The 57,073-nt window shown below is 67.1% G+C and carries 50 protein-coding genes and 1 other RNA gene (1 of these 51 cut by a window edge); 31 read left to right on the forward strand and 20 right to left on the reverse strand.

Translation table 11 applies throughout. From position 1 onward, the window contains the following. Positions 1 to 89: 89 nt before the first annotated feature. The 3 genes from AC6A67_RS07890 to AC6A67_RS07900 form a co-directional block, all read right to left on the reverse strand. Complete coding sequence (locus AC6A67_RS07890; protein ID WP_498036002.1) at positions 90 to 1,040, reverse strand: aldo/keto reductase; 951 nt, start codon at positions 1,038 to 1,040, stop codon at positions 90 to 92. A gap of 234 nt (positions 1,041 to 1,274) precedes the next feature. Next, a complete protein-coding gene (locus AC6A67_RS07895) occupies positions 1,275 to 2,015 on the reverse strand; it encodes a DUF1013 domain-containing protein (protein WP_498036003.1) in 741 nt (246 codons plus the stop codon). 347 nt (positions 2,016 to 2,362) lie between these two features. Further along, entirely contained in the window at positions 2,363 to 3,391 is a 1,029-nt protein-coding gene (locus tag AC6A67_RS07900) for an NAD(P)H-quinone oxidoreductase (protein ID WP_498036004.1), read from the reverse strand. 141 nt (positions 3,392 to 3,532) lie between these two features. On the opposite strand from AC6A67_RS07900, the gene AC6A67_RS07905 reads away from it, so the two are divergent. From AC6A67_RS07905 to AC6A67_RS07935, 7 genes are all read left to right on the forward strand, one after another. After that, positions 3,533 to 3,733: a DUF1192 domain-containing protein gene (locus tag AC6A67_RS07905; protein WP_498036005.1), complete on the forward strand. Its 201-nt coding sequence runs from the start codon at positions 3,533 to 3,535 to the stop codon at positions 3,731 to 3,733. A 274-nt stretch (positions 3,734 to 4,007) separates the two neighbouring features. Next, on the forward strand, positions 4,008 to 4,658 hold the full coding sequence (locus AC6A67_RS07910) for a 2-hydroxychromene-2-carboxylate isomerase (RefSeq protein ID WP_498036006.1): 651 nt from the start codon (positions 4,008 to 4,010) through the stop codon (positions 4,656 to 4,658). A gap of 309 nt (positions 4,659 to 4,967) precedes the next feature. Further along, a complete protein-coding gene (gene rpsA, locus AC6A67_RS07915; protein WP_498036007.1) occupies positions 4,968 to 6,671 on the forward strand; it encodes a 30S ribosomal protein S1 in 1,704 nt (567 codons plus the stop codon). 402 nt (positions 6,672 to 7,073) lie between these two features. Further along, entirely contained in the window at positions 7,074 to 8,030 is a 957-nt protein-coding gene (gene sppA / locus AC6A67_RS07920) for a signal peptide peptidase SppA (protein WP_498036008.1), read from the forward strand. 278 nt (positions 8,031 to 8,308) lie between these two features. Continuing rightward, positions 8,309 to 8,626, forward strand: a complete 318-nt coding sequence (gene ihfB / locus AC6A67_RS07925; RefSeq protein ID WP_498036009.1) for an integration host factor subunit beta — start codon at positions 8,309 to 8,311, stop codon at positions 8,624 to 8,626. A gap of 134 nt (positions 8,627 to 8,760) precedes the next feature. After that, positions 8,761 to 9,093, forward strand: coding sequence for a lipopolysaccharide assembly protein LapA domain-containing protein (locus AC6A67_RS07930; protein WP_498036010.1), 333 nt, complete (start codon positions 8,761 to 8,763; stop codon positions 9,091 to 9,093). 416 nt (positions 9,094 to 9,509) lie between these two features. Then, a complete protein-coding gene (locus tag AC6A67_RS07935) occupies positions 9,510 to 10,130 on the forward strand; it encodes a DUF1465 family protein (protein ID WP_498036011.1) in 621 nt (206 codons plus the stop codon). Positions 10,131 to 10,320: 190 nt separating this feature from the next. Here AC6A67_RS07935 and rpmE read toward each other — a convergent pair whose 3' ends face one another. Beyond that, complete coding sequence (rpmE, locus tag AC6A67_RS07940) at positions 10,321 to 10,551, reverse strand: 50S ribosomal protein L31 (protein WP_498036012.1); 231 nt, start codon at positions 10,549 to 10,551, stop codon at positions 10,321 to 10,323. A gap of 1,100 nt (positions 10,552 to 11,651) precedes the next feature. On the opposite strand from rpmE, the gene AC6A67_RS07945 reads away from it, so the two are divergent. Then, on the forward strand, positions 11,652 to 13,517 hold the full coding sequence (locus AC6A67_RS07945) for an ABC transporter transmembrane domain-containing protein (RefSeq protein ID WP_498036013.1): 1,866 nt from the start codon (positions 11,652 to 11,654) through the stop codon (positions 13,515 to 13,517). A 227-nt stretch (positions 13,518 to 13,744) separates the two neighbouring features. On the opposite strand, the gene AC6A67_RS07950 is transcribed toward AC6A67_RS07945, so the two are convergent. From AC6A67_RS07950 to tkt, 10 genes are all read right to left on the reverse strand, one after another. Then, positions 13,745 to 14,767 (reverse strand): peptidoglycan -binding protein, encoded by a 1,023-nt coding sequence (locus tag AC6A67_RS07950; protein ID WP_498036014.1) that lies wholly within the window; start codon positions 14,765 to 14,767, stop codon positions 13,745 to 13,747. Next, entirely contained in the window at positions 14,767 to 15,846 is a 1,080-nt protein-coding gene (locus tag AC6A67_RS07955) for a flagellar motor protein MotA (protein WP_498036015.1), read from the reverse strand. The genes AC6A67_RS07950 and AC6A67_RS07955 overlap by 1 nt, the downstream gene beginning before the upstream one ends. 420 nt (positions 15,847 to 16,266) lie before the next feature. Beyond that, positions 16,267 to 17,079, reverse strand: coding sequence for an inositol monophosphatase family protein (locus AC6A67_RS07960; protein WP_498036016.1), 813 nt, complete (start codon positions 17,077 to 17,079; stop codon positions 16,267 to 16,269). A 337-nt stretch (positions 17,080 to 17,416) separates the two neighbouring features. Continuing rightward, entirely contained in the window at positions 17,417 to 18,574 is a 1,158-nt protein-coding gene (locus tag AC6A67_RS07965) for a tetratricopeptide repeat protein (protein WP_498036017.1), read from the reverse strand. A 41-nt stretch (positions 18,575 to 18,615) separates the two neighbouring features. Then, positions 18,616 to 19,242 carry a thiamine phosphate synthase gene (locus AC6A67_RS07970; protein ID WP_498036018.1) on the reverse strand — a complete coding sequence of 209 codons (627 nt, stop codon included), beginning with the start codon at positions 19,240 to 19,242 and terminating at the stop codon, positions 18,616 to 18,618. Positions 19,243 to 19,623: 381 nt separating this feature from the next. Next, positions 19,624 to 20,640 carry a class I fructose-bisphosphate aldolase gene (locus AC6A67_RS07975; protein ID WP_498036019.1) on the reverse strand — a complete coding sequence of 339 codons (1,017 nt, stop codon included), beginning with the start codon at positions 20,638 to 20,640 and terminating at the stop codon, positions 19,624 to 19,626. A 173-nt stretch (positions 20,641 to 20,813) separates the two neighbouring features. Beyond that, on the reverse strand, positions 20,814 to 22,007 hold the full coding sequence (locus AC6A67_RS07980) for a phosphoglycerate kinase (RefSeq protein ID WP_498036020.1): 1,194 nt from the start codon (positions 22,005 to 22,007) through the stop codon (positions 20,814 to 20,816). Between the two features lie 117 nt (positions 22,008 to 22,124). After that, positions 22,125 to 22,556, reverse strand: coding sequence for a hypothetical protein (locus AC6A67_RS07985; protein ID WP_498036021.1), 432 nt, complete (start codon positions 22,554 to 22,556; stop codon positions 22,125 to 22,127). Between the two features lie 115 nt (positions 22,557 to 22,671). Further along, positions 22,672 to 23,679, reverse strand: a complete 1,008-nt coding sequence (gene gap / locus AC6A67_RS07990; protein WP_498036022.1) for a type I glyceraldehyde-3-phosphate dehydrogenase — start codon at positions 23,677 to 23,679, stop codon at positions 22,672 to 22,674. Between the two features lie 164 nt (positions 23,680 to 23,843). Continuing rightward, positions 23,844 to 25,832 carry a transketolase gene (gene tkt / locus AC6A67_RS07995; protein ID WP_498036023.1) on the reverse strand — a complete coding sequence of 663 codons (1,989 nt, stop codon included), beginning with the start codon at positions 25,830 to 25,832 and terminating at the stop codon, positions 23,844 to 23,846. A gap of 353 nt (positions 25,833 to 26,185) precedes the next feature. On the opposite strand from tkt, the gene AC6A67_RS08000 reads away from it, so the two are divergent. The 5 genes from AC6A67_RS08000 (at position 26,186) to AC6A67_RS08020 (ending at position 28,978) form a co-directional block, all read left to right on the forward strand. Further along, entirely contained in the window at positions 26,186 to 26,464 is a 279-nt protein-coding gene (locus tag AC6A67_RS08000) for a DUF4164 family protein (RefSeq protein WP_498036024.1), read from the forward strand. A 2-nt stretch (positions 26,465 to 26,466) separates the two neighbouring features. Beyond that, positions 26,467 to 26,886, forward strand: coding sequence for a cell division protein ZapA (locus AC6A67_RS08005; RefSeq protein WP_498036025.1), 420 nt, complete (start codon positions 26,467 to 26,469; stop codon positions 26,884 to 26,886). A 166-nt stretch (positions 26,887 to 27,052) separates the two neighbouring features. Further along, positions 27,053 to 27,205, forward strand: a non-coding RNA gene (ssrS, locus tag AC6A67_RS08010) — 6S RNA. A 170-nt stretch (positions 27,206 to 27,375) separates the two neighbouring features. Continuing rightward, a complete protein-coding gene (locus AC6A67_RS08015) occupies positions 27,376 to 28,005 on the forward strand; it encodes a 5-formyltetrahydrofolate cyclo-ligase (protein WP_498036026.1) in 630 nt (209 codons plus the stop codon). 148 nt (positions 28,006 to 28,153) lie between these two features. Beyond that, entirely contained in the window at positions 28,154 to 28,978 is an 825-nt protein-coding gene (locus AC6A67_RS08020) for a TIGR00282 family metallophosphoesterase (protein ID WP_498036027.1), read from the forward strand. Positions 28,979 to 29,201: 223 nt separating this feature from the next. Here the strand turns inward: AC6A67_RS08020 and AC6A67_RS08025 are convergent, their stop codons facing one another. Then, entirely contained in the window at positions 29,202 to 29,651 is a 450-nt protein-coding gene (locus tag AC6A67_RS08025) for a Dps family protein (RefSeq protein ID WP_498036076.1), read from the reverse strand. Between the two features lie 742 nt (positions 29,652 to 30,393). Here AC6A67_RS08025 and AC6A67_RS08030 point away from each other — a divergent pair. The 5 genes from AC6A67_RS08030 to ybgC all read left to right on the forward strand — a co-directional run bounded on the left by AC6A67_RS08030 (position 30,394) and on the right by ybgC (position 34,195). Further along, a complete protein-coding gene (locus AC6A67_RS08030; RefSeq protein ID WP_498036028.1) occupies positions 30,394 to 31,143 on the forward strand; it encodes a YebC/PmpR family DNA-binding transcriptional regulator in 750 nt (249 codons plus the stop codon). Between the two features lie 220 nt (positions 31,144 to 31,363). After that, positions 31,364 to 31,897, forward strand: coding sequence for a crossover junction endodeoxyribonuclease RuvC (ruvC, locus tag AC6A67_RS08035; RefSeq protein WP_498036029.1), 534 nt, complete (start codon positions 31,364 to 31,366; stop codon positions 31,895 to 31,897). Further along, a complete protein-coding gene (gene ruvA, locus AC6A67_RS08040; RefSeq protein WP_498036030.1) occupies positions 31,894 to 32,517 on the forward strand; it encodes a Holliday junction branch migration protein RuvA in 624 nt (207 codons plus the stop codon). The genes ruvC and ruvA overlap by 4 nt, the downstream gene beginning before the upstream one ends. 53 nt (positions 32,518 to 32,570) lie before the next feature. Further along, positions 32,571 to 33,740 (forward strand): Holliday junction branch migration DNA helicase RuvB, encoded by a 1,170-nt coding sequence (gene ruvB / locus AC6A67_RS08045; protein WP_498036031.1) that lies wholly within the window; start codon positions 32,571 to 32,573, stop codon positions 33,738 to 33,740. A gap of 5 nt (positions 33,741 to 33,745) precedes the next feature. Then, positions 33,746 to 34,195, forward strand: a complete 450-nt coding sequence (gene ybgC, locus AC6A67_RS08050) for a tol-pal system-associated acyl-CoA thioesterase (protein ID WP_498036032.1) — start codon at positions 33,746 to 33,748, stop codon at positions 34,193 to 34,195. A gap of 88 nt (positions 34,196 to 34,283) precedes the next feature. Here ybgC and AC6A67_RS08055 read toward each other — a convergent pair whose 3' ends face one another. After that, positions 34,284 to 35,216 carry an outer membrane protein gene (locus tag AC6A67_RS08055; protein ID WP_498036033.1) on the reverse strand — a complete coding sequence of 311 codons (933 nt, stop codon included), beginning with the start codon at positions 35,214 to 35,216 and terminating at the stop codon, positions 34,284 to 34,286. A 500-nt stretch (positions 35,217 to 35,716) separates the two neighbouring features. Here AC6A67_RS08055 and AC6A67_RS08060 point away from each other — a divergent pair, with 500 nt between their 5' ends. From AC6A67_RS08060 to serA, 13 genes are all read left to right on the forward strand, one after another. After that, positions 35,717 to 36,937 (forward strand): ABC transporter substrate-binding protein, encoded by a 1,221-nt coding sequence (locus tag AC6A67_RS08060; RefSeq protein WP_498036034.1) that lies wholly within the window; start codon positions 35,717 to 35,719, stop codon positions 36,935 to 36,937. Positions 36,938 to 37,516: 579 nt separating this feature from the next. After that, on the forward strand, positions 37,517 to 38,245 hold the full coding sequence (tolQ, locus tag AC6A67_RS08065; RefSeq protein WP_498036035.1) for a protein TolQ: 729 nt from the start codon (positions 37,517 to 37,519) through the stop codon (positions 38,243 to 38,245). Between the two features lie 36 nt (positions 38,246 to 38,281). Next, a complete protein-coding gene (locus AC6A67_RS08070; RefSeq protein WP_498036077.1) occupies positions 38,282 to 38,725 on the forward strand; it encodes an ExbD/TolR family protein in 444 nt (147 codons plus the stop codon). A gap of 7 nt (positions 38,726 to 38,732) precedes the next feature. After that, positions 38,733 to 39,887, forward strand: a complete 1,155-nt coding sequence (tolA, locus tag AC6A67_RS08075) for a cell envelope integrity protein TolA (RefSeq protein WP_498036036.1) — start codon at positions 38,733 to 38,735, stop codon at positions 39,885 to 39,887. Between the two features lie 164 nt (positions 39,888 to 40,051). Further along, entirely contained in the window at positions 40,052 to 41,443 is a 1,392-nt protein-coding gene (tolB, locus tag AC6A67_RS08080) for a Tol-Pal system beta propeller repeat protein TolB (protein ID WP_498036037.1), read from the forward strand. A gap of 413 nt (positions 41,444 to 41,856) precedes the next feature. Then, complete coding sequence (pal, locus tag AC6A67_RS08085; RefSeq protein ID WP_498036038.1) at positions 41,857 to 42,420, forward strand: peptidoglycan-associated lipoprotein Pal; 564 nt, start codon at positions 41,857 to 41,859, stop codon at positions 42,418 to 42,420. A gap of 82 nt (positions 42,421 to 42,502) precedes the next feature. Then, on the forward strand, positions 42,503 to 43,306 hold the full coding sequence (gene ybgF, locus AC6A67_RS08090; RefSeq protein ID WP_498036039.1) for a tol-pal system protein YbgF: 804 nt from the start codon (positions 42,503 to 42,505) through the stop codon (positions 43,304 to 43,306). Between the two features lie 7 nt (positions 43,307 to 43,313). Then, entirely contained in the window at positions 43,314 to 44,429 is a 1,116-nt protein-coding gene (gene tilS / locus AC6A67_RS08095) for a tRNA lysidine(34) synthetase TilS (RefSeq protein WP_498036040.1), read from the forward strand. Between the two features lie 336 nt (positions 44,430 to 44,765). Continuing rightward, entirely contained in the window at positions 44,766 to 46,685 is a 1,920-nt protein-coding gene (gene ftsH, locus AC6A67_RS08100) for an ATP-dependent zinc metalloprotease FtsH (RefSeq protein ID WP_498036041.1), read from the forward strand. A gap of 617 nt (positions 46,686 to 47,302) precedes the next feature. Next, complete coding sequence (gene glmM, locus AC6A67_RS08105) at positions 47,303 to 48,646, forward strand: phosphoglucosamine mutase (RefSeq protein ID WP_498036042.1); 1,344 nt, start codon at positions 47,303 to 47,305, stop codon at positions 48,644 to 48,646. A 514-nt stretch (positions 48,647 to 49,160) separates the two neighbouring features. Further along, the gene (locus AC6A67_RS08110; protein ID WP_498036043.1) at positions 49,161 to 50,015 is read left to right on the forward strand and encodes an outer membrane protein; all 855 of its coding nucleotides are present in this window, start codon (positions 49,161 to 49,163) and stop codon (positions 50,013 to 50,015) included. Positions 50,016 to 50,344: 329 nt separating this feature from the next. After that, positions 50,345 to 51,514 (forward strand): phosphoserine transaminase, encoded by a 1,170-nt coding sequence (locus tag AC6A67_RS08115; RefSeq protein WP_498036044.1) that lies wholly within the window; start codon positions 50,345 to 50,347, stop codon positions 51,512 to 51,514. 237 nt (positions 51,515 to 51,751) lie between these two features. Then, the gene (gene serA / locus AC6A67_RS08120) at positions 51,752 to 53,350 is read left to right on the forward strand and encodes a phosphoglycerate dehydrogenase (RefSeq protein ID WP_498036045.1); all 1,599 of its coding nucleotides are present in this window, start codon (positions 51,752 to 51,754) and stop codon (positions 53,348 to 53,350) included. Positions 53,351 to 53,493: 143 nt separating this feature from the next. Here the strand turns inward: serA and AC6A67_RS08125 are convergent, their stop codons facing one another. The 4 genes from AC6A67_RS08125 to AC6A67_RS08140 all read right to left on the reverse strand — a co-directional run. Next, positions 53,494 to 54,267: a class II aldolase/adducin family protein gene (locus AC6A67_RS08125; protein WP_498036046.1), complete on the reverse strand. Its 774-nt coding sequence runs from the start codon at positions 54,265 to 54,267 to the stop codon at positions 53,494 to 53,496. Positions 54,268 to 54,857: 590 nt separating this feature from the next. Beyond that, positions 54,858 to 55,127 carry a CsbD family protein gene (locus AC6A67_RS08130; RefSeq protein WP_498036047.1) on the reverse strand — a complete coding sequence of 90 codons (270 nt, stop codon included), beginning with the start codon at positions 55,125 to 55,127 and terminating at the stop codon, positions 54,858 to 54,860. A 457-nt stretch (positions 55,128 to 55,584) separates the two neighbouring features. Further along, the gene (locus tag AC6A67_RS08135; RefSeq protein WP_498036048.1) at positions 55,585 to 56,190 is read right to left on the reverse strand and encodes a DUF4337 family protein; all 606 of its coding nucleotides are present in this window, start codon (positions 56,188 to 56,190) and stop codon (positions 55,585 to 55,587) included. A gap of 80 nt (positions 56,191 to 56,270) precedes the next feature. After that, a protein-coding gene (locus tag AC6A67_RS08140; protein WP_498036049.1) for an acyl-CoA thioesterase crosses the window boundary here: on the reverse strand, positions 56,271 to 57,073 show its 3' portion. Its footprint extends 94 nt past the window's final position; 803 of the gene's 897 nt are visible here — the last part of the coding sequence; its start codon lies off the right edge, out of view — the gene reads right to left on this strand; the stop codon is at positions 56,271 to 56,273.

Here is a 57,073-nt window from a genome sequence, read left to right on the forward strand (position 1 = left end):
GAGGCTGGGTGGCCGGGCCGGTAGCCGAGCGGGTGGGCGTACGGACCACACGGCCGGGAGGTTGGCCCTGTGGTCCGTGCGCGCGCTGTTCAGGCGGCGCTGGCGGCGTCCAGCTCGTGCAGATCGGCGTCGGTCAGCCTGACCTGGGTGGCGGCCACCAGTTCGTGCAATTGCGCCAGGCTGGTGGCGCTGGCGATGGGGGCGGTGATGGTGGGCTGGGCCATCAGCCAGGCCAGAGCGATACGCGCGGGCGTCGCGTCATGACGGGCGGCCACCAGATCGAGCGCATCGAGAATGCGCAGCCCGCGCGCATTGAGATATTTCGGAATCGACCGCGCCCCGCGCGCGCTTTTGCCAAAATCAGCCTCGGAGCGATATTTGCCGGTGAGGAAGCCGGCGGCGAGGGCGAAATAGGGAATGACCCCCAGCCCCTCGGCGGCGCAAAGATCCTGTAGCGGCCCCTCATAGCTGTCGCGGGCGTAGAGATTGTATTCCGGCTGGAAGGTCTCATAGCGCGGCAGGCCGCCCTTGCTGGCCTCGAGCGCCGCGCCGAGGCGTTCAGCCGAGAAATTCGAGGCGCCGATCGCCCGCACCTTGCCGTCGCGGATCAGCGTGGCGTAGGCCTCCAGCGGTTCCTCCACCGGGGTCGCGGGGTCATCGAAATGCGACTGGTACACATCGATGTAATCGGTCTTCAGCCGGCGCAGCGAATCCTCCACCGCCGTAATGATCCATTCGCGTTTCAGCCCCTTCTTGTCCGGCGCCAGCTCGGCGCCGACCTTGGTGGCGATGATCATTTTGTCGCGAACACCGCGCGCCGCCAGCCAGTCGCCGATCACCGTCTCGGATTCGCCGCCCTTATGGCCTGGCGCCCACACCGAATAGACATCCGCTGTGTCGATAAAATTCAGCCCCGCCGCGCGCAGGCCGTCGAGCAGCGCGAAGGAGGTGGCGGCGTCGGCGGTCCAGCCGAACACATTGCCGCCGAAGCAGAGCGGGGGGACCGTGATGCCTGAGCGGCCCAGCGTGCGCATGTCCATGGCGTTCCTCGTCTCGTCAGATTTACCCTGATGCCAGGATGCGAAGAAGCTGACGCCTCCGCATCCTGCAAGGTCAGGCGCAGCACGGGCTTAGCCAGAACCCGATGGGTGAAGCTCATCGGCTTCTGGTATGAGCATGGCAGAGACGTGGGGCGTGGCAACAGGCGGCGCGGGCATTGCTCCATAAAAAAAGGCCGGGCTGCTGCCCGGCCGATCTCATGATGAGCGAGGAAATCAGAAATCCTCGTCGTCATCCTCATCGCGACGCCGCTTCGAGGAGCCGCCAAGCTTGGCGAACACCGAACCTGCGTCGAACTTCTCTTCCTGCTCGCGGCGCGGCGGCGGCATATCGCCGAACGGATTGTCGCCAAACGGATTGGACGGCTGCGGCGCGGTGGTGATTTCCGCCGGCAGCAGGGTCTGGCCACCCTCGTCCATGGACGGCGGCCGGTCCTTGGCGGCCTTCGACACTTCCAGATCAAGGTCGATCTGCGAGCACAGGCCGAGCGTCACCGGATCCATGGGCGAGAGTGACGCCATGTTCCAGTGGGTGCGCTCGCGAATCTGCTGGATGGTGTTCTTGGTGGTGCCGACCAGACGCATGACCTGCGCGTCCTTCAGCTCCGGATGGCTGCGCAACAGCCACAGAATGGCGTTGGGACGGTCGTGGCGACGCGACACCGGCGTGTAACGCGGGCCGCGCGACTTCTTGACTTCCGGCAGGCGCACTTTGGATTCAAGCAGCTTGAGCCGGTAGTCCGGGTTCTTCTGGCCCTTCTCGATCTCCTCGCGCGCCAGCTGGCCGCCGGTGACGGGATCGAGCCCCTTGATGCCGGCGGCGACTTCGCCGTCAGCGATGCCCTTCACCTCAAGGTGGTGCAGCTTGCAGAAGTCGCCAATCTGCTCGAACGTCAGGGACGTGTTGTCCACCAGCCAGATGGCGGTGGCTTTTGGCATGAGCGGTCCGGCGGACATGGATCCAGTTCCTTCCGTACATGTCCTCTACGCGCCCGGGGCGCGGAGAACGAAAAAGCAAACCCCTCCTGTGCTCCGACCCGGCTTTTGGCCGGAGCGACGTATCCTGCGGATACGAAAATCAGAACTGGTGGGGAACATTACCACTATAATCCGCGGCGGGGCGGAGCGCAATGAGCCCGGCGCCGATTGCCGCCGCCGTGAGCATCGCCAGGGTCGCCTGCGCAAGAGTTGCCGGCACAAAGATTGCCTGCGTCAAGGTTGCCTGGGCAAGAGCTGCCTGCGCAAAAGCCGCTCGGCCTGCGGGCGGCGCGTCGCCAGCGCCGCCCCGCGCCCGCCTCACCGTCTCAGGGCGTCAGCATGATCTTGCCGACATGGGCGCTGGATTCCATCAGCTCATGGGCCTGCGCCGCCTCCGCCAGCGGGAAAGTGGCGTGGATCACCGGGCGGATGGCGCCTGAGGCCAGCAGCGGCCAGACCTTTTCCTCCAGCGCCCGGGCAATGGCCGCCTTGGCGCTCACAGGCCGGGCGCGCAGGGTCGAGCCGGTGTGGCTGAGCCGCTTCATCATCAGCTTTGTGAAATCGACGGTGTTTTTTGGCCCATTCAGGAAGGCGATCTGCACGATGCGGCCATCCATGGCGGCGACGTCGTAATTCTTCTGGATGTAGTCGCCGCCAACCATGTCGAGGATGACGTTGACGCCCGCGCCGCCGGTCGCCGCCTTCACCTCCTTCACGAAATCCTGGGTGCGGTAATTGATCGCCAGATCTGCGCCGAGCTTCAGGCATTCGGCGCATTTGTCGTCCGAGCCCGCCGTGGCGAAGACTTTGGCGCCAAAGGCCCTGGCCACCATGATGGCGGTGGTGCCGATGCCCGAGGTGCCGCCATGCACCAGCAGGGTCTCGCCCGGCTGCAGGGCGCCGCGCTCAAACACATTGGTCCATACGGTGAAGAAGGTCTCGGGCAGCGCCGCAGCTTCCAGGTCAGAGAAGCCGGCTGGAACCGGCAGGGCGTTGCTCTCATGCACCGCCACATAGTCGGCATAGCCGCCGCCTGCGGTGAGCGCGCATACCCGCGCCCCTGGCGCAAACCGGCTTGCGCCGGGTCCGGCAGCGACGACCTCGCCAGCCACTTCCAGGCCCGGCAGGTCGGAGGCGCCAGGCGGCGGCGGATAGCTGCCGGCGCGCTGGATGACGTCGGGCCGGTTCACGCCAGCCGCCGTGACGCGGATCAGGATCTCGCCCTCGCCAGGCGTGGGGACCGGGCGCCGGACCAGCTTCAGCACCTCCGGACCGCCTGGGGCGGTGATCTCCACCGCATTCATGGTCGCGGCGCCTGATGAGGCGGTCAGATCGGCGGAAGTGGACTGGGACATGCGCAGGCTCCGTGCGGCGTTTGGGGGCGCGTCGACTCGCGCCCTTGCTGGAGCTACCTTGTTGCAAAGTGGGCTGACGGACAATCGGCGCGGCGTCTCCGCCATGCGCCGGCCCGTCGGGGGCGCAGACAGGAGCTTGTGATGACCGATCCTTTCGCTGATGAACCGCGCCGGCCCGCCCAGCCTTCCGTGCACATGCTCGGCCAGGACCTCGCCAGCCTGTCTGTGCACGAGCTTGAAGAGCGCATCGCCCAGCTTCAGGACGAGATCACCCGCCTGCAGCAGGCCATGAGCCGGAAGACCGCCTCGCTCGCCGCTGCCGAGTCGGTGTTTCGCTTCTGACGCTGCGGGTAGGGCGGCCTGGGGCTTGCGTCTTCGGCGTTAGCTGACGCGTTGGGCTGGACGGGGGCAGCCCGCCATCCAGCTGTCATGTTGGACGGCATCGGCTGATGAGACGTGGATCCCCGTGACAAGCACGGGGATGACGGTGGAGGGGGCGGGGGCGATGACGCAGGAGCGAAAGCAAGAATCGCAGCAGCAAGCCAAGCAGGACCTGCCGCAAGCGGGACTGACGGGGGGAGCGCCTGCATCCTTTCAGCCTGAGCCCCGTCGCCAATTGGCGGCCGCGCTGGCGCCAGTGGCGCCGCAGCCCAGGGCCAGGCACCAGCCGCATCTGTCGTTCTGGTTTGATTTCGCCAGCAATTATTCCTGGCTGACGGCGCGGCGCATTGGGGCGTTGGCGGCGCAGGCGGGGGTGACGCTGGCGTGGAAGCCGTTTCTGCTCGGCCCGATCTTCGCCGCCCAGGGCTGGAACGATTCGCCGTTCAATATCTATCCGGCCAAGGGCGCTTATGGCTGGCGCGACATCACCCGCGCCGCCACCGCCATGGGCCTTGCGGTGCGCAAGCCTGATCCGTTCCCGCAAAATTCACTGCAGGCGGCGCGCGTCGCCCTGGCGCTCCCGCCAGAGGCCACGCCAGCCTTCACCGTGGCGCTGTTTGCGGCGCAGTTCGAAGCTGGCCTTGGCCTCACGGATGAGGCGCTGCACATGGCGCTGGCCGCCGCCGGCGTTAACCCAGACGCCGCGGTGACGGCGGCGGCGAGCAGCGAGATCAAGCAGGCGCTGCGCCAGCGTGGGGCTGAGGCCGCAAGCCTGGGGCTGTTCGGCGCGCCGTCATTTGTGACCAGCGATGGCGAGGTCTTCTGGGGCAATGACCGGCTGGAGCAGGCGCTGGCCTGGGAATGCGCATTGGCGGCAGAGGCTTAGCCACGCGCGACGAGGCCTGGAAAAATCCGCCTGAAGCGTTGTCATGGACATGTGGGCGGTTGTGGATAGCCGCGCTTTGGCCTATATGACCCGGCATCTGGCATGATGGCGCCGGACCCTGCGTGGCCGCTCGACGGCCAGGCGGGACCCCGGCCTGTCGCGCCAATGCGTTTTCGCCGGCGGTTTTTATGCGTCGGCCCGTCCCTCGGGATGGAAGGCGTCGCCCATCCAGGCGCCGCCGCCGCAGGCGAAACGTCACATCAACGCCAGCCGTCGACGCACGGGCCCTGCGGGGCTCCAGGAGCTTACATGTCAGCAGTTGCATCCCATCAGCCGTCGCGTGAAGATTTCGCCGCGCTGCTCGAAGAGTCCTTCGGCCGTTCCGAAGCCCAGGAAGGCTCGGTCATCAAGGGGACGGTCGTCGCGATCGAGAAGGACGTGGCCGTCATCGACATCGGTCTGAAGACCGAAGGTCGCGTGGCCCTGAAGGAATTTAACGGCCCTGGTCGCGAGCAGCCGCTCGCCGTCGGCGACGAGGTCGAGGTTTACCTGGAGCGCATCGAAAACGCGCTCGGTGAAGCCGTCATCAGCCGCGACAAGGCCCGCCGCGAAGAGAGCTGGATCAAGCTCGAGCGCGCATTCGAGAACAATGAGAAGGTGCAGGGCGTCATTTTCAACCAGGTCAAGGGCGGTTACACCGTTGATCTGGACGGCGCCGTGGCCTTCCTGCCGCGTTCGCAGGTCGACATTCGTCCGGTCCGCGACGTCACCCCGCTGATGGGCGTGCCGCAGCCGTTCCAGATCCTGAAGATGGACCGCCGTCGCGGCAACATCGTCGTGTCGCGCCGCACCGTGCTGGAAGAGACCCGCGCTGAGGCCCGTTCGGAGCTCGTCGCCAACCTTGAAGAAGGTCAGGTGATCGAGGGCGTCGTCAAGAACATCACCGAGTACGGCGCGTTCGTCGACCTCGGCGGCATCGACGGCCTGCTGCACGTGACCGACATGGCGTGGCGCCGTGTGAACCATCCGTCCGAGGTGGTCACCATCGGCCAGAACGTCCAGGTCAAGATCATCAAGATCAACCACGAGACGCACCGCATCTCGCTTGGCATCAAGCAGCTGCTGGCCGATCCGTGGGAGGGCATCGCCCAGCGTTATCCGGTCGAGTCGCGTCTCACCGGCCGCGTGACCAACATCACCGACTACGGCGCATTCGTCGAACTGGAGCCGGGCATCGAAGGCCTGATCCACGTTTCGGAAATGTCGTGGACCAAGAAGAACGTTCACCCTGGCAAGATCGTTTCGACGAGCCAGGAAGTCGACGTTCAGATCCTCGAGGTCGATCCGGTCAAGCGCCGCATCTCGCTCGGTCTCAAGCAGACCCTGCAGAATCCTTGGGAAGCTTTCGCCCAGGCTCACCCGGTTGGCTCCGAGGTCGAGGGCGAGGTCAAGAACAAGACCGAGTTCGGTCTGTTCATTGGTCTCGACGGCGAAGTCGACGGCATGGTTCACCTGTCGGATCTCGACTGGAACCGTCCTGGCGAGCAGGTCATCGAAGAGTTCAAGAAGGGCGACGTGGTTCGCGCTCAGGTGCTCGACGTTGACGTGGACAAGGAGCGCATCTCGCTCGGCATCAAGCAGCTCGCCGGCGACCCCTTCGTTGACGCAGGCGAACTGCGTCGCGGCCAGGTGGTCACCTGTGAGGTGGTCGAGGTCAAGGACGGCGGTCTGGAAGTCAAGCTGGCTGACAGCGACCTCACCGCTTTCATCAAGCGCGCCGAGCTGGCTCGCGACCGCGCCGACCAGCGCCCCGAGCGTTTCGCCGCTGGCGAGAAGGTCGACGCCCGCGTCGTCCAGTTCGACCGCAAGGCCCGCCGCATCCAGCTGTCGATCAAGGCTCTGGAAATGGCGGAAGAGAAGGAAGCGATCGCCGCTTACGGTTCGTCCGATTCGGGCGCCTCGCTCGGCGACATCCTTGGCGCCGCGCTGCGTCGCGCCACCGAGAAGAAGTAAGCTCTTTGCTGCGGCGGGCGCCTGCGCCCGCCCCATGCATGGAATTGCTCATGACGGCCAGCCCCCCGGGGCTGGCCGTTTTGCTTGGCGCCCGTCCCCTACGACACGTTCCGTCGCACGCCACGGGCCATGTTATTGATTTTACGGCGGTTTGCTGCACACTGTCCCGGGCGGTCCGGCAGCACGGGTTGCAGCCGCTGCGTAGCGCGCCGCTGCGTGACGTCAGGCGGCGGCGATTGCGCGACAGGGTGGGGGAGCGCAAGGTCATTACCCTGCTGAAAAATCCCTGCGCCCTGTAATTTCTCTGTTTTTTGAGGGTGACAGATCGGCCCTGGACGGGCAAAGGACAGGTCTGCGGTGGCTGCGCACAGGCGCAGACCACTCGCCAAGCGGAGGTTGCCGATGTCATCCAACGCCGAACTGCTGATTGACCGGCGGGCCCTGCGCCGCCGGCTGTCGGGTTGGCGCGCGCTGGCGGTGGCGGCGGTGATTGGCGCCATCCTGTTCGCTGGCGTGATAGCCGGGCGCGACCGGCTGGTCCCGGGTCAGCACGTGGCCCGCGTCAATCTCACCGGCATGATCACCGGCGCCCGGCCGACGCTCGATTTGCTCAAGCGGGTCGGCGAGGCCCGGGACGTGCGCGCCGTGGTGCTGTCGATCGACAGCCCTGGCGGCACGGTGACCGGCTCAGAAGACGTTTACACCGCGCTGCGCGCCCTGTCGGCGAAGAAGCCGACCGTGGCGGTGATCAATACGCTCGGCGCCTCGGGCGCCTATATCGCCGCCATGGGCGCTGATCGCATCGTGGCGCGGCAGACCTCGCTGGTCGGTTCGATCGGCGTGATCATGCAGTTTCCCAATTTCAGCGGCCTGCTCGACCGGGTCGGCGTGAAGGTGGATGAGATCAAGTCGAGCCCGCTGAAGGCGGCGCCCAATCCGTTCGAGCCAGCCAGCCCGGCGGCCAAGGAGGCGATGGCGGCGGTGGTGGGCGACAGCTACGCCTGGTTCCGCGACCTCGTCCGCGTGCGCCGGACGCTGGAGGGCGAGGCGCTGACCCAGGTGGCTGACGGGCGGATTTTCACCGGCCGGCAGGCGCTGAAGCTGCGGCTGGTCGACCAGCTCGGCGACGAGAAGGATGCGCTGCGCTGGATGGAAGGCGCGCGCGGGTTGGCGAAGGATTTGCCGGTGCGGCAGTGGCGGCCGCGAAGCGACAGCCGCTTCAGCCTGACGGCGATGGCCAGCGGCCTGGCGCGCGCCGCAGGGCTTGACGGGCTTGCCGCGGCGCTGGAGCGCAGCGGTGGGCTACACGCGCCAGCGGACGGCCTGCTCGCCGTGTGGACTGGCCCACAGGCGCCATAGCCGCCTGCGCCTCGCCAATGCGTCACGAGGGGCGCACAGGTATAGGCACAGGCAGGCTTGGGCAGGCTACATGCTGCGGCGTCCGGGGGGAGGGCGCTGGAGCATGGATTAATCGCGTGGCGGGCGCGTCTTCGGGTGACAGGCCCGGGGGGCTCCGCGCCGCCACCATCGCGTCGGTGACGGCGGCCTGCGCCGCCAGAACCTGCGCCAGGAAATTTCCCGCCGGACCGGCAGCCTCTCACGGGGCGCCCCGCGGGCATGAACAGGGGAGAGTATCCATGATCAAGTCAGAGCTTGTGCAGCGCATCGCGGAATATAATCCGCACCTCTACCAGCGCGACGTCGAGAACATCGTCAACGCCATCCTTGATGAGATCACCAACGCTCTGGCCAATGGCGACCGGGTGGAGTTGCGCGGCTTCGGCGCGTTTTCGGTCAAGACGCGTGACGCGCGCGTTGGCCGCAATCCGCGCACCGGCGAATCGGTTGAGGTCAGCGAGAAGGCCGTGCCAGTATTCAAGACCGGCAAGGAGATGCGCGTGCGCCTGAACCAGTCGCCGGTCGTCGGTAAGCCCCGGCGCGCCGCCCAGGCCTGAGGCGGTCGCGCGGCGCCTCATGCGGGCGCCCCATTCGCGCGACCCTTGGGCGCCGCGAGCCCGGCGGCCAGGGGTGAGGCGCAGGGCCGGCGTTGCGGGCGCAGGGACACGGTGCAACTGAGACAGGGGATGAGATGGCGACTTTCGTGAAATATCTGGTGCTGGCGCCAGTGGCGATCGTGCTGGCGCTCATCGCCGTGGCCAACCGGGCGCCGGTGACCTTCTCGCTCGATCCGTTCGCCAGCGGCGCGCCAAGCGTCGGCTTCTCGGCGCCGCTCTATCTGATCGTGCTGGGCGCGCTGGCGCTCGGTGTGGCCATTGGCGGCTTCGCCTCCTGGCTGGTGCAGGGCCGCTATCGCCGCGCCGCGCGCGCTAACCGCCGCCAGCTGGAAAAGCTGGAGGCGGAGACGGCGCGCCTGCGCGAAGCGGCGCGGCGCGAGCCTGCCCAGGCCCGGCTCGCCTCCTGAGCCATCGCCAGATGTGTGCAGCATTGAGGCCGCCTCCCGGGGCGGCTTTTTGCTGTGCGCAGGCCGCTGTTCTCAGGCGGTTCGCTGGCGACGTGAGGCAGCATCCGCCCGCCCGACGCAGCCGGCGGAGGATCGGCCCTCCGCGCGACGGCCCAGCCCTGTTGCAAGCCGCTGGCTGCAGATTGGCGGGATCATCCAGAGATTTCGGCTGTTAAACTTAACAGAGGGTAAAACTGGCGAGGCGGGGGGGAGTGGTTAAAGTCCTCTTAACAGGCCCCAGCCTGGACAGATGTGCGCCAGCGCATGGCGCTTCTGGACCTGAACCGGTCACGGTTCCGACCAGAAGTCGCGCTATGGCGGCCATCATGCCATGCGGGGCTGCGCCGATGCTGCCTGCCCGGGGACGACGCCAGAACATGTCAGCTGTAGCCACGCCCGTGCCTTTTGGCGCGCGTTACGCAACCACCCAGGCGTTCGTCGCGCTGTTCAGCGATGCGAACCGCCTTGTGGAGGAGACCGCCGATTATCTGGACGGCGAGGGGCGGGCCGACGCCGCCACGCTCGATCCTGATGCGGCGCACGCCTATGCCCAGGAGGGCATGCGGCTGACCACCCGTCTGATGCGGCTGATGAGCTGGCTGATCCTGCGCCGCGCCGTCGCCGATGGCGACATGACGCTGGAAGAGGCGGATGTCGAGCGGCGCAAGAGCATGTCTTATGTGGAGCCGACGCCGACGCTGGAGACCATCGCCATTCTGCCAGTGCGGCTGGGTGAGCTGATCGGCGCCGCCGCCCGGCTGGAGCTGCGTATCCTGCACATCGACGCCAGCGAAGTGGCGGACGCGCCGCGGCCGTCGCCGGTGCGGCGTGAACTCAGCCTGCTACGCGCCGCCTTTGGCGGCCAGCAGACGCTGGCTCCGGCCCGCCGCGCCCAGCCGCGTGGCCTCGTGGCGCCGCCTGCGGTCAACGCCAATGCCGCCGGCGCTTCGGGCCAGCTGCACCCGGATCATCGCCAGGACCAGCTGATGGGCGCCTGACGTCCGTAACAGCCTCGAAAATCCGTTGCGCGTCTTCGAGACGTCTGGGTTTCCCAGGCGTCTTTTTCGTGCGCCAAGGCCCTATATGCTCCAATGGGCCGCTTCCCTTCGTCCTGCGCGTTTGCGAGCCCCTGCGGCCACAAAAAAACCCCGGCGAGGCCGGGGTTTTGCAACTCAGCTGGGGCGCTGCTTACTTCTTGCCGAAGCTCAGGCCGCCGAACTTGTTGGTGAAGCGCGACACGCGGCCACCGCGGTCCATCAGCTGCTGCGAGCCGCCGGTCCACGCCGGGTGCGACGACGGATCGATGTCGAGGTTCATCGTGTCGCCCTCATTGCCCCAGGTGGTGCGGGTGACAAATTCCGTGCCATTGGTCATCACGACCTTGATGGTGTGGTACTCGGGATGGGTGTCAGGCTTCATAACCGCGTCCTCATGCCCCGCCCGACAACGGGGCAGGCAAATGCGTTCTGGAAAAATTCCGGATTGGCGCTGCTATAGCCTGGCCAGTTGCCGGTGACAAGACGAATCCACGTCGCAACACGGCGAGGCGTCGCCGTTGTCGAGCCGACCTCCGCCATTCGCGCCCGATCATGGGGTTGAACGGGCGACGCTGCTGCGGCGGCGGGCCCCATCAGGCCCTGCCCGCCTGCCATGTCTCGCCCGGACATGTCCCGCCCAGTCATGTCCCGCCCAATTCTGGCCCACGCCCCAACGCCGTCATGCCCGTGCTCGTCACGGGCATCCACGTCTTCGCCCGCCGATAGCGGCGGTCACGCGCTGAGGCATAGACGTGGATGGTCGGGTCAAGCCCGACCATGACGGTGGAGAGGGGGCGTCGTGGGGAGAGCCTGCGGTCGCTGTGCTGCTAATTTGGCGATGGCCGCGCTGTTGGTGGAACGGGCGACGCTGCTGCGGCGGCGGACCCATGACGCCCTGCCCACCAGTCATGTCTCGTCCAATCCTGGCCCACCCCCCAACGCCGTCATGCCCGTGCTCGTCACGGGCATCCACGTCCTCGCCCGCCGATAGCGGCGGTCACGCGCTGAGGCATAGACGTGGATGGCCGGGTCAAGCCCGACCATGACGGTAGAGAGGGGGCGCCGTGGGGAGAGCCTGCGGTCGCTGTGCTGCTAATTTGGCGATGGCCGCGCTGTTGGTTGAACGGGCGACGCTGCTGCGGCGGCGGGCCCATCAGGCCCTGCCCGCCTGTCATGTCTCGTCCGGACATGTCCCGCCCAGTCATGTCCCGCCCAATCCTGGCCCGCGCCCCAACGCCGTCATGCCCGTGCTCGTCACGGGCATCCACGTCTTCGCCGTCCCACAGCCGCCGCCACGCGCTGAGGCAGAGACGTATGGCAGCCTGATCATGCAGGGGCCGCAGAATCTGTGGCGCGGCGATTGGCGCCCCCGCCGCCACATTGCGTGCGTCTGCGGTTTGCTGTTCATACGCAGCAGCGATATTTCGCTGGCGCCGGATGCGTGTCCGGCCCAGCGCTGCGGCCCCGCCAGCAGGACAGAGTATGAGCAACGACACCGTAACCTCCGGCGCCATGTCCACCGGGGGCGCCGCCACGGCTGGATCCGCCGGCAGCGCAGGCGAAGAGGGCGCGTCGGGCCGTAAGGGCCGCCGGCCCGACATGGGGGCGCTGCGGGCCATCTGGCCATTCGCCCGGCGCTACCAGGGCCGCATGCTGGCGGCGCTGGCGGCGCTGTCGGTGGCGGCGGCGGCGACGCTGGCCCTGCCCATCGCCGTGCGGCTGCTGGTCGACCGGGGCTTCTCGGCCGATGAGGGCGGCGTCACGGTTTATTTCCTTGGGCTCGGCCTGGTGGCGCTGGTTCTGGCCGCCGCCAGCGCCTGGCGCTATTATCTGGTGATGACGCTGGGCGAGCGCATCGTCGCCGACGTGCGCGCCGCCGTCTTCCGTCACCTCACCTCCCTCGACGCCAGCTTCTTCGACAGCGTCAAGAGCGGCGAAATCGTCTCACGCCTGACCGCAGACACCACCCAGATCAAGGCGGCGTTCGGCGCCAGCGCCTCGGTGGCGCTGCGCAATCTGTTCATGTTCTTCGGCGCGGTGATCATGATGGTGGTCACCAGCCCGCGCCTGTCGCTGGTGGTGCTCGGGGTGATTCCCTTCATTGTGCTGCCGCTGATCTTCTCGGGGCGCGGCGTCAGCCGGCGCTCGCGGGCGGCGCAGGACCGGCTGGCCGACGCCTCGGCCTATGCGGTGGAGGCCATTGGCGCTGCCCGCACCATGCAGGCCTTCGGCGCCGAGGCGGCGACGGCGACGCGCTTCGCTGGCGCGGCGGAGCAGGCGTTCACCGCCGCCCGCGACGCCACCTTCGCCCGGGCGCTACTGACCGGCTTCGCCATTTTCCTCGTCAGCGCCAGCGTGGTGGCGGTGTTGTGGCTCGGCGCCCGTGATGTGCTGAGCGGCGAGATGAGCGCCGGGCGGCTATCGCAATTCCTGCTGTTCGCCGTGCTCGCCGCCAGCTCGCTGGGCGAGCTGAGCCAGGTGTGGACCGAGATCGTCCAGGCCAGCGGCTCAGCAGGCCGGCTTGGCGAGTTGCTGGCGACGCAACCCGAGATCGTCGCCCCGGCGCACCCTGTCAGCCTGCCAGAGCCTGCCCAGGGCGCGCTTGCATTCGCGGGCGTCAGCTTCGCTTATCCGGGCCGGCGCGAACAGCAGGCGCTGCACGATGTCAGCTTTGCGGCCGCCCCTGGTGAGCGCATCGCCATTGTCGGCCCATCAGGCGCCGGCAAGAGCACCATCATCCAGCTGGCGCTGCGTTTCTATGACCCGGATCGCGGCGTGGTGCGGGTCGATGGCGTCGACGCCCGCAGCGTGGCGCCGGCCGACTGGCGGCGACGCTTCGCCCTCGTCGCCCAGGATCCGGTGATCTTCGGCGCCAGCGTCGCCGACAACATCCGCTATGGCCGCCCGGAGGCCAGCGACGCTGAGGTGGCCCAAGCCGCCGCTTTCGCCGCCGCCGATAGCTTCATCAATGCTCTTCCTCAAGCCTATGACACTTTGCTGGGTGAGCGTGGCGTCACCCTGTCGGGCGGCCAGCGCCAGCGTCTCGCCATCGCCCGCGCCGTGCTGAAGGACGCGCCGGTGCTGTTGCTCGATGAAGCGACCTCGGCGCTGGACGCAGAAAGTGAGCGGCTGGTGCAGGACGCCTTCGACCGGCTGATGGTCAATCGCACCACGCTGGTGGTGGCGCATCGCCTCGCCACCGTGCTCTCCGCTGACCGTATCCTGGTGATGGACGGCGGCATGTTGGTGGAGCAGGGGACCCACACGGAGCTGAGCGCCGCAGGCGGGCTCTACGCCCGGCTGGCGCGGCTGCAATTCGGCCACGCCGACGGGGATAGGCGCGACTGACGACGCCTGGCCGCCAACGGCCATATCCCCAATGATCCAAACGCCAACGGCCCGCCTGACGCGGGCCGTTTCGTTTTCGTAAGCGTTCAACTTGTGCGGCTACTCATACCAGGATGCGAAGATGCTGACGCGTCTGCATCCTGAAATGCTCAGGCGCCGCACGGGCTTGGCCAGAACCCGATGAGTGAAGCTCATCGGGTTCTGGTATCAACCGCTGACCTGCGGCGTCAGCGCTCGGTCAGCTTCATCTCGATGCGGCGGTTGCGGGCGCGGGCCTCGTCGCTATTGCCCAGATCCATCGGCTGATATTCGCCAAAGCCGGCGGCGAGCAGCCGCTGCGGCGGCACGCCCTTGCTGACCAGATAGCGCACCACGGCGATGGCGCGGGCGGCGGCGAGGTCCCAATTGCTCTTGAACTGGCCAGCGCCGGACAGGGGCCGGTCGTCGGTGTGGCCGTCGACGCGCAGCACCCATGGAATGTCGGCGGGGATCGAGCGCGCCAGCTCCTGTACCGCGGTGGCCATCTTGTCGAGCTCTGCGTCGCCGCGGGCGCTCAGGGTGGCCGAGCCGGCGTCGAACAGCACCTCCGACTGGAAGACGAAACGGTCGCCGACGATGCGAATGTCGTCGCGATCGCCGAGGATCTGGCGCAGCCGCCCGAAGAAGTCTGAGCGATAGCGGGCCAGCTCCTGCACGCGCTGGGCGAGCGCGACATTCAGCCGGCTGCCGAGATCGGCGATGCGGGCCTGGGCGTCCTTGTCGCGGGCCTCTGAGGCGGCCAGCGCCTGCTCCAGCGCCGCCAGCTGGCTGCGCAGGGCCGCCATCTGCTGGTTGAGTAATTCGACCTGCGACAGGGCGCGATCGGAGATCTGCTTCTGGGCGTCGCGTTCGCTGGTCACGGCGCTGAGCTGGCCGGCGGCCCCGGCGCCGCTGTCGGCCAGTTGCTGTAGCCGGCCCTTCTCCGTCTCGAGCGCCGCCAGCGAAGTGCGCAGCCGGTCCAGCTCCAGCACCTGGTTGCGGCCGCGCGAGCGCTCCAGCGCCAGCAGATCGGTCAGTTCGGTGATCTGGCGATTGAGCCGGGTCAGGGCCGAATCCTTGCCGCTGATTTCCTGGCCCAAATAATATTGCAGCACGGCGAACACCGAGAGCATGAACACGACCGCCAGCACCAGCGTCGACAAGGCGTCGACGAAGCCGGGCCAATAGTCGAGGGGGCGGCGTTCGCGGCGCCCGCGCGCCGGGATGCTCATCAATTTGCTCCGCTGCGAATGCGGGTCAGATGGTCAAGCGAGGCCTGGATGCGGCGCTGCTGTTCTGCCTGGGCCTCGACCCAGTCGCGGATCAATTGCTGCTCGCGCCGCATGTTGTGCACCAGATCGGTGATGCCGTCGGCAAGGCGGGCGATGGCCGGATCTTCGACCGGGGCGGCGGGCGCAGGCGTATGGGCGATGGCCTCCGCCGCCTGGCGCGCCGCCTCCTGGGTGGCGCGGCCATGGCTCGACAGAGAGTGGGCGGCGTTGACCAGCGCCGAGGTCGCGGCGGCGATATGCTCATTGAGCTGGCCCAGCTCGCCAAGCAGGGCAGGCGACGGCGCGCCGTGCTCATCCAGCGCCGTCGCGCCGAGGCCCTGGGCCAGCCATTCCTCCAGCCCGTTGTAGAACCGGTTCTGCGCCTGGCCGAGCTGCAGGTCGAGGAAGCCCAGCACCAGCGAGCCGGCGAGGCCAAACAGCGACGACGAGAACGAGATGCCCATGCCGGCCAGCGGCGCGGCGAGGCCCGACTTCAGCTCCTCCAGCATGACGCCAGCGTCTGAGCCGCCGCGCATGGCGTTGATCACCCCGCCCACCGAACTCACCGTGTCGAGCAGGCCCCAGAAGGTGCCGAGCAGGCCAAGAAACACCAGCAGGCCAGCCAGATAGCGCAGGATGTCGCGGGCGTCGTCGAGGCGCAGGGCGATCGAATCAAGGATCGCCCGCATCAGCGTGGTGTTCAGCCCGGCGCGCTCCTCGCTGAGCATGGTGGTGAGCGGCAGGACCAGCGAGGGCGGATTGGGGCCCGGTCGCAGCGGCTCGCCGCGACGGCGGCTGGCCCAGTGGCGGTTGACCCAGCCAGCGGCGATGAACAGCCGGGCGATCTGCGCCAGCGCCAGGATGACGCCGACCAGAAGACAGACGATGATCAGGCCGTTCAGGCCAGGATTGTTGAGGAAGGCGGCGCGGATCGGCTGTTGCAGGATCCACGCCAGGAAGCCGACGAGGATCAGGAAGACGATCATGCGCGCCAGATGGATGCGCGGCGCCTTGAGAATGGTCTGCTCGTCACCGTCCATTACGCTTCCGCCTCCATATGCAGTGCGCGCCTCGACGCGCGCCGCAGTCCCTGGTCGCGGTCTTCATCGCGGCCTTCGGGCTGCGGGCGACAGCCTCTGATCCGCAGGGGTCGGGGCCGCAACCCTGGGCCGATGTAACCACGCCCTCAGACGATGCGCGACCCACAGGCGGGCATGTCACCGGATTTTTTGCGCAAAGGAATGGCGCGTGACGGCAAAGCCATAGAAAAAGCCCCCGAAAATCCGGGGGCTTGAAGAGGCCTGAAAGCGGCTCTGGCAGTCAGCTGGCAATCGGCTGGCAGTCAGGTGGCGGCGACTTGGGCAGCGGGCTGGCGCGTGCCCTGAGGCGTCGCCAGGAGGGCCTTTCCCGCCAACTCCGGCCTGCCGTCGCTTTGGCCGGGCGTGAGGCGCGCGACGGCCTCAGGCCTTGAGGGCCGAGACCGGATTGGCGCGGCGGATGATCTTCAACAGCTCGCGGTGCATGTAATCATTGCCGCAGGCGATGCTGCCGGTGGTCGCCGGGTCGACGCCGCCGTCGGCGTCAGACAGGAAGCCGCCGGCCTCGCGAAGGATGCACATGCCGGCCATCAGATCCCAGGACTTGAGATCGCGCTCCCAGAAGGCGTCGGCGCGACCGGCGGCGACGTAGCACAAATCGAGCGCCGCCGAGCCCTGGCGGCGAATGCCGGCGAAATTGACCATCATGTGCGACAGTTCACGCAAGAAGCGCTCGTGGTCGCCGCGACCGATATGCGGCACGCCGCACAGCAGCATGGCCTGGTCGAGGCTCTGCCGGCCGGCGACGCGAATGCGGCGGTTGTTCAGGAACGCGCCCTTGCCCTTCTCGGCGATGAACCATTCGTCGGAGATCGGGTTGTAGACCACGCCCGCGACGGGCTGGCCTTCACGCTCAAGGCCGACCGAAATGGCGAAATGCGGCAAGCCGTGCAGGAAATTGGTGGTGCCGTCGAGCGGATCAACGTGCCAGCGATGGGTCTTGTCGGCGCCTTCGATGACGCCGCCTTCCTCGAGCACGAAGCCATAGCCGGGGCGGGCCTTCTCGAGCGCGGCGCGCAGCACCTCTTCGGCGTTGCGGTCAGCCGCCGAGACGAAATCGCCCGGGCCCTTGCGCGACACCTGCAGCTGCTCGACTTCGCCGAAGTCGCGCTTCAGCGATTTAGCCGCCTTGGCTACGGCGTCAGTCATGACAGTCATCAGGGGTGAACGGATCATCGGGTCGCCTCTGCGCGGCTTGCGCGCTCATTCATGCCGGAACGCCTCCGCATGCCAGTGGCGCGAATGCGGTCCCTCAAGGGATATGCGTCGTGGTCCGGCGCTGGCCGACGCTGGGCGCCACATGGCCGGATCAGGGCGTCGCGCCCTGGCGTTGCGTCCCGCCGGACGCAAAAAGGGGCTGCGATGAGCCCCCTGACAAAGCAGCGCGCCGCAATGGACGCTTTTGCTGATCATGTGCCCCGCGCCGCCGCGTGCGTCAAGCATTGCCTGATCGCCGCAGCCGTTACCTCGCGTCGCAGCCGCGCCCATGGCGCTCCCGCCAGGGCGCGACCACCTATTGCGCCGGGCCGATCAGCGGATCGCGATGGCGCGCGGCGAAGGCCTCGGCCTTGCTGCGGTCGGCAGGCGTCAGGCCCTTCAGCGCTTCATCGAGCCAGGCGTCCTCAAGCCCCTGGCCTGAGGCCAGCAAATGCCAGCCCGCCGCCTCGATATGGTTCTGTTTGACGCCGCGACCGATGGTCAAAAGCCGCGCCAGCCGGTTCTGCGCCACTGCATTGCCGTCCAGCGCCGCCTTCAGAAACAGCCTGGCTGCGCCCGCCTCATCCTTGTGGACGCCTTTGCCGTTGAACAGCGCGATGGCGTATTCGATCTCGGCGGCGAGCAAGCGGTTCTCACCGGCCTGGCGCAGCAATTGCGTCGCCCGGATGTCGTCCGCCACCACGCCACGACCCTTGCGGTACAGGCTGGCGAGCAGATATTGCGCCTCTGCTGAGCCCTGATCAGCGGCGCGCTGCAACAGGCCCACCGCCGCCGTATCGGCGTCGGGCTTACCCTCGCCAAGCCGCAGCAGCGCCAGATTGTACAGCGCCAGCGGCTGGCCGAGCGCGGCGGCCTGTTCGAGAAGTTTGCGACCCGCCGCCTCGTCCTTGTCGACGCCGCGCCCCTGCAGGGTCATCATGGCGAGGGCGAAGGTCGCCGCGCCGTCGCCGCCTTGTGCGCCCTGGGCGTACCAGTGCGCCGCCCTGGCCAGATCAAGATGCGCGCCCAGACCCTGTTCATACAGGCTGCCCAGCAAGGTGGCGGCGGCGGCATCCTTGGGGTTTGCCTTGATCCGCGCCTCAGCCTCGCGCAGCGCCGTGGCGTAATAGCCGCGCTGGAAGGCGCCATAGGCGGCGTCGCCCCCGGCAGGGCCAGCAGAAACGGGATCAGCCTTGCCCGGCGCGGCTGCACCAGCGCCCTGCGACTGGGCGAGGCCGGCGTCGACGGTGCTCGGCAAGGCCGGGCCAACGATCAGTTTCTCGCCCTTGACCACGGGCGGCTGTGGCGGCGGCTGGGTGAAAGCCGGGGCGCCTGGCGTCCCTGGCTGCAGCGTCGGTCGCGGCAGGGTCATGCGCCCGTCAGGCAATACCGGCACCTGGGCGCCCGTCGGACTCTCGAACGCCTTCTGTGCGACAGCTGGCGTCACCGCCAGCAGGCTCAGCGTCAGCGCCATGCATCGCACGGCGCGCGGCCGCCAGTCCCCGGGGCGCTGCGTCATACTTCTGGAAGCTCCGTGTTCTCGATAATCTCAAGCGCGGCGCGCACATTGGCGGCCACGTCGCCGTCGAAGGCCCACGGGCCGAGCGCCACAAATTCGGCGCCGGTGGCGGCGAGCGGTTCGACCTGATCCAGCGCGCCGGCGACGCCGACGCAGGGGGTGGCGAACAGGCTGGCCCACCATTCGGTCGATGCCAGCGTGTCGGCTGCATCGCTGTCGCCAGTCACGGCGCCAAACATCAGGTAATCGACATTGGCCTCGCCAGCGACCATGGCGTCATGGCGCTGGCTGATGCCAGAGACGCCGACGATCAGCTCCGGCTGCAGCGCCTCTGTGGTCTCCTCCAGCGTCGCCTCGTCGGGCGCAACCAGATGCGCCCCGTCCGCGCCGCCGCGCGACGCCACCACGGGGGCAGCGTCGACCAGCACCGCCGTCTCATGCTTCTGCGCCACAGGGGCCAGCGCCTTCACGCGCTTGATCAGCGTGCGCTCATCGGCGGGCGCGAGCCGCAGCAGCAGCGCCGCCACATCGCCGGCGGCGCAGGCAGCTTCAAGCTGTGGGGCGAACGCCTCGGGATCGGCGACAACCGGGGTGACGAGATAGAGGCGGGCTTTGTCCGACATGGATAGCTGGGTCCGGGCGCCTGGGAGGCTGTGTTGGAGGGGCTCATCCGCCGCTGCTGGTTTGCGGGCGCGCGGCCCGTGGCGTCCGCCGCCCGTGGGGCGCCGCGCCAGGGCCGATGCATGGACGCAAATCAAGGCGGAATTGGCGCCGCTGGCGCTGTTCGCCTGTTATGCCCAGGGGGGAGCCGCCGGGCAAGGCGCAGGGCGGCGCGAGCGAGGGCGCCGTCGCCGGGCTTTGGCGACACGGGGGCAGCGTGGACTGTAAGGCGCAGGCGTGGCCTGGGCTCTGGCCTGCGCGGCGCCGCCAGGCCGACGAAAAAACCCGCGCCTCGCGGCGCGGGTTTCCAAATTCCCGGTTCAGTCAGGCCAGAAAGGCGCTGATCAGCCCTCGAGGCCCTTGTTCCACTCGCCCTTCGAGGCGAGGCCATTCATGCGGGCGCGGTGCAGGAACGCCTGCTGGGCGGCGGCGACGTTCTCTTCCTTGCCGGACCAGGCCTTCTGCGGGGCGGCCTGCAGGGCGCGGCCATAGCTGAAGGTCATCTTCCACGGGAAGCCGCCGAGCTTGTTCATGGCGTCGAGATGCGCCGTGGCGTCGACGTCGCTCTGGCCGCCCGAGAGATAGGCGATGCCCGGCACGGCGGACGGCACGGTGCGCTTCAGGACCTTGATGGTCTCGACAGCGACCTGCTCAACCGACGCCTGGGTCGGGCACTTCTTGCCGGCGATGACCATGTTCGGCTTCAGCACGATGCCCTCGAGGGCGACGCCAGCCAGGGCCAGCTGGGCGAAGACTTCGCGCAGGGTGGCTTCGGTGACTTCGGCGCAGCGTGCGATGGTGTGGTCGCCGTCCATCAGCACTTCCGGCTCGACGATCGGCACGATCTGGGCCTCCTGGCACAGCGCCGCATAGCGGGCCAGCGCCTGGGCGTTGGCGACGATGCAGTTCTGGGTCGGGATCGCCGGCGAGATATCGATCACCGCGCGCCATTTGGCGAAGCGGGCGCCGAGCTTGTAGTACTCGTTGAGGCGCTCACGCAGGCCGTCGAGGCCTTCGGTGATGGTCTCGCCCGGGCTGAACGGCAGCGGCTTGGCGCCAGCGTCGACCTTGATGCCCGGAATGGCGCCGGCCTGCTCGATGATGCGGGCGAGCGGCGTGCCGTCCTTGGCGTTCTGGCGCAGGGTCTCATCATACAGGATGACGCCCGAGATGTAGTTCGACATCGCCTCGGTGGCGCGGAACATCAGCTCGCGATAGTCGCGGCGGCTGGTCTCGGTCGACTCGACGTTGATGGCGTCGAAGCGCTTCTTAATGGTGCCGGAGCTCTCGTCCGCAGCCAGGATGCCCTTGCCGGGCGCAACCATTGCTTCGGCGACCTTGTTGAGTTCTGCGAGATTCATGTCTGTCCTCCGGGAATGCCTGCGGGCTGCGGCGCCGCCCGTCCTGGGCCGGCGCTGCTGCAGCCCGTCTGTCCTTGAAGCGCCGGCTGCATGGCGCTCCCATACAAATCCTTTTGGCTTCCTGCAACGTGCCGCAGCGCAAGGCCACGGGACGGCGCGGGAAGTCCGCTCCGTCAGGCCTTGCGCAGGGCCTCAACGCCGGGAAGCTCCTTGCCCTCCAGCCATTCGAGGAAGGCGCCGCCAGCGGTCGACACATAGCTGAAATCCTCAGCCACGCCGGCGTGGTTGAGCGCCGCCACCGTATCGCCGCCGCCAGCCACCGACATCAGCTTGCCAGCGCGGGTGCGCGCCGCCGCATGCTGGGCCGCCGCGACGGTGCCGGCGTCGAACGGCGTCAGCTCGAAAGCGCCGAACGGACCGTTCCACACCAGCGTGGCGGCGTCGTCGATCACCGAACGGACACGGTCGACCGACAGCGCGCCGACATCGAGGATCATGCCGTCGTCCGGAATGGCGTCAACGCCATAGGTCTGCGACGGGGCGTTGGCGGCGAATTCCTTCGCCACCACGGCGTCAACTGGCAGCACAATGGCGCACTTGGCCTTCTCCGCTGCGGCGATAATGCGCAGCGCGGTGTCGGCCAGGTCCTTCTCGGCCAGCGACTTGCCGACCGCCTTGCCCTGGGCGAGCAGGAAGGTGTTGGCCATGCCGCCGCCGATGATCAGGGCGTCGACCTTGGCCACCAGATTCTCCAGGAGGTCGATCTTGCTCGACACCTTGGCGCCGCCGACCACGGCGACGATCGGGCGCACTGGCTTCTCCAGCGCGGCGGTCAGGGCGTCGAGTTCGGCCTGCATGGTGCGGCCAGCGTAGGCGGGCAGCACGCGGGCGAGGCCCTCGGTCGAGGCGTGGGCGCGGTGGGCGGCGGAGAAGGCGTCATTGACATAGACGTCGCCATTGGCGGCCAGCGCCTTGACGAATTCCGGGTCGTTCTTCTCTTCGCCGGCATGGAAGCGGGTGTTTTCCAGCAGCAGCACCTGGCCGTCGGCAAGCCCTGCCACAGCGTCTGCCGCCGGCGCGCCGATGCAATCATCGGCGAAGCCGACGTCCTGGCCGAGATGGCTGGCGAGGGCGGCGGCGATCGGCTTCAGGCTGTCCTTGTCGCTGCGCTGGCCCTTGGGGCGGCCGAAATGCGCCAGCAGGATCACCTTGCCGCCAGCGGCGGCGATCTCGCGGATGGTCGGCAGGATGCGTTCGATGCGCGTGGCGTCGGTGACGCGGCCGTTTTCGACCGGCACATTCAGGTCAACGCGCAGAAGGACGCGCTTGCCTGCGAGGGTGGCGTCATCGAGCGTGCGGAAAGTCATGGGCGGTTATCCTGGCGGTGGGAGCGGCGCCGGTTCACGCCGAACCGGGGAGGCTCCAGTTATCCTGGTGTGGGCGCATCTGACGCCAGCAGCTGTGCTTGCGGCTGGCGGCGCGCCTCAGCCGGTGAGTCCGAAGCGCTGGACCAGCGCGATCAGCGCGGCGGCGATGACGCCGGCGAGAATGGCGGCAACGATCAGCGACGGGAAGCCGGGCAGCAGGCGCAGGCGACCATAGACGCGATCCACCGATTCCTGGCTGGCCAGAACGCCGGTGACGCCCGTGTTGTGCTCGATGCGGTCTTCCATGCGCAGGATCTGCGCCTCGGAGCGGGCCAGCTTCTCTTCAATGCGGGCGAGCTTGTCCTCAAGCCGCGCCAGCTGGTCGGCGGCGGGGACAGTGACAGGCGCTGTGGCGGAGGCTGGAGCGGCCGTAGAGGCGACGGCATTTGTCGTTGGCGTCGCGGCCGGCGCGCCAGTGGATGCGGCTGGCTTGCCGTTGGAGAAGGACGGAGCCTCCGGTTCGACGCGGGTCGTGGAACTGGCGCTCATGGTCGTTCTCCTTCCATTCCGATCGCAAAAATCGTCCGGGCAGCGTCGGGCGCGACGGCCCGCAAAAATACGCTGGCGCAACCCGGGCGGATGGCGCCAGCGTCAGTTCAGCTGATCAGATCAGCTTCGCCATGGCGATGGCGGTGTCGGACATGCGGTTGGAGAAGCCCCACTCGTTGTCGTACCAGGACATCACGCGAACGAAATTGCCTTCCAGCACCTTGGTCTGGTCGAGGTGGAAGATCGACGAGGCCGGGTGGTGGTTGAAGTCGATCGAGACATTCGGCTCGTCGGTGAAGGCCAGCACGCCCTTCAGCGCGCCATTGGCGGCGGCCTTGATGGCGTCGTTGATCTCGGCGACGGAGGTGGCGCGTTTCGCGACGAATTTGAAGTCGACGACCGAGACATTCGGGGTCGGCACGCGCACCGAGGTGCCGTCCAGCTTGCCGTTCAGCTCCGGCAGCACGAGGCCGACGGCCTTGGCGGCGCCGGTCGAGGTCGGGATCATCGACAGGGCTGCGGCGCGGGCGCGATACAGGTCCTTGTGCATCTGGTCCAGCGACGGCTGGTCATTGGTGTAGGAGTGGATCGTGGTCATGAAGCCCTTCTCGATGCCGACGAGGTCATTGAGGACCTTGGCGACAGGAGCGAGGCAGTTCGTGGTGCACGAGGCGTTCGAGACGACGATGTGGTCCCTGGTCAGCTGCTGGTGGTTGACGCCGTAAACCACGGTCAGGTCAGCGTTGTCGGCAGGCGCCGACACCAGCACGCGCTTGGCGCCGGCCTTGAGGTGGGCCGAGGCCTTGTCCTTCGAGGTGAAGATGCCGGTGCACTCGAACGCCACGTCGACGTTGAGGGCGGCGTGCGGCAGCTCGGCCGGATCGCGCACGGCGGTGACCTTGATGGCCTTGCCGTTGATGACGATGCTGTCGCCTTCGACCTTCACGTCAGCCGGGAAACGGCCGTGGACCGAGTCATAGCGCAGCAGGTGGGCGTTGGTCTCCACCGGGCCCAGATCGTTGATGGCCACGACTTCAATGTCGGTGCGGCCAGACTCAACGATCGCGCGCAGCACGTTGCGGCCAATGCGTCCGAAACCGTTAATGGCAACGCGAACGGTCATGATTAACTCCTCGTCCAGTCAATGCGCCGGAGCCTGGCTCCAGGCGGAAACGTTCGGGAGGCGCCCCCCGGCGCCGATCGTCATCCACGACGCCCGGCCATGCGTTGACCAGGCGGCGCTCAGCAACAGCAAAACGGCCGCACAGGGCGGCCGCATGCAATTATTCAGGCGGAACGGCGCTTCAGTACGGCGTCCACCACGGCTTCGGCGGTGATGCCGAAGTATTTGTAGACTTCCTTGTACGGGGCGCTGGCGCCGAAGCTGTTCATGCCGACGAAGCCGCCGGTCTCGCCAATCACCGCGTCCCAGCCAAAGCGCACGCCAGCCTCAACCGCCACGCGGATCGGGGCGTCGCCAATGATGGCGTCGCGCACGTCCTCAGGCTGGGCGAGGAACACGTCGAGCGACGGCACCGAGACGACGCGCGCGGCGACGCCCTGGGCCTTGAGCTGCTCGCGGGCGGCCAGCGCCAGCTCGACCTCGGAGCCAGACGCGAAGATCGTCGCCTCAGCCTTGCCTTCAGCGGCGGCCAGCTCATAGGCGCCGGTGGCCGACAGATTGCCGTTCGCCTCGGTGAGGCGGACCTGCGGCAGGTTCTGACGCGACAGGGCCAGCAGCGTCGGGCCTTCGGTGCGCTCGATGGCGATCTGCCAAGCCTCAGCCGTCTCCACCACATCCGCCGGGCGGAACACGGCGAGGTTCGGCATGGCGCGCAGCGAGGCCAGGTGCTCCACCGGCTGGTGGGTCGGACCGTCTTCGCCAAGGCCAATCGAGTCATGGGTCATGACGTAGATCGCCGGGACCTCCGACAACGCCGCCATGCGGATCGACGGACGGCAATAATCGGTGAACACAAAGAAGGTGGCGCCAGCCGGGCGGTAGCCGCCATGCAGGGCGAGACCGTTCATGGCGGCGGCCATGCCGTGCTCGCGGATGCCGTAATGGATATAGCGGCCGGCGAAGTCGCCGGTGCTGATTTCCTTGAGATTCTTCGTCTTGGTGTTGTTCGACGGCGTCAGGTCCGCCGAGCCAAGAATCAGCTCCGGCACGGCGACGGTCACCGCCTCCAGCGCGATCTCGCTGGCCTTGCGGGTGGCCACCGTCTGCGGATTGGCGATGAGCGTGCGCTTCAGGTCGGCGATCGCCGCGTCAAAGCCCGCCGGAACCACATGGTTCATGCGGCGCTCGAATTCGGCGCGGATCGCCTCCGGCTGGGCGGCGAAGCGCGCGTCCCACGCGGTGTGCGCAGCGGCGCCACGGGCGCCGGCGGCGCGCCAGGCGTCGAGGATGTCAGCCGGGATCTCGAACGGGCCATGGTCCCAGCCGAGCTGGGCCTTGGCGGCGGCCAGCTCGTCAGCGCCGAGCGGCTCGCCATGCGCCTTGGAGGTGCCGGCGCGATTGGGGGAGCCGAAGCCGATCACCGTCTTGCAGGCGATCAGGGTCGGGCGGTCGGAGGCCTGGGCCTTCTCGATGGCGGCGGCGATGGCGTCCGGATCGTGACCGTCGATGCGGAAAGCGTTCCAGCCAGCCGATTCAAAGCGCTTCACCTGATCGACCGAGTCGGCGATCGACAGCGGGCCGTCAATGGAGATGCCATTGTCGTCGTGGAAGACGATGAGCTTCGACAGCTTGAGGTGGCCGGCCAGCGCGATGGCTTCCTGGCTGACGCCTTCCATCAGATCGCCGTCCGAGGCCAGCACATAGGTGAAATGGTTGACGATGTCGTCGCCATATTCGGCGGCCAGCATGCGCTCGCCGAGCGCGAAGCCAACCGAGGTGGCGATGCCCTGACCGAGCGGGCCAGTGGTCATCTCAACGCCGGCGGTGACGAAATTCTCCGGGTGGCCCGGGGTGGCCGAATGCAGCTGGCGGAAATTGCGGATGTCGTCGAGCGACACGCTGTCATAGCCGGTCAGATACAGCAGCGCATACAGCAGCATGGAGCCGTGGCCAGCCGACAGGATGAAGCGATCGCGGTCGGCCCATTTCGGCGCCTTGGGATCATACTTCAGGAAGCGGGTGTAGAGCACCGTGGCGATGTCGGCGGCGCCCATGGGCAGGCCGGGGTGACCCGACTTCGCCTTCTCGACGGCGTCCATGGACAGGGCGCGTACGGCGTTCGCAAGGCGACGGTGTTCAACAAGATTGGTCATCTGGACGTCCGGTTACGGCTGAATCTGGCTGGACGCGCCGGCTGCGGCAGACAGTACAGGACGCGCGCGGGCTAGATAGCACCTGTTGGGGCCGAGTCAATGTAAGCGCCGGGGAATCACCGCCGACGCCATGTTAATGAGCAGTTCTGCCCGCGCGCCATGGCCAAATCCTGGCGGTCGGGCCGGAATGCGCCGCGCGGGCGCGATTGGGTGAAAGGTGAGGCTGGCCCCAGGGCCAGTCTGCGCTCCCCAGGCGCTTTGCATCCTGCGCCCCACCCACGGTATAAACATGCGCGACAAACACCCGACGCGACCAGATGTTTCGGGCGCGGCTTGCAACAAGCGCGGAGATCATGGACCTCAACGAAGCCCTGAAACGACTGGACGCCGCGCTCACCGCCCTTGAAGCAGCGGCGGCGCGTCGCGCTGAGGCCGACCGGCGCACCATTGATCTGGAGACGGAGCTGTCGCTGATGCAGGACGACCGCTCGCGCCTCGCCGTCGATCTCGACGGCGCCATGGCGCGGCTGGCGCGGCTGCAGGCGGCCAACGCCGAGGTCGAGCAGCGGCTTGAGCGGGCGATCAGCGTCGTCACCGCGGTGCTGGCGGCAGATGATCGTGGGGAGGCCTGAGCATGGCGCAACTGAACGTCACCATCGCCGGCAAGGTCTATCGCATGGCCTGCGCCGACGGCGAGGAGGAGCACCTCGCCGGTCTCGCCGCCGAATTCGACCGCCGCGTCGGCGACATGCAGCAGGCTTTCGGCCAGATCGGCGACCTGCGGTTGCATGTGATGGCCGCGCTGACCGTGCTCGACGAATTGCAGGAGGCGCGGCGGCGGCTGTCGGAACATGAGGCGGAGATGCGCGCCGTGCGCAGCGCCCTGGCCGGCGGCGACATGCGCGCCGCCGAGGCCGAGGGCCAGGCCGCCCAGGCGCTGATCCGGGTCAGCGAACGCATCGAGGATCTGGCGCGCGATCTCAACCCGCTCACCGGTCAGGGCCAGAACGCCGCCCCGACGCCGACCTTCGCCACCCGCCCAGCCCGCGACTGAAGCCGGGGCCGGGCCACCCCCGGAGGTCGTGAGGCCGTCCGCAAACGATGGTCAGGCAAGCGGTGAGCGCCATGTAACTGCGGCGTATTTCCGGCGTGCGTGGATGACTGCGCCGATGGCGCGGATGGCGCTGGTATTGGCGACAGATCACGCCTATTTTAGAGGAGCGGGGCTGCGAGGCGCGACAGGAGCTTTTCCCCGGGGCCTTAACGATCCTAAGGGAGCTGTACCTGTCCAGGTCCGTGGGCCTGGGCATACGGCGCCCACCTACTTTGTAGGTTTCCCGGGATCGTACTCCACCGGCCATTGTGGCTCCGCACCTGTCATTCCGACCACACCATCCATGGCCAGGGCGACCGGATGCAAGGTCGGCCCGCTTGGGCGGGCCATGCGTTTGGCCACGAACCCGCTCCGGTGCTTGCTCCGGTTTTTGCCAAAGGTTCAGCGCCAAGGGTTCAGCGCCAGTGGTTCAGCGCCAGGGGTTCAGTCATGCAGGACGGCGCCTTGCTTCAGGATGATCCGTTGCGCGCCGCCAAGGCGGCTTTACGCGCCGAGGCCCGGCGTCGTCGCGACGCCCTCGCGCCGGACATTCGGGCGGCTGCGTCCCAGGCGATCGCCGGCCAGGTCATGGCGCATCTCCACACGTTGACCGGCGACATGGCCGGACCGGGCCAGCGGGCGCCGGTGGTCTCAGCCTATTGGCCGATCCATAGTGAGGTCGATCCGCTGCCGCTGCTGGCGGCGCTGGCGGAGGCGGGCGTGGCCACCAGCCTGCCCGTGGTCGCCCATCCCACCCTGATCTTTCGCCTGTGGCGGCCTGGCGATGAACTGGTTGACGCCGGCTTTGGCACCCGTGGCCCTGCGGCGCATGCCGACATATGCGCGCCGACAGTGGTGCTAACTCCCTGTCTGGCGTTCGACAGGGCAGGGGGGCGGCTGGGCTATGGCGCCGGCCATTTCGACCGGGCGCTGCAACGGCTGCGCAACGCTGCGCCCACGCGCGCCGTTGCTGTGGCTTTCGCCGCCCAGGAAGTGGCCTCCACCTTCAGCGAGCCCCATGATCAGCCGCTCGACGCTATCGTCACCGAACAGGGCGTGATTGTTCCCCTGGCGGCCTGACAGTTATCGGCAGCTCGCGCAAAAGGGCGTCGCGACACATCATTGACATAGGCCGCTTGCGCCGCACGTGTTATGGCGCCACGCGATTGACGCCGCCTTGCGCCCCCGTGGACGCGGCGGCGTCGACGGAATGCTGGTCGGAGGCGTCATGCGTTTGCTTTTTCTGGGAGATGTCTGCGGCCGCGCCGGACGTCAGGCGGTGGTCGACCGGCTGCCAGGCCTGCGGGCGCGCTGGTCGCTCGATTGTGTCGTGATCAATGGCGAGAATTCCGCTGGCGGCTTTGGCATCACCGAAGCCATCTGCGACGAATTGCTCGACGCCGGCGCCGATGTGGTGACGCTGGGCAATCATGCGTTCGACAATCGCGAGGCGCTGGTGTTCGCCGAGCGCCAGCCGCGCATGGTGCGCCCGGCCAATTTCCCATCCGGCACGCCGGGCCGCGGCGCCACCATGATCGAGACCGACAATGGCCATCGCGTCATGGTGATGAATCTGATGGGCCGGGTGTTCATGGACGCCCTGGACGATCCGTTCGCCGTCGCCGAGCGCGAGCTCGCCTCGTGCCCGCTTGGCGAAGCCTGTGACGCCATCGTCATCGATTTCCACGCCGAGGCGACCAGCGAAAAGCAGGCCTTCGGCTATTTCGTCGACGGGCGCGCCAGCCTGGTGGTCGGCACCCATACGCACACCCCGACCGCTGATCATCGCATCCTGCAGGGCGGCACCGCTTACATGTCGGACGCCGGCATGTGCGGCGACTATGACACGGTCATTGGCATGCAGAAGGAAGAGCCCGTGCGGCGCTTCCTGCAGAAAACCCCTGGCGGTCGCTATGAGCCCGGCGCAGGGCCAGCCACCTTGTGCGGCGTGGCCATCGAGACCGACCCGCGCACCGGCCTCGCCACCAGGGTCGCGCCGGTACGTCTTGGCCCGCATCTGCAAGAGGCTGTGCCTGGCTTCTGGGAAGACTAATACCAGAACCCGATGAGCTTCACTCATCGGGTTCTGGCTAAGCCTGTGCGGCGCCTGAGCATTTCAGGATGCGGATGCGTCAGCATCTTCGCATCCTGGTATAAGGCGTAGCCGTCACGCCGCTGGTGGCGGCGTGACTGGCCGCCGGCCAACGCCCCGACAAGGAACCGACCACGACACGGCGCGCCCCCAGGCCCATCGGCCTGATGGCGCGGCGCCAGGTTCAGCGTCCGTCGCGGTCGGGGGCGCGATTGGCCTCGAACAGGAACCAGGCGCGTCGCTCGGCTTCATCAATGTAGTTTTCGAGCAGGCTGGTTGTGCCGACATCCTTGTGACTGTCGGCGGCGGCGTGGGCGGCGCGCAGCGAGCGCAGCAGCGTCTTGTTGTCGTTCATCAACTCCCGCAGCATGTTTTCGGGGCTGACATAGTCGTCGTCATTGTCGCGGATGCTGGCGAGACGGCCGATCTGGCCGATGGACCGCAACGTCACGCCGCCGATCTTGCGCGCCCGCTCGGCCAACTCATCGGTGGATGCGTAGATCTGGTCCGCCTGCTCATCCAGCATCAGATGATAGTCGCGGAAATGTGCGCCGCTCATGTGCCAGTGGAAATTCTTGGTCTTGAGGTAAAGCGCAAAGGTATCGGCCAGCGCCGCCTTGAGCGCATCGCTGATCTCAAGGACGGCGTCGGGCGAGAAATCGGACGGCGTGTCGAGCCGGTTGGCGCCCGCCTGGTTCGACCGGGACGCTGCAGAAGCGGCGGCGTGCGTCGCGGCTTTGCTGGCGGCGACTTTCGCCGCCGGTGGCGCAGCGGTTTTGGCAGCGGCCTTGCGCGGCGCGCCGGAGGACGCCGCAGTGGTGGTTGGGGCTCTGGTCGCAGATTTTGCCATCGTTGCGTGGTCCTTCCATATAGCCCACCCTCGGGCCGCAGACCTGAAGCGTTTGGCGCGGCGCGCGTGTCCGGCCGTCCGTTTTCGTCACGTCGTCGCCCGTCGCTCGCCGCAGCGATGGCTTTTCCGCCGATCAGCGTTGTGACTGGGGGCACTGTAGCGTCGGGCCTGTGCTCACCCACGCCAAAACCTTGTGATCAGGGGATGGGCTGCGCTGTAAACCGCCGGCGCCGCCGCAGGGTTCCACGTCAGCGGAAAACGCGCCGGGGCGCTTTTCATGATGCGGCGCCTCAGCTTATAAGGGCGCGATAAGGGCGCGGCCGGCACATCGTCGATGCGGCGGCGCCGGATATTTGCAGGCGCCGGGCGCAATCCGGGCGCCCTCACCACGAACAGGCATGGCCGGGCGCGTTGATCGCGGCCCCGCTCAGGGTGTTCTGCGGCGCGCCACGCGCGCGCCTCGCGTCATGCCGTCCACACCCAGGTCGCCGGCCTAACCGGGACTGCAACGGGATGACGAGGTCACATGGCCGGACATTCACAGTTCAAAAACATCATGCACCGCAAGGGCAAGGCGGACGCTGCGCGCTCCAAGCTGTTCTCCAAGCTGGCGCGTGAAATCACCGTCGCCGCCAAGCTTGGCATGCCCGACCCGGCCATGAACCCGCGTCTGCGCGCCGCCGTGCTGGCCGCTCGCGCCGAGAACATGCCCAAGGACAATATCGAGCGCGCCATCAAAAAGGCGCTCGGCGGCGACAGCGAGAACTATGAAGAGATCCGCTACGAGGGCTATGCCCCAGGCGGCGTCGCCATCATCGTCGAGGCGCTGACCGATAACCGCAATCGCACCGCCTCCGACGTGCGCTCGATCTTCACCAAGGCAGGCGGCAGCCTTGCCGAGACCGGCGCGGTGTCGTTCATGTTCGACCGCGTCGGCGTGATCGAATTCGACGCCAGGGTCGGCGACGCCGACGCCGTGCTGGAGGCCGCCATCGAGGCAGGCGCCGACGACGTCACCTCCAGCGAGGATGGCCACGAGATCATCACCTCGCAGGAGAGCCTGCACGAAGTGGCCAAGGCGCTTGAGGCGAACTTCGGCGACGCCCGCAAGGCCGCCCTGACCTGGCGTCCGCAGAATGGCGTGGCGGTTGACGACGAGGCCGCCGAGAAGATCCTCAGGCTGGTCGACAATCTCGACAACCATGACGATGTGCAGAACGTCTATGGCAATTTCGAACTGTCGGATGCACTGGTGGCCAAGCTGTCGGCTGATTGATGGGCGGCCACAAGCTGTAACGCTCAAGCGCCAGCCGCACGGCTGAACGACGCCAGAGGGCGGCCGCTGAGGTCGCCCTTTTTGTTTGCCTGACGCTGGACGTGCGCAAGGCGCGCCACTCCCGGGATGCCCCCCGCGCCCTGGCGGGGTCTGCATCCGCCACACAGAAAACCCGGCGCCGTTGACTGGATGTTCACAATTTGTTCGGGCTAAATGCAGCATGGCGACTGCATCGATTCGCATTCTTGGCATTGACCCTGGCCTTCGCCGCACCGGCTGGGGGGTGATCTCCGTCACCGGCACGCGGCTGAGCTTCGTGGCCTGTGGCTGCGTGCGCTCGACCGACGCCACGGAGCTGGCGCTGCGGCTGCGCGAGCTGCACGATGGCCTGGTCGATGTGCTCGACCAATGGCAGCCGGATGAGGTGGCGGTGGAGGAGACCTTCGTGAACAAGGACCCGCAATCCACCCTCAAGCTCGGCCAGGCGCGCGGCGTGGCGTTGCTGGCGCCAGCCCTGTTTGGCGCGCCGGTATCTGAATATTCGGCCAACAAGGTCAAAAAGACCGTGGTCGGCGTCGGCCACGCCGACAAGCATCAGGTGGAGTCAATGGTGCGGGTGCTGCTGCCGAAGGCCACGCCCGAGACCGCCGACGCCGCCGATGCGCTGGCGGTGGCCATCACCCACGCCCAGCATCGCGGCGCGGCGCAACGGGTGGCGCGGCTGGCGACATTGATGGCGGGAGCGACGCGATGATTGGCAAGCTCAAGGGTCTGGTTGACAGCACGGGCGAGGATTACGCCATCATCGACGTGCAGGGCGTTGGCTATGTGGTGCACTGCTCGGCGCGCACCTTGCAGAATTTGCCGCGCGCCGGCGAGGCGACCAGCCTGTCGATCGAGACCCATGTGCGCGAGGACATGATCCGGCTGTATGGCTTCCGCTCTGATCAGGAGCGGGAGTGGTTTCGCCTGCTGCAGAATGTTCAGGGCGTCGGCGCCCGGGTGGCGCTCGGCGTGCTGTCGGTGCTGGAGCCGTCGGCGCTGACCACCGCCGTGGCCATGGGCGACAAGGCCGCCGTTGGCCGTGCGCCTGGGGTCGGGCCAAAGCTGGCGGCGCGCATCGTCGCCGAGCTGAAAGACAAGGCGCCAGTGTTCGGCCATGTCGATCTGGGCGCCGCGCGGCTGGCCGGCGAGGTGTCGGAGGGCGCAGCCCCTGGCGCTGCGGCGGATGCGGTGTCGGCGCTGGTCAATCTTGGTTATGCCCCGCCCCAGGCGGCGACGGCGGTGGCCGCCGCCTTGCGCGAGGCTGGCGCAGAGGCTGAATCACGCACGCTGATCCGGCTGGGGCTGAAACAACTGGCGCAGGGCGTCTGATTGACGCCGCGTCGCTGGCGCTGCGCCTTTGGCGCGGCTGAAGTGGAACGGGCATGAGCGGACCTGGCATGAGTGGACCTGGCGGTTCCAGAGGGTCACGGGCAGGGCGCGGCGCTGGGAGCAGCCATGGAGGCGGCGCCGGCCGGTCGCGCAAGGGCGCAGGCCCGGAGGCGACGCCCGAGCCGCAGCGCCTGGTCTCCGCCGAGAAGGCCGGGGACGATGGCGAAGGCTCCATCCGTCCGCTGGCGCTTGAGGAATTTATCGGCCAGGCCCAGGCCCGGGCCAATCTCAGCGTGTTCATCCAGGCAGCGCGCACCCGCAATGACGCGCTGGATCACGTGCTGTTTGTCGGCCCGCCCGGACTTGGCAAAACCACGCTGGCGCAGATCGTGGCGCGCGAGCTCGGCGTCAATTTCCGCTCGACCTCCGGGCCGGTGATCGCCCGGGCCGGCGACCTCGCCGCCCAGCTCACCAATCTGGAAGAAAACGACGTCCTGTTCATCGACGAGATCCACCGGCTCAATCCGGCGGTGGAGGAGATCCTTTATCCGGCGATGGAGGATTACCAGCTCGATCTGATCATTGGCGAAGGCCCCTCGGCCCGTTCGGTCAAGATCGATCTGCCGAAATTCACCCTCGTCGGCGCCACCACCCGCCAGGGCCTGCTGACCACGCCGCTGCGCGACCGTTTCGGCATTCCGGTCCGTCTGCAGTTCTACACGGTTGAGGAGCTGGAGCTGATCGTCAAACGCGGCGCGCGGGTGATCGGCGTCGGCATGAGCGATGACGGCGCCAATGAGATCGCCCGCCGGGCGCGCGGCACGCCGCGCATCGCCGGGCGCCTGTTGCGCCGGGTGCGTGATTTCGCGGTGGTGGCGGGGGCCGATCAGGTGACCCGCGAGATCGCCGACCGGGCGCTTGGGCTGCTTGACGTCGACTCCATCGGTCTCGACCTGATGGACCGCAAATATCTGAAGATGATCGCTCTGTCGTTCGGCGGTGGCCCGGTCGGCGTTGAGACCATCGCAGCCGCTTTGTCGGAGCCGCGCGACGCCATTGAGGAAATCATCGAGCCCTATCTGATCCAGCAGGGCTTCGTGCAGCGCACCCCACGCGGTCGCCTGTTGACGCCGCATGCTTTTCGTCATCTGGGGCTTGCCGAACCGGCCCCTGGCGCCGCCCAATACGCGCTGTTTCGCGACGGGGGTGACGGAGAGGTTTGAAGCTCATGAATTCGGCGACGGACACGACTGCGCTGCAGCCGGCCAGCGGCGTCATAGTCGATGGCGCGCATCTGCTGACCCTGCGGGTGTATTACGAGGACACCGACTTCTCCGGCATCGTCTATCACGCCAATTATCTGCGCTTCCTTGAGCGCGGGCGCACCGAATCCCTGCGGGCCATCGGCGCCAACCAGTCGGTGCTGCTGGAGGCCGGCGGGCTGTTCTTCGCCGTGCGGCGCATGACCATCGACTGGAAGCTGCCCGCGCTGATGGACGACGTGCTGACCATTGAGACCCGCACCCGCGAGATGCGCGGCGCCTCGATGATCATCGACCAGCGCATCCTGCGCGACGGCGTCGAGATTCTCACCGCCGAGGTGCGGGTGGCGGCGATTGTCGGCGGCCGGCCGGCGCGTATTCCCGACGAGATCAGGACCCTGCTCGGCGGCGACTGAGCAAGCGCCGGCCCAGCGCATCTGGACAAAAAAGGCGGCTCCACACGGGGCCGCCTTTTGTGCATGTGTCGCAGGTCGCTGGCGCGCGTCAGAAACGGTAGTTCAGGCTGGCGCTGACGGCATGATTGATGGTCGAGGCCGTATAGGTTCCGAAGCCGACGCCAGTATAGGTGTAACCGCCATCCGGATTGACGAAGGGCGCAAAGAAACGGTCCCTGGTCTTGCCGGTGCGGGCATAGGTGTAGTTGACGTCAAGGAACCAGTGGTCGTCGAAGCGCCAGAGGACGCCGACGGTGGCGGCGCCGCCGACCGTCCAGTGTGACGTTTTGAAATTGACCGGCGTGCCGGTAATGTCCTGATGGCGGCCATTGATATTGGCGAAGCCGATGACGCCGTTCATCTCGCCACTTGTCTGGGAGATGGTCGGTCCCGCGCCAGCATAGACGCCGAGCTGGTCAAAGCTGTAGCCGATGATCGGCAGCAGCGCGAACTGATGCTTCAGCGACGCCTTGTACTGATGCACCAGCAGGCGACCCTCAAAACTGGTGTTCGGGTCTGAGCTCTGGAAGCCGCCATATTGCGGCACCAGCACATTGTTCGCGTCGGCCTTGCCGCCCGCGTAATTGTAGGTCGCCTTGACGCCCCACAGCCAGGCGGAGCCGCCGATGTGGCCGATGTAGCCGGCCTGAACCACCGGGGCGACGCCATTATGGGCGCGCAGCGGCACGTCGGTTCCGCCGGTGGCGGCGCCGGTCGCGGCGATGGCGGCGCCTTGGTAAACCTCGGACAGGCCGGTGGCGTAGATATTGCCGTCACGGCCAAGCATGCGGTTGTAGCTGGCGCCGGCGCCGATGAAGAACCCGCCCCAAGGGGCTGGCGCTGGCGCGGGCGCGGCTACGGGCGCCGCTTTCTGTGACGGCAAGTCAGCGGCGTGGGCGGCGGGGCTCTGGGCGGCGAGCCCCAAACAGGCGAGGCCCAGGCAGGCAAGAGCGCCATTGGCGGCGCGATACAGCGTGATCATGTGGCGGCGACATCCGGTGGGGTGCGGTGGGCGGTCGCCGCCGGAGCGCCGCCGCGCCGGGGCCAGTCCGCACAGACGCGGGCGGTCCGGTTCCAGCCGCAGCGCATGCGCCCTGGGCGTCAGGCGACCAACAGGATGGGGGCCGCCGCATGTCCCCCCCGACACGCAGCGGCGTTGACCAGTGTCGCTGGGCGCTTCCCCAAGGGCATGCCATGTTTATGGGGGGCAGCCCGGTTATGTGCAGGAAATGACAGGCGCCTGAACGGAGCGTCATGCTGACGATTTCAGCAGGTAGCGCGGCGCCGCGCGGGCGCACTGGTCAGAGGACCGCCAGCAACGACACCGCTGCCCGTCAGAAGCCCGATCCCACGCCATGGCGGTGGGGGGCATCCGCCGCCATGCGCGCAGGGCGGGGATGCGTCCAGCGCGCTTCCGCGCGTCATGCAAACAGCATTACACTTCGCTGCAACAAATAACTGATCTCATATGGGAGTGAAACGATGGCTCGAAAGCTGTTCCGCGCCTTCGCGGCGGCGGCGCTGGTGTGTGCGTCTGCAACGGTCATGGCCGGGGCTGGCCTCGCGGCGGAGAAGAAATACGACCAGGGGGCCAGCGATACGGAGATCAAGCTCGGCCAGACGATGCCCTACAGTGGTCCGTTGTCGGCGCATGGCATCCAGGGCCGCACCGAGGTGGCGTATTTCCGCAAGCTCAACGAGGAGCAGGGCGGCATCAATGGCCGCAAGGTCAATCTGATCTCGCTCGATGACGCGTTCTCGCCGCCCAAGACCGTGGAGCAGACCCGCAAGCTGGTGGAGCAGGACGGCGTGCTCGCCCTGTTTGGCTCCAGCGGCACGGCGGCGCAGTCGGCGGTGCAGAAATATCTCAACAGCAAGAAGATCCCGCAGCTGCTGGTGTCCACAGGCGCCAATAAATGGAACCAGCCCAAGGAGTTCCCATGGAGCTCGCCGGCGTTCTTCCTCTATGGCACCGAAGGCGAAGTTTTCGGCCGCTACGTCGCCAAGACCAAACCTGAGGGCAAGATCGCCATTCTCTACCAGAATGACGATTTCGGTAAGGACTACGTCTCCGGCTTCAAAAAGGGCCTCGGCGACAAGGCGAAGAACATCATCAAGGAGGTCACCTATGAGCTGACCGACCCGACGATGGACAGCCAGGTGCTGGCGGCGAAGAATTCCGGCGCCGACGTGTTCTTCAACGTCAGCCTGGGCAAGGCGACGCCGCAGATCTTCAAGAAGGTGCACGAGCTGAACTGGAAGCCGATGCATCTGGTGGTCAGCCCGTCGACGGGCCGCGTCTTCCTTGAGGCCGCCGGGCTCGACACCGTGCAGGACATCATCGGCGCGACCGCCTACAAGCAGATGACCAGCCCGCGCTGGGCCAAGGACCCGGACGTCATCGGCTATCAGGAGTTCCTGGCGAAATATCTGCCAAACGAGGACAAGACCAATGAGATTGGCTTTGTCACCTACTCGTTCGCCCATGTGATGGCGCATATCCTGCGCGAGGCCGGCGACAATCTGACCCGCGAAAACATCATGCGTGTCGCCACCAATCTGAAAAATGTGAAGGCGCCTGCCTTGCTGCCAGGCAGCACCTACAACACCACGCCCACCGATTTCGTGCCGTTCAAGCGCCTCGAGCTGCAGCAGTTCAAGGGCAATGACTGGGTGGTGCTGGAAGAGATGACGGCCGACTGACCCACTGACCAACTGACCCACTGACCCACTGACCAACTGGCCCACTGACCGACCGGCCAGGCGGTGGCGCCGCGTTCTGCGGATGCATTGGGCCACTGGATCTTGCGAGAGGGCGCGCCATCGCGGCGCGCCCTTTTGCGTGCGCGCGCTGCAGATATCCAGCGCGCAGGCGCCTTGGCGCATGTCTTGAAGCATCTATTGGGGCGCCTCAGTAAGTCAGCCAACAGCCACACTTCGGCAGTCCCTGGCGTCCCGGACGCCATGATGGTCCCGCGCAGATTTGGCTGTTGGCGATGCGCCCTGGCCCGTGTCCCGATGCCGTCGCATTCAGCCCCTATTAACCATGTTGGCTTTTGATGGGGCGCGGGCAGACAGCCCGGCTCCGCGATCACTGCAACTCCCATATGTGGCCCCGCTTTCGACAGATTTGGGGCCAAGGACAGGGGCGGCAGAATCTGTCCGGCGCGACCGGGCGGGACGATGTGACGACGTGTCGGGCGCAGGTCCCGCCGCGCGTCAGGCAATCAGGCAGGCACAGGGCCACCGCTCCGGCAGGGCGGCAGGCTGTAAGGAAGTTCAATGAATCCGGTCGACGTAGCTCAGGCCGCCGCGCCAGTCGCGGAAGTGTCGTTCTGGCATATGTTCTGGCAGGCGCATCTCGTCGTGAAGCTGGTGATGATCGGCCTCGCCGCCGCCTCGGTGTGGTGCTGGGCGATCATCGTCGACAAGGCGCTGCTGTTCCGCCGCACCCGGGCCGAGATGAACGCCTTCGAGGACAATTTCTGGTCTGGCCAGTCGCTGGAGGAGCTGTATCGCGTCGAGGCGCACGGGACGCCGACTGGCATGGCCGCGGTGTTCGTCGCGGCGATGCGCGAATGGAAGCGTTCGTTTGAGGGCGCGGGCCGCTCCATCGCCTCGCTGCCGCAGCGCATCGACAAGGTGATGGATGTGGCGATCCAGCGCGAGATGGAGCGGCTGGAGGGGCGGCTGCTGGTGCTGGCCACCATCGGCTCATCGGCGCCGTTCATCGGCCTGTTCGGCACGGTGTGGGGCATCATGACCTCATTCCGCGCCATCGCCGCCTCCAAGAACACGTCGCTGGCCGTCGTCGCGCCGGGCATCGCCGAGGCGCTGTTCGCCACGGCGATCGGCCTGATCGCCGCCATCCCGGCGGTGATCGCCTACAATCGTTACCAGGCGGAGGCAGCGCGCGCCCAGACGCGGCTGGAAGGTTTCGCCGACGAATTTTCATCCATTCTCAGCCGACAGATTGACGAGCGACATGGCGGCGACCGGCATGTGGCCTGAGGCCGCGCTGGACGGTCAGGAGTAAGTGGCATGGGTATGGGCATGAGCTCGGGCTCGGGTGGGGCGCGTCGCCGTCGCGGCGCTCGCAAGGCTGCGGGCTTCGCCGACATCAACATGACGCCGTTCATCGACGTGGTGCTGGTGCTGCTGATCGTCTTCATGGTCGCCGCGCCGATGATGGCGACGGGCGTGCCGCTCGATCTGCCGCAAAGCTCGGCGGCGCCGTTGAATGTCGAGCAGAAGCCGCTCACCGTCTCCGTCGATGATCAGGGCCGCATTTTCATTGAAGAGCGCCAGTTGGCGGAGGACACGCTGGTGCCGGCGCTGCTGCAGGCGGCCAAGGCGGGGCCGGAGGAGCGCGTCTACATCCGGGGCTCCAAAAAGGTTGATTACGGTCGCATCGCCCAGGTGATGGGGCTGATCACGGCTGGTGGGTTCAAGAAGGTCGCGCTGGTCACCGAGCCCGACCAGAAGAGCTGAGCCGGCGATGAATTTCCGTTGGTCCAGACAGGAACCGGGACTGCTGATCTCTGGCGTCGGCCACGCCGCGCTGTTGGTGGTGGCGCTGGCCGGGCTGTTCGCCGCGCCGCGCTTTGAGGAGCAGGAAGAGGCCGTGCCGGTCGAGGTGATCACCGAAGACCAGCTGCGGGCGATCACGCGCGGCGAGAAGACCTCGAAGGACCTCGCGGACAAGCCGAGCTTGCGCGCCGACAAGCAGGCGGAGGTGCGCGACAGCAAGCCTGACAGCGCCAATGACCCGAAGGAAGCGCCAGCGCCGCCGTCGCGCCCACGTGACCTTGCCCAGGCGCCGGAGAACGCGGCGCCGCCACCGCCGCCCAGGCCAGAGCCCAAGCCAGAGCCGCCCAAACCGGAACCCAAACCGGAAGCGCCTAAACCGGAGCCCAAACCGGAACCAAAACCCGCGCCCCGACCGGAGCCAGCGCCGACCCCGCCGCCGCGTCCAGAGGCTGCGCCGAAACCGGAGCCCAAACCTGAACCCAAGCCGGAGCCAAAGCCGGAACCGAAGCCAGAGGCCAGGCCGCAGCCGAAACCCAAACCGGAGCCCAAACCGGAGCCCAAGCCAAAGCCGGAGCCAAAACCTGCGCCGAAGCCAGATCCTGCGGCGCAGCGCGACCTCGCGCGGCTGATCGAGAACAGCAAGCCCGCGCCAAAGCCAGCTGCGAAGCCTGCGCCGGATGGCGATGACTTCAATCCGACGGACATCCGCAAGCTGCTGGCCAGTCGCAGCGCCGCCAACCAGCGCACGGCGTCCGTGGCGCCGGAGCTGAACAGCCGCTCGACCGCAGGTTCCCAGACGGGCACGGGTCCGAAGCTGTCGCTGTCGCAGAAGGACGCCATCGGGGCGATGATCAAGGAGCAGCTGCGCCGGTGCTTCTCTTATATGGGCGCGGCGCCGGATGTAGCGCCGGAGGTGCGGATGACGCTGGCGCCAGATGGTTCGCTGATTGGCCAGCCGGCCCTGGTCAACAACTCCAGTGATCCGGCCTTCCGCTCCATGGCCGACAGCACGCTGCGCGCCGTGCGCATGTGCGCGCCGTTCCGGGTGCCGCAGCAATATGCGCCCTATTACAACGACTGGCGGACGATCAGAATCACCGCCGACAAGTCGGATTTCATGTGATGCGTCGCAGCCGCGACATCGCCGCGTGTTTGCGTGTCGCGAGGTGCGATCTGCAGGTCTTTTGGTTGGCGTTTGTGGGTTGTGCGACATGGTTTCGCCATGTGCGCCCGGCAAAAGCCAGTTGAGTGCAAGCGATGTCCTTTCCTTTTAACGCTGGAACCACCATGGGATTTGATGGCCTGTTACACCGCCTGCGCGGGGCGGGCGGCGGCGCGACCGATCTGGCGCCGGACGCCGACCGGCGCGCCTTGCTCTGCGCGGCCAGCGGGCTCGCCATCGCTGGCGTGGCAGGCGCGCTGCCGACACCAGCCGCAGCCGAAATTTCGATCACGCTGGACCGCGCCAATTTTCAGCCGCTGCCAATCGCCATCTCCGACTTCAGCGGTGATCCGGAACTTGGCGCGCGCATCGCGGGCGTGGTCGCCGCAGACCTGAAGCGCTGCGGCTACTTCGCCCCGCTGGATCGCGCCGCCTTCCCGCCTGGTCCGGTGGAGTTCGACGCCGTGCCGAATTTCGCGGCCTGGCAGGCGGTCAACGCCCAGGCGCTGGCGACGGGGCGGGTGACGCGCGAAGGTGGGCGGCTGCGCACCGCCTATCGTTTGTGGGACGTCAGCGCCGGCCAGCAGCTCACCGGCCAGCAGTTCGTCACCGACGCCAACAATTGGCGCCGGGTCGGCCATATCATCGCCGATTCGATCCTGACGCGGCTGACCGGCCTTAAGGGCATGTTCGACGCCCGCATCGTCTATGTCGATGAGAGCGGCCCGCGCGACCAGCGGCGCAAGCGCCTCGCCATCATGGACAGCGACGGCGCCAACGCCCGTTTCCTGACCCGTGGCGAAGAGAGCGTGGTCACGCCGCGCTTTGCGCCGGCCACGGCGGACGTCACGTACATGTCCCAGGCGCGTGGGGCGCAGCCGCGCGTCCAGGTGCTTAACATTGACACGGGCCAGCGCCAGACTGTCGGCAATTTCCCCGACATGACCTCGAGCCCGCGCTTCTCGCCCAATGGCCAGAGCATCGCGCTCAGCCTGCAGCAGGGCGGCAACGCCAATATCTACCTGATCAATCTGGCCTCGCGAACCACCACGCGCCTGACCAGCTCCAACGCCATCGACACCTCGCCGTCATTCTCGCCAGATGGGTCGCGCATCGCCTTTGAGAGCGATCGCGGCGGCGGCCAGCAGATTTATGTGATGCCAGCCACGGGCGGCGAGGCGCAGCGCATCTCGTTTGGCGAGGGGCGCTACAGCCAGCCGGTGTGGTCGCCGCGCGGCGACTACATTGCGTTCACCCGCCAGAAGGGCGGCGCCTTTGGCATCGGCATCATGAAGCCAGATGGTTCAGGTGAGCGGATTCTCACCGAGGGCTTCCACAATGAGGGGCCGACCTGGGCCCCCAACGGCCAGTTCCTGATGTTCTTCCGTGACCCAGGCGGCGAGGGCGGCAGCAAGCTGTATCTGACCGACATCACTGGCCGGGTTGAAGCGCCGATCCGCACCGCCGGTTTCGCCTCAGACCCCGGCTGGTCACAGGTGCTGTCCGATATGCGCTGAGCCTGTTGGATTTGGCAAGTTTTGCAGTGGTTTAACGCTAATTTTACCACAAGGCCGGCTTGGTGGAGCGCAAGACGCTCCCCTGGTCAGGCGGGCAATCTTCCGTTGGGTTGTGTGGCGCTCATGAGCGGGCCACGCTCCAGCGGAAACCATACGCCCCATTGGGCGCTTCACGCTTTGTGAACCGGGCCGCCCCGGGATGTGAGGCCGGGTTTATGCGGCGACGCATACTATCAGAATCCGATGAGCTTAACTCATCGGGTTCTAGCCAGGGCCGTGCGGCGCCTGAGCATTTCAGGATGCGGATGCGTCAGCATCTTCGCATCCCGGTATAGGCCGTGCCGACGCGCCCCCTGCGCGGCAGGCCCATCACAGCACGCAATGAGGCATTGGCTTCAAGGAAGGGATTTGAGATGTCGCTGGCAGTAATCGGCACCGCACACAACGCCGCTCAGGCGCGGCGTCCGGCCCGGCGCGCCATTTTTGCGATGGTCGCTGTTGCGGCGGCGCTGTCGCTGGGCGCCTGCGCCAAGAACAATCAGGATGGCGTCAATGGCGGCGCTGGCGGCCGTGGCGGCGCCGGCGGCTATGGCATGGGCGCAGGAACCCCGGGCAGCGCCCAGGATTTCGTCGTCAATGTCGGTGATCGCGTGTTCTTTGAGGTCGACAGCACCTCGCTGACGCCGCAGGCGACGGCGACGCTCGACCGCCAGGCCGCCTGGCTGGCCCGCTACCCGCGCTACAGCTTCGTGGTCGAAGGCCATGCTGACGAGCGTGGCACCCGCGAGTACAACTACTCGCTTGGCGCCCGCCGCGCCCAGTCGGTGCGCGACTATCTGGCCTCGCGCGGTGTTGACGCCTCGCGGATGCGCACCATTTCCTATGGCAAGGAGCGCCCGGTGGCGGTGTGTAACGACATCTCCTGCTGGTCGCAGAATCGCCGCAGCGTCATCGTGCTGGATGGCGCCTCGTCGTAATCAGGCGCTGGCGCGCCTCCCGCATTTCGCGGGGCGGCGCGCCGCAGCCGGGTCAAAGGCTTGACCGGACAAGGGTTTGACAATGCAGTTCGCTGGCACAGGGCCACGGTTACAGACGTCGTCCGTTTCGCGCCCCGGCAAACGCGCCGGCCGGGTGGTCACCGCCGTCATTGCTGCGGCGCTGGCCGCGCCGCTGCTTGGCATGGCTGGCGCCCTGCCGGCCCGGGCCCAGGACATCTCCGACATGGTTGTCCGCCTCGGCCAGCTTGAAGAGCAGATGCGCAACCTGTCCGGGCGCGTCGAGCAATTGCAGTTCGAAAACCGTCGGCTGAACGAGCAATTGCGCAAGTTCCAGCAGGATACCGAGTTCCGCTTCCAGGAGCGCGGCGGAGCGGGGGGCGCCCCTGCGGCGCCAGCTGCGCCGCCGCCGCGGAACCGTCGCGGCGACGCAGGCGCGACGCCTGCGGGCAGCGCAGGCAGCGGGCCATCCACCGCCAGCATTTCGCGCAATGCCGATGGCTTCGAGGCAGCCCGGGCCCAGTTCCAGCAGGGGCAATATGGCGCCGCCGAGATGGGGTTCCGGCAGTTTCTGCAGGCCAATCCGTCGGATCGTCGCGCCGCCGACGCCATTTATTGGCTGGGCGAGAGTTATTACCAGCGCCAGCAATATAGTGACGCCGCCGAGCAGTTCCTGAAAATCTCGACCGATTATCCCAAGGCCAGCCGTGGCCCGGATGCGCTGGTCAAGCTGGGCATGGCGCTGTCGCGGCTCAACGCCAAGCCGGAAGCCTGCGCCACGCTGGCCCAGGTCGTGCGCAAATATCCCAATGCCTCGGCGGAAGTGCGCTCGGCGGTCGAGCGGGAACGTCGACGCAGCAAGTGCTGATCCGGCGATGACCGGCGTAGAGCCCCGCGACAGCGCCGCCATTTCGCCCGCCATGGCTGAAGGGCTGTTTGCTGATCTGGCGGGGGCGTCGGCTCTGTTGCTGGCGGTTTCTGGCGGCCCCGATTCCCTCGCATTGATGCATCTGGCGGCGCAGTGGCGCCGCAACGGCCTCGCCCGTGGTGCGTTTCGCCCCGCCCTGCATGTCGCGGTGGTGGATCATCAATTGCGCGCAGAGTCCGCCGCCGAGGCGCAGATGGTGTGCGCCCGCGCGCGCGAGCGCGACCTGCCATGCGAGGTGCTGGTCTGGCAGGGCGAAAAGCCGGAGCGCGGCGTGGCGGCGGCGGCCCGCGAGGCCCGATACCAATTGTTATTCGCCCACGCCCATGCGCTCGGCGCCAGCCACGTCGTCACCGCCCACCACGCCGACGATCTGGCGGAAACCATTTTGATGCGGCTGAGCGCTGGCTCCGGCCTCGCCGGACTTGCCGGCATGCAGCCGCTCAGCCTGCGCGCCGGCCTGACGCTGGCGCGACCGATGCTGCCAGTCGCCAAGCACAGGCTGATCGCCACCTGCGTCGCCGCTGGCCTCTCCTGGGCCGAGGACCCTGGCAATCGCGATCCTGACAAAGTTCGGGGCCGTCTGCGTCTGCTGGAGCAACAATTGCGTCAGCTCGGCCTGAGCCGTGCGCGGCTGCTGCGGCTCGGAGCCCGCGCCGCCCGCGCCGACGCAGCGCTGGAGCAGGCGACCCTTAAGGCTCTGGATGCGGCCCAGGTCGAGGCAGGCCCAGGCCTTCTGCGCTTCAACGCCAGGGCTCTGGCGGCGCAGCCGGAGGAAATCTTCATCCGTGCGCTGGAGCGTCTGCTGGCGCAGGCCGGCGCAGGGGCATTGCGGCTGGAGCGGCTGGAGCAGGCGGCGGCGTCGCTTGGCCAGGCGGCGGGGGAAGGGCGCGCGCTGCGGCGCAGCCTCTGCGGGCAGGTGCTGTCGCTCGGCCGCGATGGCCAGTGCACGGTGAAGCCGGAGGGGCCGCGCCGGCGTGGCCGCGCCCGCTTGCAGCTGCCTGCGCCGTCCGCAGCAACGCCTGACGATGACCGGGCGGTCGCCGCGCCGGTCACGGCAGGCTGATGCCAGAACCCGATGAACGTGATAGATCGGGTTCTGCCCAAGCCCGTGCGGCGCCTGAGCATTTCAGGAGGCGGATGCGTCAGCATCTTCGCATCCTGGTAAGAAGCGCCGTCAAACGCCCGGCGCTGACGCCCAGGCCGGCTCCTCAACGACGTTCGTCATGTTCCGCCGCAAACCGGGCGCTATTTGCGACTATCTACGGCGCCAATCGACCTGCCTTTGGCCGACGTGCGGCCATGGCGACCTTGGCATTTGCTGGCATCGCGCCTAAATAAGGTGATTGGCTGATATACCATGGCGCGGGCCAGGCTGCTGGACCAGGATTAAAACATTAAGATGAACCCCAATTTCCGGAATTTCGCCCTCTGGGTCATCATTTTTCTGCTGGTTCTGGCGCTGGTGTCGCTGTTCCAGAGCCCAGGCCAGCGCGGGGGTTCGACAGATATCCCGTATTCGCAGCTGCTGCAGGACGCGGACAATGGCCGCGTCACCAGCGTGATGATCGCCGGGCAGGAGATCACCGGAACCTATACGGATGGCCGGACCTTCAAGACCTATGCGCCGTTCGATCCGGGCCTTGTGACCAAGCTGCAGCAGAAGAATGTGCAGATTTCCGCGCGTCCGCCGCAGTCGGATACGCCGTGGTTCATCGCCCTGCTGATCAACTGGCTGCCGATCCTGGTGTTCATCGGCGCGTGGATTTTCCTGTCGCGGCAGATGCAGAGCGGCGCTGGCCGGGCCATGGGCTTTGGCAAGTCCAAGGCCAAGCTGCTGACCGAGGCGCATGGTCGCGTCACCTTTGAAGACGTGGCTGGCGTTGAGGAAGCCAAGGACGATTTGCAGGAGATCGTTGAGTTCCTGCGCGATCCGCAGAAGTTTCAGCGTCTCGGCGGCCGCATTCCGCGCGGCGTGCTGCTGGTCGGCCCGCCCGGCACCGGCAAGACGCTGATCGCCCGCGCTGTGGCCGGCGAAGCCAATGTGCCGTTCTTCACCATCTCCGGTTCTGATTTCGTTGAGATGTTCGTCGGCGTCGGCGCCAGCCGTGTCCGCGACATGTTCGAGCAGGCCAAGAAGAATTCGCCCTGCATCATCTTCATTGACGAGATCGACGCCGTCGGCCGCCATCGTGGCGCCGGCCTCGGCGGCGGCAATGACGAGCGCGAGCAGACCCTGAACCAGCTGCTGGTCGAGATGGATGGCTTCGAGGCCAATGAGGGCGTGATCATCATCGCGGCCACCAACAGGCCTGACGTGCTCGACCCGGCGTTGCTGCGCCCCGGTCGCTTCGACCGGCAGATCGTGGTGCCCAATCCCGACGTGGTGGGTCGCGAGCGCATTCTGCGGGTTCACGTCCGCAAGGTTCCGCTGGCGCCGGACGTTGACCTGCGCACCATGGCGCGTGGCACCCCTGGCTTCTCGGGCGCCGATCTGATGAATTTGGTCAATGAGGCGGCGCTGCTGGCGGCGCGGCGTGGCAAGCGCATCGTCACCATGCAGGAGTTCGAGGACGCCAAGGACAAGGTGATGATGGGCGCCGAGCGCCGCACCCTGGTGATGACCGAGGACGAAAAGCGTCTGACCGCCTATCACGAGGCGGGCCACGCCATCGTCGCTCTCAATGTCCCGGCCACCGATCCGGTGCACAAGGCCACCATCATTCCCCGTGGCCGGGCGTTGGGCATGGTCATGCAGCTGCCCGAGCGCGACAAGCTGTCGATGAGCTACGAGCAGATGACCTCGCGCCTCGCCATCATGATGGGCGGTCGCGTGGCGGAGGAGCTGATCTTCGGCCCAGCCAAGGTCACCTCGGGCGCCGCATCCGACATCCAGCAGGCGACCAAGCTGGCTCGCGCCATGGTCACGCAATGGGGCTTCTCAGACGAACTCGGCGCCGTGATGTATGGCGACGAGGGCGGCGAGGTGTTCCTCGGCTATTCCATGGGCAAGCAGCAGACGCTGTCGGAAGCCACGGCGCAGAAGATCGATTCTGAAATCCGCCGCCTGGTGGAAGAGGGTCTCAGCGACGCCCGCCGCATCCTCACCGAGCGCGGCGACGATCTGGAAGCGCTGGCGCGCGGCCTGCTGGAATATGAGACGCTGTCTGGCGAGGAAATCCGCAACCTGCTCGACGGCAAGCCGCCGGTGCGCGACGCAGGCGGCCCGCCGCCGCCGAGCCGCAGCACCCTGGTGCCCTCGGCTGGCCGCCACACGCCGCGTAGCCCCGAGGCCGGGGTGGAGCCGCAGCCGCAGGCCTGACCGCGCCGCTGCCCGAAGTTGATAGCGCCCCGGCCTGGCTGGCCGGGGCGTTTTTTGTTTGGCGGCGCGCCCCCGGCAGTATCGGGGCCGGAGACGGCGCGTATTGGCGGCATGGTCTCGGGCGGGTCGATCACCGCAAAACTGGCTCGACTGTGCAGGTCTGAGCATTCGACTGACAATGGGCTGGAAATACTTGAGCGCAGCTGGTTGCAAGTGCTGGCGATGGCGGCATGGTTGTGGCAGGGGGAGTCCGGAATCTGGTAACATATTGTTATGAAGCGTGAATGTATTGTGCGCGCGCTTCACTTGACGGCGAGGTCCGTTCTGGACGAGATGAAGCAGCCTGTTCCGCACTGATTTGCAATTGGGGACAGCAATAATTGATGGGCGGCCGTCCACGGTTGCGTGGACGTCGCATAGCCGCTGGCTATCGCCACGCCATGGCGCTTTCGCGCTGGCAGACAGGCTGGATGCAGTGAAATGCGTCGAAGTCTGGCGCAATGCAGACGTGCGCAGGTCCTGGATGGACCAGTCTCGCTTTCGGGCTGGCGCCTGAACGGCAAGCGAGGCCTGCGCGCCGCTGGTCGAGCCATAAACTGCCCTGGGGCACAGGACATATGACGAGAAGCTATTTCGGCACTGACGGTATTCGTGGCCGCGCCAACACCGTGATCACGCCCGAGCTGGCGATGAAGGTGGGGCAGGCGGCTGGGCTGGTGTTTCGCCGGGGCGATTATCGCAACCGGGTGATCATCGGCAAGGATACGCGCCTGTCCGGCTATATGATCGAGACGGCCATGGTCGCCGGCTTCACCTCGGTGGGCATGGACGTGCTGCTGCTCGGTCCGATGCCGACCCCGGCGGTGGCGATGCTGACCCGCTCCATGCGCTGCGACATGGGGGTGATGATCTCCGCCTCGCACAATCCCTATGAGGACAATGGCATCAAGCTGTTTGGCCCCGATGGCTTCAAGCTGTCGGATGAGGTTGAGCTGCAGATCGAGGACCTCATCGACAATGATTTGACCCAGCGCCTCGCCCCGGCCGCTGATCTCGGTCGCGCCAAGCGCATTGAGAGCGTGCACGCCCGTTATGTCGAATTCGCCAAGCGCACCCTGCCGCGCGACATCGACCTCGATGGCATGCGCGTCGTGGTTGATTGCGCCAATGGCGCTGGCTACCGCGTCGCCCCAGAGGCGCTGTGGGAGCTGGGCGCCGAGGTGATTTCGCTCGGCGTCGAGCCGGATGGCACCAATATCAACCGGGACGTCGGCTCGACCGCGCCTGAAGCGCTGATCCGCAAGGTGCATGAGACCCGCGCCGACATTGGCATCGCGCTTGACGGTGACGCCGACCGGGTGATCATCGTCGATGAAAAGGGCCAGGTGGTCGACGGCGACCAGCTGATGGCAGTGATTGGCCGTAGCTGGCACGAGGCTGAGCTGCTCAGCCGCCCGGCCATCGTCGCCACCATCATGTCTAACCTTGGCCTGGAAAAATACCTGCAGGGCATTGGCCTGGGTCTTGAGCGCACCGCCGTCGGCGACCGCTATGTGCTCGAGCACATGCGCCGGAATGGCTATAACGTCGGCGGCGAGCAGTCGGGGCACATCATCCTGTCCGATTACGCCACCACCGGCGATGGCCTGCTGTCGGCCCTGCAGATCCTGTCCGTGGTGCAGAAGTCGGGCCGTCCGGTCAGCGAGATCTGCCGTGCCTTCGAGCCCTTCCCGCAGGTGCTGAAGAATTTGCGCTACAAGCTCGGCGCCCGGCCCGAGGCCGCCAAGGTCGATCTGATCGTCGAGGCTGCCCGCGAACGTCTGGGCGGCAATGGCCGGCTGGTCGTGCGCCCCTCCGGCACTGAGCCGGTGATCCGGGTGATGGGCGAGGGCGACAATCTCGACGTGGTCAACCAGGTGGTCGACGACGTTATCGGCGAGATCAGTAAGGTCGCCGCCTGAGCGTCCGATAGCCTTGATCCGGTGCGGCCGCCCGAGTGACCGCACGAATTTTCCTGCCCCGCGCCGCTCTGTGGCGCGGGCTTGTTTTTGGCGGGCATAGGTCAGCGCACTTTTCGATCCCCGGTCATCGCCCCGGAGAAATTGTCGCGTCGCTACAGGCCGGTGGCGATGCAGCGGGGTTACCTCGCATGGCTACTGGCAGGCCCGACTGCCGCCGCTCAATAGATGTCCGGGCGCAATAAGGTGCGCCGCACGCGCCTCGCCGGCGTTGGACGGCGTCGGCGGGAGCGTCGCCGATCCGGTTGATGTTGCGGGCGACCGGGACGGTAGATTGATGCAGATCCGCGTAATCACCACGCTCGCGTGGGGAACATCACGCCAAATTGACCGGAATCGGAATTTCATTAACCCTGTTGATTAAGGTTAAGCGGCTGTTAAGCCCTGTTTGCGATTGTGGCGGCGCAGAGGCGTCGTTGCTGGCTCACCAGGCGGCGAAAACCCGGATAGCCGCACCATGGTCACGCATTACTTCCGCCCCGCCGTCGCCGCTGTCGCGCTGCTCGCCAGCGCATTTGTCGCCGCGCCCGTGCTGGCGGCCGATCCTGGACAATTGCCTGAGCTGCCGCCGCTGGAGCCAGAGCGTCCGATCGCCACTGGCGGCGGCTGGTATCTGCGCGGCGATGTCGGTGTTGGCCTTGGCCTGCGCGGTCCGCGCAAGGCCATTCCATTGAGCTATGCGGCGACGCCTGGCGTGAACGCCATGACGCCGATGGATCACGCCATCGCCCGCGCCCGCATTGACAGCGGCTGGTCGCTGGGCGGCGGCATCGGCTATCGCATCGGCCCGATGCTGCGCGTCGACGTCACTGGCATCTCCCAGTCGGGGGCGCGCCTGCACGGAATCGGCGTCGATCAGGCTTTTGCGGCGGGCACGAGCCGCGCCGTGGGCCATTACAGCGCCGGTGTCCGCTCGGATGTGGCGCTGGCCAACGCTTACTGGGACGTGCTGACGTGGAATGGGCTGACGCCCTATGTCGGCGCTGGCGTCGGCGTGGCGTGGAACCGCATGTATAAGGTGGGCCGCTACGAGCAGGCGCAGCCGCTGGCCCAGGCCAGCAATATGGTCGCCGCCAGCCACGCCAGCCATGCCCGCGCCGCCTTCGCGCTTTATGCGGGCGTCGGCTATGAAATCATGCCTGGCCTGCACGCCGACCTCGGCTACCGCTATCTCAACCTCGGCAACGCCAATAGCGGCCGCGCCCTGTGTGACGACACAGCCACCTGCGTCGCCGCCACGCCGCTGCGCGCCAAAAGCCTCGACAGTCACGAAGTCACGCTCGGTCTGCGTTGGGAGATGGGCGCGCTGTGAGGCGCGTCATACCGGGATGCGACCATGCTTACGCATCCGCATCCTGACTTGCTCAGGCGCCGCACGGGCTGAACCAGGCCCCGATCTGTCATGCTCATTAGGGACCGGCATCAGTGATCGCGCCACGGTCGCCGCGCGCCGCTTCAGGCGTCTCGGCGACATCTGCAAGCCGGTGAGGGGGCGACGATGCGGGCCCCTGCCAGATTTCTGCAATCCAGCCATGCAGCCTTGCTTCGGCGTATGAAAGTACTTGCACCCATCCATCTTGGGGCGTAGGCCCATCGGCGGGACACTTCCCCCCAACGGGAAGCGCTCATCTGTAAGGATGGATGAATATGACGACTGCCCCCACCGTCCGGCCCGCGCGGCCGGAGTTCTCGTCTGGCCCTTGCGCCAAGCGTCCTGGCTGGAGCCTCGACGGCCTGTCCGATACCCCCGTTGGCCGCTCGCATCGCGCCAAGGTCGGCAAGGACAAGCTGAAGCTCGCCATCGACCTCACCCGTGAGGTGCTGCAGGTTCCGGCGGATTACCGCATCGGCATCGTGCCTGCCTCCGACACCGGCGCCGTGGAAATGGCCCTGTGGTCGTTGCTCGGCGCCTGTCCGGTCGACATGCTGGCCTGGGAGAGCTTTGGCGAGGGCTGGGTCACCGACGTGGTCAAGCAGCTCAAGCTGAAAGACGCCCGCGTTTTCACCGCTCCTTATGGCGAGCTGCCCGATTTCGCCCAGGTCAACACCGCCGAACATGACGTGGTCTTCACCTGGAACGGCACCACCTCCGGCGTGCGTGTGGCCAATGCCGACTGGATCCCGGCTGATCGCCAGGGCCTGACCATTTGCGACGCCACCTCGGCCGCCTTCGCCCAGCCGCTGGACTTCGCCAGGCTCGACGTCGTCACCTTCTCCTGGCAGAAGGTGCTGGGCGGCGAGGGCGCGCATGGCATGCTGATCCTGTCGCCGCGCGCCGTGGAGCGGCTGGAAAGCTACACTCCGGCCTGGCCGCTGCCGAAGATTTTCCGCCTGACCTCGAAGGGCAAGATTTCCGAAGGCATCTTCAAGGGCGAGACCATCAACACCCCCTCGATGCTGTGCGTTGAAGACTATATCGACGCGCTGCAGTGGGCGAAGAGTGTGGGCGGTCTTGACGGTCTGATCGGTCGCGCCGACGCCAACGCCAGGGTGCTGAACGACTGGGTCGACAGCCGCGACTGGATCGCCAATCTGGCGGTGAAGCCGGAGACCCGCTCCAACACCAGCGTCTGCCTGGTGATCTCCGACGCCGAAGTGGCGGCGAAAGGCCCGGAAGCTGGCGCCGCCGTCGCCAAGGGCATCGCCGCGCGCCTCGAGGCCGAGGGCGTGGCCTATGACATCGGCTCGTATCGCGATGCTCCGGCTGGCCTGCGCATCTGGTGCGGCGCCACCATCGAGACCAGCGATGTGCAAGCGCTGACGCATTGGCTCGATTGGGCCTTCGCCGAAGAAAAGGCGAAGCTGGGCTGATCGCCCTAATGGGTGCGCGCATCCTGGCCCTCAGCTGGCCTGGCGCGCACGCCGGGGCGCCCAACGCCTTTATAGCCGGCAGCCTTGTCCGGCCAGGGCGCGAAGTGTGCGTCTCTTGGGGTTGCTCCCCTGACGGCTATTGGGACGGCGCCTGCAGCGCCGTCCATTTCCATCTCATTTTCTGCGCGCCGTGGTCGCCGCCCGTTCGCCGGCCCGGATTGCGCCACAGGTGTTCCCATGACCGCCAAAGCGCCCCGCGTCCTGATTTCTGACGCGCTTTCGCCCGCCGCCGTGCAGATTTTCCGTGATCGCGGCATCGACGTCGATTTCCAGCCGGACCTTGGCAAGGACAAGGACAAACTCGCCGCCATCATCGGCGACTATGATGGCCTCGCCATCCGCTCAGCCACCAAGGTCACCAGCGCCATCCTGGCCAACGCCGCCAACCTCAAGGTGATTGGCCGCGCCGGCATCGGCGTCGACAATGTCGACATCCCGGCCGCCTCCTCGCGCGGCGTCATTGTGATGAACACGCCGTTCGGCAATTCCATCACCACTGCCGAACACGCCATCGCGCTAATGTTCGCGCTGGCCCGCGAGATTCCCGCCGCCGACGCCTCCACCCAGGCTGGCAAATGGGAGAAGAACCGCTTCATGGGCGTCGAGATCACCGGCAAGACGCTGGGCGTGATCGGCTGCGGCAATATCGGCGGCATTGTCGCCGAGCGCGGCGTCGGCCTGCGCATGAAGGTCATCGCCTTCGACCCCTTCCTGTCGCCAGAGCGGGCGCTGGATCTGGGCGTCGAGAAGGTGGAGCTGGACGAGCTGCTGCGCCGCGCCGATTTCATCACGCTGCACACGCCGCTGACAGACAAGACCCGCAATATCCTGTCGGCTGAAAGCCTCGCCGCCACCAAGCCCGGCGTGCGCATCATCAATTGCGCCCGCGGCGGTCTGGTTGACGAGGTCGCCCTGCGCGCCGCGCTCGACAGCGGCCATGTGGCTGGCGCCGCCTTCGACGTGTTCGTCGAGGAGCCGGCCAAGGACAATGTGCTGTTCGGCCACCCCAATGTGGTATGCACGCCGCACCTCGGCGCCGCCACCACCGAGGCCCAGGAGAATGTCGCCCTGCAGGTCGCCGAGCAGATGTCGGATTATCTGCTGCGCGGCGCCATCCAGAACGCCGTCAACTTCCCGTCGATCACCGCCGAGGAAGCGCCGAAGCTGAAGCCGTTCATCGAGCTGGCCGAGAAGCTCGGCTCCTTCGCCGGCCAGCTCACCGAGACCGGCCTGAAGAGCGTCAACATCACCTATGAGGGCTCGGTGGCGGGCCTCAAGGTCAAGGCGCTCACCGCCTCGGCCATCGCCGGCCTGCTGCGGCCGATGCTGCAGGACGTCAACGTCGTCTCGGCCCCGTCGGTGGCGCGCGAGCGCGGCATCGTCATCGAGGAGACCATCCGCGAGGCGGAAGGCGAGTTTGACGCGCTGATCACCCTGTCGGTGACCACCGAAGCGCAGACCCGCGCCGTATCTGGCACGGTGTTCGCCGGCGGTCGCCCGCGTATCGTCGCCATCAAGGAGATCAAGGTCGACGCCGAGCTGGCGCCGTCGATGCTCTATGTGTCGAATGAGGACAAGCCGGGCTTCGTCGGCAAGTTCGCCTCGATCCTCGGCGAGGCTGGCGTCAATATCGCCACCTTCGCGCTGGGCCGCGACGCCCCTGGCGGCTCGGCCATCGCGCTGGTTGAGGTCGATGGCGAGGTCCCGGCCAACGTCATCGACGCCGTGACCGCCATCCCTGGCGTGAAGCAGGTGAAGCCGCTGCGCTTTGCCTGATGCGGATGGCGGATGCGTCAGCATCCCGAAGTCTGCGGACAGATTGAGAAAAAGCCGGGCTCGCCCCGGCTTTTTTGCGTATGCGCAGAAGGGCGCCTGAGCAATTCCGGATGCGGATGCGCCCGCATCCGTGCATCCTGGCGTCAGTCGCGATAGCCGGGATTGACCCGGTCGAGCTTGCGCAGCAGCGCCGGCCAGGCCAGCCGGTCGGCGACTTTCATCAGGCCATTGGGTGACGAGCCGATTTCGCCGTTCTTTTCGATAACATCGTCTTCGGTTGGATAGATGGCGCCGCCCATGGCGAAGGTGCGCACCTGCATGGAGCAGGCCCGCTCCAGGTAATACATGCGCATGAAGGCAGTGGCGACGGTCTTGCCACAGGTCAGCGTGCCGTGGTTGCGAAGGAGCATCAGGTTGCGGTCGCCGAGGTCACGCTGCAGCCGCGGCCGCTCGTCAAGGTCGAGCGCGACGCCCTCATAATCATGATAGGCGAGATCATTGGCGATGAGCTGCGCCGTCTGGTTGAGCGGCTGCAGGCCGTGCGAGGTCGACGCCACCGCCGTGCCATCCAGCGTGTGCAGATGCATGACGCACATGGCGTCCTCGCGCACTTCATGCACCGCAGAATGGATGGTGAAACCGGCGGGGTTCACCTTGTGCGGCGTCTCGCCGACCGGGTTACCGGCAAGGTCAATCTTCACCAGGCTGGAGGCGGTGATCTCGTCAAAGAACCAGCCGTAGGGGTTGATGAGGAAGTGATGCTCCGGCCCCGGCACGCGCGCCGACAGATGGGTGAAGATCATGTCGTCCCAGCCATACATGGCGACAAGACGATAAGCGGCGGCGAGATCAATGCGCGTCTGGCGCTCGGCCTCGCTCATGGCGTCGAGGCTGACGACGTCGGTTGCGTGGCTCATGGCGTTTCTCCCTGACGCCAGCCATGGCGCGCCTTGACGGCGCCGGTCTGGCGACACTGCGTGATTATCGTTGCGGCGCTGCTTTGCGACAGGGCGACGATGCTGAAAGGCCAGAACCGTCGCACGCCTCGCGCGCCGTTGCCCACAGTGTGCCCGTAAAGCGAGGCGGCTGGCAATCACAGCCGCCACGGCGCGGCCATGCGCGCCTTGCGGGGCGGCATCCACAGAGCAGCTGTGACAACAATTTTTTGGGGTAGGGGCTGCAGCCAATGTCTGCTTCTCGCCTCGTTATCCGCCGTAAGCCATGCGCCAATAGTCAGGCGTTATGAGGCCGGCGCCATGAGGCATGCGCCAGGAGGCATGCACCATGAGGCATGCGCCAGGCGGCGGTCATAAAAAAGGGGCGGGCTGTCGCCAGCCCGCCCCAAGTTGGGTCTTCCAGGAGGTCATCCTCACCCGCCGCATGGCGCGTGAGGCCGTCACGGGCCGCGCCGTGGCGCGGCCAAAAACTCTGTCGCAAATCACGCAGGTAACTTGCTGATTACCTGCGGTTTCTCGCTGATTACTTGCTGGCGATCACTTGTGGGCGATCATTTGCGGGTCAGCATGCCGAGCACAAAGCCGACAGCGCCGACGGCGAGCAGCGTGCCAAGCGGATTGCTACGCGCCTGGCGCACAACCATCTCGCCGCCTTCGCGTGCGGCGTCCTTGGCCTGGCCAAAGGTGCGCTGCGCCGCGCCAACGGCTTCGTCGACGACACCCTGACCTTGCAGGCGGCTGTCATTGGTGAGGTCGCCGACAGCCTGCCGGGCCTTGCCAAGCATCTCATTGCCAGCGCCCTTAATGCGATCAGTGTCCATCTTGCTTCTCCCGGCGAACAGCCTTCCGCGCCGTCGCCGGCTGGCTGTCGCCCTGCTATCTGCGGGGGTCGTGAGCGGCCGTCCAGACCGGGCTGGGGGGAGCGCCAGTCTGGACGGCACACGCTCGAGGCGCGACGTGTCTGTGGGGGCTATGGGGGGCAACGCCACCACAAGCGGTCGCCAAAGGGGGGGCTGCGACCGACGCCGTTTGCTTCCTCAATAGACATAACGTTGGCCAGCCGGAATGGTTCACCGCTGGCGCCAAAAAAACTGGGGCTCGGGTACAAGAAAACTTGACGGGCGCCCGATTGGCGTTGGCCCCGCTCCCAGCATCGGCTCATGCGCCTCTTCACCCATGAGCCTCTTCACCCATGAGCCACTTTATCCTTGCGACGAGCGAAATGTGATCGGTCAAGCGATCCCGTTGGTCGGAGCGCGCGCCAAACCGTGACTGCGATCACAGCAGGAAGGCGGCGACGCCCACCAGCGCGCCGACAGCGCCCAGCCCGACACCCGTGAGCCAGGGCCAGCGCCGGGGCCTTGCGATGATCGACAGCGTGGCGATGGCGATGGCGATCTGCACCAGCATCACCGCCCAGGTCAGGATGTGATGGCGGCGATCGCGTGTCGCGACCTCTTCAAGCCGGACCAGCGACAGCGCTTCCTGTTGCTGGGCGAAGCGGGTCAAGCCTGCGTCATCCTGCCCGCCGTAGCGCGCGGCTGGCGGCAAAGCGGGGGTTGCTGGCGCAGCGTCGCCGGCTTTGCCCGGCGTCTGGTCGAGGGCGGCGCGGACCATGCGGGCGTCGAGCGCCCCCCAGGCGTCGGCGCCGCGGTTCTGATAGATCAGGGCGTCGGCGCTGGCCCGCGAGGCGGCGCCGCTCTCCATGGATTCCAGCGAGCCGAGGATAACGCCGACCACGGCGAGGATGGCGATGGTCACCGAGACGCGCGTCACCGCCGGGTCGTCGAGCGGGTGTGGCCGGGCCTGCGCCTCGCCGGCGCTGTGCAGCGCCTCGGCTTCAGTGCGAAATTCCTCGGTGGTTTCTTCCGCCAGCCGGGCCATGGCCCTGTCTCCATCGGTAGAACGGCGCCCACAGGCTTGCGTGCTCTGCGCGCGCCGGAACATGCGGTTGCGACCTGAGCTCAGTCGAGCGGCGTCAGGCAGGCTTCAACGCGCGCCCGTTCGTCGTCTGACAGAGCGACGGCGCGGCGCGCGGCGTGATCGAGGATGGCGACGATCACCTCGGAGGCGGCGATGCGCGCGCCGGTGCGAGCGTTGAAGGCGCTATGGGCGAAGCGCATGGTCTTGCCGAGGAACTCCACCACCTGGCTGTGCGAGATGATCAGTTCGCCAGGCCCAGGCATTTCGCCATAGGTCAGACGATTTTCGATCACCACGCTGCCGCGCCCGCTGGCCAGCAGATCAGCCACATCCAGCTTCATGTGGGCGAACAGATTGCCGACGCCGTCAGAGAACCGGCCCATCACCTGCTCATTGGCCAGACGCCCGGTGACGTCGCAGTCCCACGGCTGCACCATGCCGCGATAGATCTCGACGAGACCGCGCGCCCGCGCCTCGGCCAGGGTGAGCGGGCGGCGGGTTTCTTCGAAAGCGACGCTGCGCGGGCGATCGCTCTCGGGGATGTCGCCGGCATATTGCGCCATCAGCTCGCGCTGACGCGCCGTCCACGGCACGGCGGCGCCGGTGGCGGCGTCGGTCTGCTGGTCGATGCTGATGAAGCTGGTGGCGATGTGGCCGCCGCAGTGCAATTCGTGGTGCAGCACCACGCTGGCCTCACGCACCTCGACCACGCGGCTGCGAAACTCGGCCATGTCGCCGGTGTGCAACTCACGGCGGTAGCGGATGTGGTGGGTGAGGGGGCGCAGCAGATGCCCTGGCGCGACCTCAAGCGCCGCCGCCACAAAGCCCATGCTGACGCTGAGCC

The organism is Camelimonas sp. FR25 (assembly GCF_059740505.1).

Coding starts and splice junctions, on each gene's coding strand:
- AC6A67_RS07890 (WP_498036002.1), bottom strand. CDS start 1,040: ATGGACATGCGCACGCTGGGCCGCTCAGGCATCACGGTCCCCCCGCTC.
- AC6A67_RS07895 (WP_498036003.1), bottom strand. CDS start 2,015: ATGTCCGCCGGACCGCTCATGCCAAAAGCCACCGCCATCTGGCTGGTG.
- AC6A67_RS07900 (WP_498036004.1), bottom strand. CDS start 3,391: ATGTCCCAGTCCACTTCCGCCGATCTGACCGCCTCATCAGGCGCCGCG.
- AC6A67_RS07905 (WP_498036005.1), top strand. CDS start 3,533: ATGACCGATCCTTTCGCTGATGAACCGCGCCGGCCCGCCCAGCCTTCC.
- rpsA (WP_498036007.1), top strand. CDS start 4,968: ATGTCAGCAGTTGCATCCCATCAGCCGTCGCGTGAAGATTTCGCCGCG.
- sppA (WP_498036008.1), top strand. CDS start 7,074: ATGTCATCCAACGCCGAACTGCTGATTGACCGGCGGGCCCTGCGCCGC.
- ihfB (WP_498036009.1), top strand. CDS start 8,309: ATGATCAAGTCAGAGCTTGTGCAGCGCATCGCGGAATATAATCCGCAC.
- AC6A67_RS07930 (WP_498036010.1), top strand. CDS start 8,761: ATGGCGACTTTCGTGAAATATCTGGTGCTGGCGCCAGTGGCGATCGTG.
- AC6A67_RS07935 (WP_498036011.1), top strand. CDS start 9,510: ATGTCAGCTGTAGCCACGCCCGTGCCTTTTGGCGCGCGTTACGCAACC.
- rpmE (WP_498036012.1), bottom strand. CDS start 10,551: ATGAAGCCTGACACCCATCCCGAGTACCACACCATCAAGGTCGTGATG.
- AC6A67_RS07945 (WP_498036013.1), top strand. CDS start 11,652: ATGAGCAACGACACCGTAACCTCCGGCGCCATGTCCACCGGGGGCGCC.
- AC6A67_RS07950 (WP_498036014.1), bottom strand. CDS start 14,767: ATGAGCATCCCGGCGCGCGGGCGCCGCGAACGCCGCCCCCTCGACTAT.
- AC6A67_RS07955 (WP_498036015.1), bottom strand. CDS start 15,846: ATGGACGGTGACGAGCAGACCATTCTCAAGGCGCCGCGCATCCATCTG.
- AC6A67_RS07960 (WP_498036016.1), bottom strand. CDS start 17,079: ATGATCCGTTCACCCCTGATGACTGTCATGACTGACGCCGTAGCCAAG.
- AC6A67_RS07965 (WP_498036017.1), bottom strand. CDS start 18,574: ATGGCGCTGACGCTGAGCCTGCTGGCGGTGACGCCAGCTGTCGCACAG.
- AC6A67_RS07970 (WP_498036018.1), bottom strand. CDS start 19,242: ATGTCGGACAAAGCCCGCCTCTATCTCGTCACCCCGGTTGTCGCCGAT.
- AC6A67_RS07975 (WP_498036019.1), bottom strand. CDS start 20,640: ATGAATCTCGCAGAACTCAACAAGGTCGCCGAAGCAATGGTTGCGCCC.
- AC6A67_RS07980 (WP_498036020.1), bottom strand. CDS start 22,007: ATGACTTTCCGCACGCTCGATGACGCCACCCTCGCAGGCAAGCGCGTC.
- AC6A67_RS07985 (WP_498036021.1), bottom strand. CDS start 22,556: ATGAGCGCCAGTTCCACGACCCGCGTCGAACCGGAGGCTCCGTCCTTC.
- gap (WP_498036022.1), bottom strand. CDS start 23,679: ATGACCGTTCGCGTTGCCATTAACGGTTTCGGACGCATTGGCCGCAAC.
- tkt (WP_498036023.1), bottom strand. CDS start 25,832: ATGACCAATCTTGTTGAACACCGTCGCCTTGCGAACGCCGTACGCGCC.
- AC6A67_RS08000 (WP_498036024.1), top strand. CDS start 26,186: ATGGACCTCAACGAAGCCCTGAAACGACTGGACGCCGCGCTCACCGCC.
- AC6A67_RS08005 (WP_498036025.1), top strand. CDS start 26,467: ATGGCGCAACTGAACGTCACCATCGCCGGCAAGGTCTATCGCATGGCC.
- AC6A67_RS08015 (WP_498036026.1), top strand. CDS start 27,376: ATGCAGGACGGCGCCTTGCTTCAGGATGATCCGTTGCGCGCCGCCAAG.
- AC6A67_RS08020 (WP_498036027.1), top strand. CDS start 28,154: ATGCGTTTGCTTTTTCTGGGAGATGTCTGCGGCCGCGCCGGACGTCAG.
- AC6A67_RS08030 (WP_498036028.1), top strand. CDS start 30,394: ATGGCCGGACATTCACAGTTCAAAAACATCATGCACCGCAAGGGCAAG.
- ruvC (WP_498036029.1), top strand. CDS start 31,364: ATGGCGACTGCATCGATTCGCATTCTTGGCATTGACCCTGGCCTTCGC.
- ruvA (WP_498036030.1), top strand. CDS start 31,894: ATGATTGGCAAGCTCAAGGGTCTGGTTGACAGCACGGGCGAGGATTAC.
- ruvB (WP_498036031.1), top strand. CDS start 32,571: ATGAGCGGACCTGGCATGAGTGGACCTGGCGGTTCCAGAGGGTCACGG.
- ybgC (WP_498036032.1), top strand. CDS start 33,746: ATGAATTCGGCGACGGACACGACTGCGCTGCAGCCGGCCAGCGGCGTC.
- AC6A67_RS08055 (WP_498036033.1), bottom strand. CDS start 35,216: ATGATCACGCTGTATCGCGCCGCCAATGGCGCTCTTGCCTGCCTGGGC.
- AC6A67_RS08060 (WP_498036034.1), top strand. CDS start 35,717: ATGGCTCGAAAGCTGTTCCGCGCCTTCGCGGCGGCGGCGCTGGTGTGT.
- tolQ (WP_498036035.1), top strand. CDS start 37,517: ATGAATCCGGTCGACGTAGCTCAGGCCGCCGCGCCAGTCGCGGAAGTG.
- AC6A67_RS08070 (WP_498036077.1), top strand. CDS start 38,282: ATGGGCATGAGCTCGGGCTCGGGTGGGGCGCGTCGCCGTCGCGGCGCT.
- tolA (WP_498036036.1), top strand. CDS start 38,733: ATGAATTTCCGTTGGTCCAGACAGGAACCGGGACTGCTGATCTCTGGC.
- tolB (WP_498036037.1), top strand. CDS start 40,052: ATGGGATTTGATGGCCTGTTACACCGCCTGCGCGGGGCGGGCGGCGGC.
- pal (WP_498036038.1), top strand. CDS start 41,857: ATGTCGCTGGCAGTAATCGGCACCGCACACAACGCCGCTCAGGCGCGG.
- ybgF (WP_498036039.1), top strand. CDS start 42,503: ATGCAGTTCGCTGGCACAGGGCCACGGTTACAGACGTCGTCCGTTTCG.
- tilS (WP_498036040.1), top strand. CDS start 43,314: ATGACCGGCGTAGAGCCCCGCGACAGCGCCGCCATTTCGCCCGCCATG.
- ftsH (WP_498036041.1), top strand. CDS start 44,766: ATGAACCCCAATTTCCGGAATTTCGCCCTCTGGGTCATCATTTTTCTG.
- glmM (WP_498036042.1), top strand. CDS start 47,303: ATGACGAGAAGCTATTTCGGCACTGACGGTATTCGTGGCCGCGCCAAC.
- AC6A67_RS08110 (WP_498036043.1), top strand. CDS start 49,161: ATGGTCACGCATTACTTCCGCCCCGCCGTCGCCGCTGTCGCGCTGCTC.
- AC6A67_RS08115 (WP_498036044.1), top strand. CDS start 50,345: ATGAATATGACGACTGCCCCCACCGTCCGGCCCGCGCGGCCGGAGTTC.
- serA (WP_498036045.1), top strand. CDS start 51,752: ATGACCGCCAAAGCGCCCCGCGTCCTGATTTCTGACGCGCTTTCGCCC.
- AC6A67_RS08125 (WP_498036046.1), bottom strand. CDS start 54,267: ATGAGCCACGCAACCGACGTCGTCAGCCTCGACGCCATGAGCGAGGCC.
- AC6A67_RS08130 (WP_498036047.1), bottom strand. CDS start 55,127: ATGGACACTGATCGCATTAAGGGCGCTGGCAATGAGATGCTTGGCAAG.
- AC6A67_RS08135 (WP_498036048.1), bottom strand. CDS start 56,190: ATGGCCCGGCTGGCGGAAGAAACCACCGAGGAATTTCGCACTGAAGCC.